This window comes from Kitasatospora sp. NPDC002227, from assembly GCF_040296285.1.
Classification (GTDB): domain Bacteria; phylum Actinomycetota; class Actinomycetes; order Streptomycetales; family Streptomycetaceae; genus Kitasatospora.
Genome location: NZ_JBEOWY010000028.1, coordinates 1 through 56,466, shown reverse-complemented (window position 1 = coordinate 56,466; position 56,466 = coordinate 1). Strand labels below are relative to the sequence as shown.

49 protein-coding genes (1 of these 49 only partly in view) are annotated in these 56,466 nt (G+C 72.6%); 29 read left to right on the top strand and 20 right to left on the bottom strand.

Annotated elements, in window-relative coordinates; all coding sequences use genetic code 11:
• The 9 genes in view from ABT095_RS23685 to ABT095_RS23645 are tightly spaced (at most 37 nt apart) and all read left to right on the top strand, a layout consistent with a single transcriptional unit that may run on beyond the window.
• Positions 1-1,137, top strand: the 3' portion of a protein-coding gene (locus ABT095_RS23685; RefSeq protein ID WP_350531472.1) for a citrate/2-methylcitrate synthase. The gene continues 252 nt to the left of window position 1, outside the view; 1,137 of the gene's 1,389 nt are visible here — the last part of the coding sequence; its start codon lies beyond the left edge, outside the window; its stop codon occupies positions 1,135-1,137.
• Positions 1,134-3,659 (top strand): aconitate hydratase, encoded by a 2,526-nt coding sequence (locus ABT095_RS23680; RefSeq protein WP_350531471.1) that lies wholly within the window; start codon positions 1,134-1,136, stop codon positions 3,657-3,659. The genes ABT095_RS23685 and ABT095_RS23680 overlap by 4 nt, the downstream gene beginning before the upstream one ends.
• Positions 3,656-5,035, top strand: a complete 1,380-nt coding sequence (locus tag ABT095_RS23675) for a DUF6025 family protein (protein ID WP_350531470.1) — start codon at positions 3,656-3,658, stop codon at positions 5,033-5,035. Before ABT095_RS23680 ends, ABT095_RS23675 begins: the two co-directional genes overlap by 4 nt.
• Entirely contained in the window at positions 5,032-6,036 is a 1,005-nt protein-coding gene (locus ABT095_RS23670; RefSeq protein ID WP_350531469.1) for a mandelate racemase/muconate lactonizing enzyme family protein, read from the top strand. Before ABT095_RS23675 ends, ABT095_RS23670 begins: the two co-directional genes overlap by 4 nt.
• A gap of 1 nt (position 6,037) precedes the next feature.
• Positions 6,038-6,997, top strand: a complete 960-nt coding sequence (locus ABT095_RS23665) for a D-2-hydroxyacid dehydrogenase family protein (protein ID WP_350531468.1) — start codon at positions 6,038-6,040, stop codon at positions 6,995-6,997.
• Between the two features lie 36 nt (positions 6,998-7,033).
• Positions 7,034-8,392, top strand: coding sequence for an LLM class flavin-dependent oxidoreductase (locus ABT095_RS23660; RefSeq protein ID WP_350531467.1), 1,359 nt, complete (start codon positions 7,034-7,036; stop codon positions 8,390-8,392).
• Entirely contained in the window at positions 8,389-8,892 is a 504-nt protein-coding gene (locus tag ABT095_RS23655) for a flavin reductase family protein (protein ID WP_350531466.1), read from the top strand. Before ABT095_RS23660 ends, ABT095_RS23655 begins: the two co-directional genes overlap by 4 nt.
• A 3-nt stretch (positions 8,893-8,895) precedes the next feature.
• Positions 8,896-10,122 (top strand): ATP-grasp domain-containing protein, encoded by a 1,227-nt coding sequence (locus ABT095_RS23650; protein ID WP_350531465.1) that lies wholly within the window; start codon positions 8,896-8,898, stop codon positions 10,120-10,122.
• Between the two features lie 37 nt (positions 10,123-10,159).
• Positions 10,160-11,413 (top strand): ATP-grasp domain-containing protein, encoded by a 1,254-nt coding sequence (locus tag ABT095_RS23645; RefSeq protein ID WP_350531464.1) that lies wholly within the window; start codon positions 10,160-10,162, stop codon positions 11,411-11,413.
• On the opposite strand, the gene ABT095_RS23640 is transcribed toward ABT095_RS23645, so the two are convergent.
• The 4 genes from ABT095_RS23640 to ABT095_RS23625 form a co-directional block, all read right to left on the bottom strand.
• On the bottom strand, positions 11,410-12,342 hold the full coding sequence (locus tag ABT095_RS23640) for a ketopantoate reductase family protein (protein ID WP_350531463.1): 933 nt from the start codon (positions 12,340-12,342) through the stop codon (positions 11,410-11,412). The genes ABT095_RS23645 and ABT095_RS23640 overlap by 4 nt on opposite strands.
• Before the next feature lie 156 nt (positions 12,343-12,498).
• Positions 12,499-12,996 (bottom strand): GNAT family N-acetyltransferase, encoded by a 498-nt coding sequence (locus ABT095_RS23635; RefSeq protein ID WP_350531462.1) that lies wholly within the window; start codon positions 12,994-12,996, stop codon positions 12,499-12,501.
• 284 nt (positions 12,997-13,280) lie between these two features.
• On the bottom strand, positions 13,281-14,600 hold the full coding sequence (locus ABT095_RS23630) for a tetratricopeptide repeat protein (RefSeq protein WP_350531461.1): 1,320 nt from the start codon (positions 14,598-14,600) through the stop codon (positions 13,281-13,283).
• Positions 14,601-14,611: 11 nt separating this feature from the next.
• Entirely contained in the window at positions 14,612-15,961 is a 1,350-nt protein-coding gene (locus ABT095_RS23625) for a helix-turn-helix domain-containing protein (protein WP_350531460.1), read from the bottom strand.
• Positions 15,962-16,179: 218 nt separating this feature from the next.
• Here ABT095_RS23625 and ABT095_RS23620 point away from each other — a divergent pair, with 218 nt between their 5' ends.
• Entirely contained in the window at positions 16,180-17,367 is a 1,188-nt protein-coding gene (locus ABT095_RS23620; protein WP_350531459.1) for a glycosyltransferase family 4 protein, read from the top strand.
• Positions 17,368-17,394: 27 nt separating this feature from the next.
• Here ABT095_RS23620 and ABT095_RS23615 read toward each other — a convergent pair whose 3' ends face one another.
• On the bottom strand, positions 17,395-17,838 hold the full coding sequence (locus ABT095_RS23615) for an HAD family hydrolase (RefSeq protein WP_350531458.1): 444 nt from the start codon (positions 17,836-17,838) through the stop codon (positions 17,395-17,397).
• Between the two features lie 255 nt (positions 17,839-18,093).
• On the opposite strand from ABT095_RS23615, the gene ABT095_RS23610 reads away from it, so the two are divergent.
• The 3 genes from ABT095_RS23610 (at position 18,094) to ABT095_RS23600 (ending at position 19,353) form a co-directional block, all read left to right on the top strand.
• Positions 18,094-18,297, top strand: coding sequence for a hypothetical protein (locus tag ABT095_RS23610; protein WP_350531457.1), 204 nt, complete (start codon positions 18,094-18,096; stop codon positions 18,295-18,297).
• Between the two features lie 115 nt (positions 18,298-18,412).
• Entirely contained in the window at positions 18,413-18,745 is a 333-nt protein-coding gene (locus tag ABT095_RS23605; protein WP_350531456.1) for a Nif11-like leader peptide family natural product precursor, read from the top strand.
• Between the two features lie 362 nt (positions 18,746-19,107).
• On the top strand, positions 19,108-19,353 hold the full coding sequence (locus tag ABT095_RS23600; RefSeq protein ID WP_350531455.1) for a hypothetical protein: 246 nt from the start codon (positions 19,108-19,110) through the stop codon (positions 19,351-19,353).
• A gap of 83 nt (positions 19,354-19,436) precedes the next feature.
• On the opposite strand, the gene ABT095_RS23595 is transcribed toward ABT095_RS23600, so the two are convergent.
• A complete protein-coding gene (locus ABT095_RS23595; RefSeq protein ID WP_350531454.1) occupies positions 19,437-20,420 on the bottom strand; it encodes a LuxR C-terminal-related transcriptional regulator in 984 nt (327 codons plus the stop codon).
• 458 nt (positions 20,421-20,878) lie between these two features.
• Here ABT095_RS23595 and ABT095_RS23590 point away from each other — a divergent pair, with 458 nt between their 5' ends.
• The 3 genes from ABT095_RS23590 to ABT095_RS23580 all read left to right on the top strand — a co-directional run bounded on the left by ABT095_RS23590 (position 20,879) and on the right by ABT095_RS23580 (position 23,616).
• Entirely contained in the window at positions 20,879-21,454 is a 576-nt protein-coding gene (locus ABT095_RS23590) for an SDR family NAD(P)-dependent oxidoreductase (protein WP_350531453.1), read from the top strand.
• Between the two features lie 143 nt (positions 21,455-21,597).
• Positions 21,598-22,854: an IS701 family transposase gene (locus ABT095_RS23585; RefSeq protein WP_350531452.1), complete on the top strand. Its 1,257-nt coding sequence runs from the start codon at positions 21,598-21,600 to the stop codon at positions 22,852-22,854.
• Between the two features lie 159 nt (positions 22,855-23,013).
• The gene (locus tag ABT095_RS23580) at positions 23,014-23,616 is read left to right on the top strand and encodes a superoxide dismutase (protein ID WP_350531451.1); all 603 of its coding nucleotides are present in this window, start codon (positions 23,014-23,016) and stop codon (positions 23,614-23,616) included.
• 4 nt (positions 23,617-23,620) lie between these two features.
• On the opposite strand, the gene ABT095_RS23575 is transcribed toward ABT095_RS23580, so the two are convergent.
• Positions 23,621-24,148 (bottom strand): DUF6197 family protein, encoded by a 528-nt coding sequence (locus tag ABT095_RS23575; protein WP_350531450.1) that lies wholly within the window; start codon positions 24,146-24,148, stop codon positions 23,621-23,623.
• Between the two features lie 161 nt (positions 24,149-24,309).
• Here ABT095_RS23575 and ABT095_RS23570 point away from each other — a divergent pair, with 161 nt between their 5' ends.
• The 5 genes from ABT095_RS23570 to ABT095_RS23550 all read left to right on the top strand — a co-directional run bounded on the left by ABT095_RS23570 (position 24,310) and on the right by ABT095_RS23550 (position 28,853).
• Positions 24,310-24,543: a hypothetical protein gene (locus ABT095_RS23570; protein WP_350531449.1), complete on the top strand. Its 234-nt coding sequence runs from the start codon at positions 24,310-24,312 to the stop codon at positions 24,541-24,543.
• A 64-nt stretch (positions 24,544-24,607) separates the two neighbouring features.
• Positions 24,608-25,153: a methylated-DNA--[protein]-cysteine S-methyltransferase gene (locus tag ABT095_RS23565; RefSeq protein WP_350531448.1), complete on the top strand. Its 546-nt coding sequence runs from the start codon at positions 24,608-24,610 to the stop codon at positions 25,151-25,153.
• Between the two features lie 260 nt (positions 25,154-25,413).
• Positions 25,414-26,841 carry a family 2B encapsulin nanocompartment shell protein gene (locus tag ABT095_RS23560; RefSeq protein ID WP_350531447.1) on the top strand — a complete coding sequence of 476 codons (1,428 nt, stop codon included), beginning with the start codon at positions 25,414-25,416 and terminating at the stop codon, positions 26,839-26,841.
• Between the two features lie 106 nt (positions 26,842-26,947).
• The gene (locus ABT095_RS23555) at positions 26,948-27,997 is read left to right on the top strand and encodes a family 2 encapsulin nanocompartment cargo protein polyprenyl transferase (protein WP_350531446.1); all 1,050 of its coding nucleotides are present in this window, start codon (positions 26,948-26,950) and stop codon (positions 27,995-27,997) included.
• A 97-nt stretch (positions 27,998-28,094) separates the two neighbouring features.
• Positions 28,095-28,853, top strand: a complete 759-nt coding sequence (locus tag ABT095_RS23550; RefSeq protein ID WP_350531445.1) for a bestrophin-like domain — start codon at positions 28,095-28,097, stop codon at positions 28,851-28,853.
• Between the two features lie 55 nt (positions 28,854-28,908).
• Here the strand turns inward: ABT095_RS23550 and ABT095_RS23545 are convergent, their stop codons facing one another.
• From ABT095_RS23545 to ABT095_RS23530, 4 genes are all read right to left on the bottom strand, one after another.
• Entirely contained in the window at positions 28,909-29,916 is a 1,008-nt protein-coding gene (locus ABT095_RS23545; RefSeq protein WP_350531444.1) for an NAD-dependent epimerase/dehydratase family protein, read from the bottom strand.
• A gap of 59 nt (positions 29,917-29,975) precedes the next feature.
• On the bottom strand, positions 29,976-30,557 hold the full coding sequence (locus tag ABT095_RS23540) for a flavodoxin family protein (RefSeq protein ID WP_350531443.1): 582 nt from the start codon (positions 30,555-30,557) through the stop codon (positions 29,976-29,978).
• A gap of 256 nt (positions 30,558-30,813) precedes the next feature.
• A complete protein-coding gene (locus tag ABT095_RS23535) occupies positions 30,814-31,542 on the bottom strand; it encodes an SDR family oxidoreductase (RefSeq protein WP_350531442.1) in 729 nt (242 codons plus the stop codon).
• Positions 31,543-31,689: 147 nt separating this feature from the next.
• Positions 31,690-33,600 carry a BACON domain-containing protein gene (locus ABT095_RS23530; protein WP_350531441.1) on the bottom strand — a complete coding sequence of 637 codons (1,911 nt, stop codon included), beginning with the start codon at positions 33,598-33,600 and terminating at the stop codon, positions 31,690-31,692.
• Between the two features lie 153 nt (positions 33,601-33,753).
• On the opposite strand from ABT095_RS23530, the gene radA reads away from it, so the two are divergent.
• Positions 33,754-35,265, top strand: a complete 1,512-nt coding sequence (gene radA, locus ABT095_RS23525) for a DNA repair protein RadA (RefSeq protein ID WP_350531440.1) — start codon at positions 33,754-33,756, stop codon at positions 35,263-35,265.
• 175 nt (positions 35,266-35,440) lie between these two features.
• Entirely contained in the window at positions 35,441-36,499 is a 1,059-nt protein-coding gene (disA, locus tag ABT095_RS23520; protein WP_350531515.1) for a DNA integrity scanning diadenylate cyclase DisA, read from the top strand.
• Positions 36,500-36,922: 423 nt separating this feature from the next.
• Here disA and ABT095_RS23515 read toward each other — a convergent pair whose 3' ends face one another.
• A complete protein-coding gene (locus ABT095_RS23515; RefSeq protein ID WP_350531439.1) occupies positions 36,923-37,792 on the bottom strand; it encodes a hypothetical protein in 870 nt (289 codons plus the stop codon).
• A gap of 140 nt (positions 37,793-37,932) precedes the next feature.
• On the opposite strand from ABT095_RS23515, the gene ABT095_RS23510 reads away from it, so the two are divergent.
• A complete protein-coding gene (locus ABT095_RS23510) occupies positions 37,933-38,826 on the top strand; it encodes an iron-sulfur binding domain-containing protein (protein WP_350531438.1) in 894 nt (297 codons plus the stop codon).
• Positions 38,827-39,021: 195 nt separating this feature from the next.
• Here ABT095_RS23510 and ABT095_RS23505 read toward each other — a convergent pair whose 3' ends face one another.
• Positions 39,022-40,617, bottom strand: coding sequence for an MDR family MFS transporter (locus ABT095_RS23505; RefSeq protein WP_502884975.1), 1,596 nt, complete (start codon positions 40,615-40,617; stop codon positions 39,022-39,024).
• A gap of 274 nt (positions 40,618-40,891) precedes the next feature.
• On the opposite strand from ABT095_RS23505, the gene ABT095_RS23500 reads away from it, so the two are divergent.
• On the top strand, positions 40,892-41,494 hold the full coding sequence (locus ABT095_RS23500) for a TetR/AcrR family transcriptional regulator (RefSeq protein ID WP_350531437.1): 603 nt from the start codon (positions 40,892-40,894) through the stop codon (positions 41,492-41,494).
• Here ABT095_RS23500 and ABT095_RS23495 read toward each other — a convergent pair whose 3' ends face one another.
• Entirely contained in the window at positions 41,495-42,217 is a 723-nt protein-coding gene (locus ABT095_RS23495; protein ID WP_350531436.1) for a M23 family metallopeptidase, read from the bottom strand.
• A 406-nt stretch (positions 42,218-42,623) separates the two neighbouring features.
• On the opposite strand from ABT095_RS23495, the gene ABT095_RS23490 reads away from it, so the two are divergent.
• The gene (locus tag ABT095_RS23490; RefSeq protein ID WP_350531435.1) at positions 42,624-44,174 is read left to right on the top strand and encodes an aldehyde dehydrogenase family protein; all 1,551 of its coding nucleotides are present in this window, start codon (positions 42,624-42,626) and stop codon (positions 44,172-44,174) included.
• On the opposite strand, the gene ABT095_RS23485 is transcribed toward ABT095_RS23490, so the two are convergent.
• Positions 44,159-44,554, bottom strand: a complete 396-nt coding sequence (locus tag ABT095_RS23485; RefSeq protein WP_350531434.1) for a bleomycin resistance protein — start codon at positions 44,552-44,554, stop codon at positions 44,159-44,161. The two genes, ABT095_RS23490 and ABT095_RS23485, sit on opposite strands and share 16 nt — an antisense overlap.
• 98 nt (positions 44,555-44,652) lie before the next feature.
• Between ABT095_RS23485 and ABT095_RS23480 the strand changes: the two genes are divergently transcribed.
• The 3 genes from ABT095_RS23480 to ABT095_RS23470 all read left to right on the top strand — a co-directional run bounded on the left by ABT095_RS23480 (position 44,653) and on the right by ABT095_RS23470 (position 49,180).
• Positions 44,653-45,768, top strand: coding sequence for a threonine aldolase family protein (locus ABT095_RS23480; RefSeq protein WP_502884974.1), 1,116 nt, complete (start codon positions 44,653-44,655; stop codon positions 45,766-45,768).
• 45 nt (positions 45,769-45,813) lie between these two features.
• Complete coding sequence (locus ABT095_RS23475) at positions 45,814-46,128, top strand: trypco2 family protein (RefSeq protein ID WP_350531433.1); 315 nt, start codon at positions 45,814-45,816, stop codon at positions 46,126-46,128.
• Positions 46,129-46,237: 109 nt separating this feature from the next.
• Entirely contained in the window at positions 46,238-49,180 is a 2,943-nt protein-coding gene (locus ABT095_RS23470; protein WP_350531432.1) for an NACHT domain-containing protein, read from the top strand.
• A gap of 57 nt (positions 49,181-49,237) precedes the next feature.
• On the opposite strand, the gene ABT095_RS23465 is transcribed toward ABT095_RS23470, so the two are convergent.
• From ABT095_RS23465 to ABT095_RS23445, 5 genes are all read right to left on the bottom strand, one after another.
• Entirely contained in the window at positions 49,238-51,583 is a 2,346-nt protein-coding gene (locus tag ABT095_RS23465) for an immune inhibitor A domain-containing protein (RefSeq protein WP_502884973.1), read from the bottom strand.
• A 369-nt stretch (positions 51,584-51,952) separates the two neighbouring features.
• A complete protein-coding gene (locus ABT095_RS23460; protein WP_350531431.1) occupies positions 51,953-54,469 on the bottom strand; it encodes an ATP-dependent Clp protease ATP-binding subunit in 2,517 nt (838 codons plus the stop codon).
• A gap of 443 nt (positions 54,470-54,912) precedes the next feature.
• A complete protein-coding gene (locus ABT095_RS23455) occupies positions 54,913-55,266 on the bottom strand; it encodes a histone-like nucleoid-structuring protein Lsr2 (RefSeq protein WP_350531430.1) in 354 nt (117 codons plus the stop codon).
• 113 nt (positions 55,267-55,379) lie between these two features.
• A complete protein-coding gene (locus tag ABT095_RS23450; RefSeq protein WP_350531429.1) occupies positions 55,380-55,916 on the bottom strand; it encodes an amino-acid N-acetyltransferase in 537 nt (178 codons plus the stop codon).
• A 10-nt stretch (positions 55,917-55,926) separates the two neighbouring features.
• Positions 55,927-56,328: a BlaI/MecI/CopY family transcriptional regulator gene (locus ABT095_RS23445; protein ID WP_350531428.1), complete on the bottom strand. Its 402-nt coding sequence runs from the start codon at positions 56,326-56,328 to the stop codon at positions 55,927-55,929.
• Between the last annotated feature and the right edge of the window lie 138 nt (positions 56,329-56,466).

The window sequence follows — 56,466 nt, the reverse complement described above, 5'->3', positions numbered from 1 at the left end:
GGGGAGCGGCGTACCGTGCACCGCGGCCTGGAGGGCGTCAGCTTCGACCAGACCGCGATCACCCACATCGACGGCACGGCCGGGGTCCTGGAGTACCGCGGCTACAGCATCCACGACCTGGCCGAGCACGCCTCGTACGAGGAGACGGCCTACCTGCTGGTGCACGGCGAGCTGCCGGGCGTCGACGAACTGCAGCAGTTCGCCAAGGAGTTGGCCGCCGCCCGGCAGCTGCCCGCCGCCGTCCTGGAGCTGGCCCGCACGCTGGCCCACGCGCACCCGATGGAGGCGCTGCGCACCTGCGTCTCGGCGCTCGGCGCCTTCGGCCCGCAGCGGCCGGCCGACACCGACGAGAGCCCGGCGGAGGCCCGCGCGGCCGGGATCGAGCTGATCGCCCGCATCCCGATGATCGTCGCCGCCCACCACGCCTACCGCTCGGGCCGCGAACCGCTGCTGCCCGCAGGCGAGTTGTCGTACGCGGAGGCCTTCCTCACCGCGCTGCTCGGCGAGCGGCCGGGCCCGGCCGCCGTCCGCTTCGTCAACAAGGGCTTCATCGTCCACGCCGACCACAGCTCCAACGCCTCGGCGTTCACCGCCCGGGTCGCGATCGGCAGCCGCTCCGGCATGACGGCCGCGCTCACCGCCGCCGTCGCGGTCTTCGCCGGCTCGGTGCACGGCGGTGCGGCCGAGCGGGCCGTCGGCCTGGTCGACCAGGTCGGCTCCGCCGGCAACGCCGAGGCCTACGTGGCCGACCTGCTCGGCCGGGGTGAGCCGGTGATGGGCTTCGGGCACCGGGTGTACCGCACCGAGGACCCGCGAGTACGCCACCTGCGGGCCACCGTGGTCGAGTTGAGCGAGGAGTGCGGCGACCGCAGCGGCCTGGACATCCTGGACGCCGTCGCCGCCGCGATGGGCCCGCGCGGCCGCCACGGCGTGGCCGCCAACGTCGACCTGTACGCCGGCCTCGCGTACCGCCTGCTCGGCCTGCCGGACGACCTGGCCGTGCCGCTCTTCGTGATCGGCCGCACCGCCGGCTGGGTGGCCCAGGCACTGGAGCAGCAGGCCAACAACGTGCTGATCCGCCCGCTGCTCGACTACGTCGGCCCGCACGGCCGGGTGTACCCGGGGGCGGCCCGATGAGCGCGGCTCTCCCGGCCTCCGCGGTCGCCCTCCCGGCCCCCGCCGTCGACCTCCCGGGCTTCGCGCAGGAGCGCGGCTTCGAGCTGGCCGCCGTGCCGTACACCGGCCGGGTGCTGCTGGAGCAGCTGCTGCGTTCGGGCGAGCCGGAGCAGGCCGCCCTGCTCGGCAAGCGCCTCGCCTCGGGCGAGGAGCCCGCCCTGGAGATGGCCTTCCGCCCGGCCCGCATCCTGGTGCAGGACTACACCGGCATCCCGCTGCTGACCGATCTGGCCGCGCTGCGCAGCCGGGTCGCCGAGCCGGGCCGGGTCAACCCCGCGCTGCCGGTGGACGTGGTGGTGGACCACTCGGTGCAGGCCGACCGGGCGGGCAGCCCGGACGCGCTGGCCCGCAACGAAGCGATCGAGATGGGTCGCAACCAGGAGCGCTACGCCTTCCTCAAGTGGGCCGAGCAGGCCTTCGAGGGGCTGCGGGTGATCGAGCCGGGCCGGGGCATCGTGCACCAGGTCAACCTGGAGCGGCTGGCGACGGTGGTGACCGAGGGCCCGGACGGGCAGCTCCACCCGGACACCGTGATCGGCACCGACAGCCACACCACCATGGTCAACGGCCTCGGTGTGCTCGGCTGGGGCGTCGGCGGCCTGGAGGCCGAGGCGCTGATGCTGGGCCTGGCCCAGCCGATCCGCATCCCCGCCGTGGTGGGCGTGCGGCTCACCGGCGCCGTCAGCCCGGGCACCTCGGCCACCGACGTGGTGCTGGCGCTCACCCAGCGGCTGCGGCGCGAGGGCGTCACCGGTCTGATGCTGGAGTTCACCGGCCCGGCCGTGGCGGGCCTCAGCGCCCCCGACCGCTGCACCATCGCCAACATGGCGCCCGAGTACGGCGCGATGACGGCGTACTTCCCGGTGGACGAGGAGACGCTGGCCTACCTGCGGCGTACCGGCCGCAGCGCGGAGCAGGTCGAGCGGGTGGCGGAGTACTGCGCGGCGCAGCGGCTGCTGCGCGAGGCGGGCGAGCCCGTCTTCGGCCGGGTGATCGAGTTCGACCTCGGCGAGGTGGGCCCGGGCCTGGCCGGGCCGAGCCGCCCGGACCAGCGGATCTCGCTGGGCGAGCTGCCCGGCTCCTTCGCCGCGCTGCTCGACGGCCCGGCCCGCACCGAGGACGGCGTCACCGACGGGGACTTGGTGATCGCCTCGATCACCTCCTGCACCTCCACCTCCAACCCGCAGGCGATGCTGGCCGCCGGGCTGCTGGCCCGCCGCGCCGTCGAGCGCGGCCTGACCGTGCCGGCCCACGTCAAGACCAGCCTCTCGCCGGGCTCCCGGGCCGTCACCCGCTACCTGCGCGCCTCCGGCCTGCTCGCCGACCTGGAGCAGCTGGGCTTCCACGTGGTCGGCTACGGCTGCATGACCTGCAACGGCGGCAGCGGCCCGCTGAACGAGGGCGTGCGGGTGGGCGGGCGCACGGTGGCCGCCGTGCTGAGCGGCAACCGCAACTTCGAGGGGCGGGTGCACGGCCAGGTGCGCGCGGGTTACCTGGCCTCCCCGGCCCTGGTGGTCGCGCTGGCCCTGACCGGGCACGTCCGGGGCGACCTGGAGAGCGAGCCGCTGGGCCTCGGCCGCGACGGCGAGCCGGTGCACCTGCGCGACATCTGGCCTTCGACCGAGGAACTGCGCGCGCTGGAGGAGGAGTTCGCCACCGTCGAGGTGTTCACCGCGGCCGAGCCGGCCGGCGCGGCCTGGGAGGCGATCGCCGCCCCCGAGGGCGAGGTCTTCGCCTGGGACGAGCGCTCCGGCTACCTGCGGCTGCCCGCCTACGTCGACCCGGCGGCCCCGCTCGGCCCGCTGCGCGGCGCCCGCGCGCTGCTCGCGCTCGGCGACGACGTCTCCACCGACCACATCTCGCCGGTCGGTGCGATCACGGCCGACTCCCCGGCCGGGCGGTACCTGACCGCCCTGGGGGAGCGGGACTTCAACTCCTTCGGCTCCCGCCGCGGCAACCACGAGGTGATGGCCCGGGGCGCGTTCAGCAACCCGCGGCTGCGCAACCGCCTGGTCGGCGAGGGCGAGGGCGGCGGCACCACGCTGCACCTGCCCGGCGGCGAGCGGCTGCCGGTCTTCGAGGCAGCCGATCGGTACGCCGCCGAGGGCACCCCGCTGATCGTGCTGGCCGGCCGCAACTACGGCATGGGCTCCTCCCGCGACTGGGCGGCCAAGGGCCCCTGGATGCTGGGCGTGCGGGCGGTGCTCGCGGAGAGCTTCGAGCGGATCCACCGCGCCAACCTGTGCGCGATGGGCATCCTGCCGCTGCTGCTGCCCGCAGGCTGGGCCGAACTCGGCCTGACCGGCCGCGAGGAGTACGGGCTGGCCTTCGAGCCGGGCGCTGCCGAGGCCGAGCTGACCGCCGACGGGCGCAGCTTCACCCTGCGCGCCGACGTGCAGTCGGCCGGGGAGTGGGAGGTGCTGCTCGCGGGCGGCACGCTGCCCTTCCTGCTCGGCCGGCTGCGGGCGGAGGAGGCCCGGTGAGCATCCACGTACTCGACCGGTTCGGCCTGCGCGAGGCGGCCGCCGCCGACGCGCTCGCCGCCGGGGCCAAGACCTTCCAGCCCGTGCACGTGGGCACCCACGACGTGGAGATCGCCGCCGTGCTCGCCGCGCTGCGCGAGGACCCGACGCTGCTCCCGCCGCGCACCGGCCACCTGGGCAACTGGACCGACATCGCGGCCGGGCGCTCCGGCCCGATGGACTTCAACACCGCGATCTGCGGCGCCGGTTACGGCTACCCGCTGATCTACGGCTTCACCCGCACCGAGGCCGACACCGAGGGCGGCGACGAGGCCTACCAGCCCGGCTCGCTGATCGAGCAGGGCAAGCGCGACACCCTCGCCCTGCACACCTGGGACGGCACCGGCTTCGCCCGGCGCGACCGCTCCCGTCCGCTGTTCTGCCCGCTGGTGCAGGCCGAGGTGGACGGCGAACTGGTGCCGCTGGTCGAGCTGCACTGGCGGCGGATGCTGGAACTGCCCGGCTACCGCTTCAAGCAGTGGGCCGGCGCCCTGGTGGAGAACGGCCCGCTGGTGGTCGACATGCTGACCCTGCTCCTGGAGCAGGCGGCGGCCCAGGGCCGCAACCAGGCCTTCGCCGAGCTGATCAGCCAGGCCGTCCGCCTGGACGGCGACGTGGCCCGCTGCGATCTGCGCCCGGACGGCACCGGCTACCTGCTCGACGGCCACCGCTACCCCTCCGCCCGGGCGCTGGCCGAGGCCGTGCTGCTCACCGTGCGGGCGCTGGTCGAGCCGCGCGAGTTCTTCGCCCGGATCGGCGAACTGCCGCCGGTGCTCCCGGTGATGTCGCTGCAGCTGACCAACGTGCTCTTCGGGCTGCTGGACATGCACCACCCGGACGCGCCGGCCGGGCCGCCGGAGCGCCCGTTCATCACCCACCTGCACTGGGGCGCCCGCGCCATGGCCGGCTGCCCGCCCCGGCGCAGCGGCTACCTCTCGCGCCGCTCCACCGTGCGCTCGCTGCGGGCCATCACCGACCCGCTGGTGCAGCACTTCGAGCAGGCCTCCCCGCTCGCCTTCGTGCTGCTGCCCGCCCAGGCCTTCATGCTCTGCCCGCCCAGCACCTCGCCGGGCGACGCCGAGCTGCTCACCGGCCTGTTCCGGCGGGTGCGGGCCGCCGGGCCCGAGGGCGCGTACGAGACCACCCTGGGCTGGGCCGGCGAGCACGGCGAGCGGCTGTCGCCCTACCTGCGCGGCCGATTCCGCGGCGGCAGCGGGGTGCCGGCCGACGGTGCGCTGCGCGAACTCGCGGTGCCCCTCGAGCCGGAGGGTTTCCACGAGCTGACGTTCAAGCAGGCCTGCGGGGCCGTCGCCGCCTTCGAGGAGGTGTGGGGGTGAGGCTGACCCGTCGCGAGGTGGTCGTCCCGCTCAAGGAGACCTTCGCCAGCAACACCGGGGTGATCACCGAGGTGCGCCAGGAGGTGGTCGAGCTCGCTTGGCAGGGCCTGACCGGCTACGGCACCGCACGCGGCGCCGACCCGGCCGAACTCGACGCCTGCGCCGCCCTGTTGGCGGACACCTCGCCGTACGGGCTGCGCCGGCTGCTGGCCCGGCTCGCCGTGGCCGGCATCGGTCCGGCGACCGCCTCCGCCGTCGACCTGGCCCTGCACGACCTGCTCGGCAAGGCCTGCGGGCAGCCGCTGCACCGGCTGTTCGGGCTCGAGGGGCTGGCCGCGCCGCAGACGGCGCTGTCGATCGGCGCCTGCTCGGACGAGGACCTGCTGGCCAAGGGTCGGGAGCTGGCGGACTGGCCGATCCTCAAGCTGAAGTTCACCCCCGAGGACGACGGCAGCCGGGCCGGCCTGCTCCGCTCGGTCTACGCCGGGCGGATCAGGGTGGACGGCAACGGCTCCTGGGAGCCCGGGCAGGCGCTGCGCGTCGCCGAGGAGCTGCACCGGCACGGCGTCGAGCTGCTCGAACAGCCCGTCGCCCCCGGCAGGTTGGACGACTTGCAGTGGGTGCACGAGCGCTCGCCGGTGCCGGTCTGGGCCGACGAGGACTGCACCGGGCCCGAATCGGTGCTCGCGCTGCGCGGCCGGGTGCGCGGGGTCAACCTCAAGCTGGTCAAGTGCGGCGGCCTGGAGCGCACCCGCGAGGCGATCACGCTGGCCCGGGCCGGCGGGCTCGAGGTGATGCTCGGCTGCAAGGTCGAGAGCAGCCTGGGCGTCACCGCGATGGCCCAACTGGCCCCACTCGCCGACTGCCTGGACCTGGACGGCCCGGTCGGCCTGCTCACCGACCCGTTCGACGGGCTCACCATCGACCACGGCGCGCTCACCCTGCCCGACACCCCCGGCCTCGGCGCCGCCCCCAACCCGATGTTCTACGGAGAAGACTGACATGACGCTGCGCTGCGCCGTACTGGACGACTTCCAGTCCATCGCCACCGCCATCGCCGACTGGAGCCCGCTGGCCGGCCAGGTGGAGGTCGCCAGCTTCCCCGAGCACTTCGCCACCGAGGACGAACTCGCCGAGGCCCTCGCCGGCTTCGACATCGTCGTGACCCTGCGCGAGCGGGTGCCCTTCCCGGCCACGCTGATCGAGCGGCTGCCCGGGCTGAAGCTGCTGATCGCCTCCGGGATGCGCAACTCGGTGATCGACTACGCCGCCGCCGAGCGGGCCGGTGTCACCGTCTGCGGCACGGCCAGCTCCTCGACCCCGCCGGTCGAGCTGACCTGGGCACTGCTGCTCGGCCTGGCCCGGGGCATCGTCACCGAGTCGAACGGGCTGCGCGAGGGCGGCCCCTGGCAGCAGACCGTCGGGGCCGACCTGCACGGCAAGCGCCTCGGACTGCTCGGCCTCGGCAAGATCGGTGCCAAGGTGGCCCAGGTCGCGCTGGCCTTCGGCATGGAGGTCGTCGCCTGGAGCCAGAACCTGACCGAGGAGCGGGCCGCCGAGGCCGGCGTGAAGCTCGCCGCCTCGAAGGAGGAGCTGCTCGCCACCAGCGACTTCGTCTCGGTCCACCTGGTGCTCGGCGAGCGCACCCGCGGCCTGCTCGGCGCGGCCGAGCTCGCCCTGCTCAAGCCCACCGCCTACCTGGTGAACACCTCCCGCTCGGGCCTGGTCGACCAGGACGCCCTGCTCGCGGCTCTGCACGAAGGCCGGATCGCGGGCGCGGGCGTGGACGTCTTCGACGTCGAGCCGCTGCCCGCCGAGCACCCGCTGCGCACCGCGCCGCGCCTGCTGGCCACGCCGCACCTCGGCTACGTCTCCGAGCTCAACTACCGCACGTACTACGGCGAGGCCGTCGAGGACATCCAGGCCTGGCTGGCCGGTGCGCCCGTCCGCCGCCTCGGCTGAACTCCCCTCTCACACTTCTGAATTGGAGCAACACCGGTGAGCCAGAACCGCCGCATGATGAAGCTCGGCGCCTTCCTCCCCGCCCCCGGCCACCACGTCGCCGCCTGGCGCCACCCGAACGCCCGGCCCGACGGCGGCCTGGACTTCGACTACTACCGCTCGCTGGCCGTGGCGGCCGAACGCGGCAAGTTCGACATGATCTTCCTCTCCGACGGCGCGGGCGTACGCACCAAGTACAAGGACGCCGACGAGCTCAGCCGCCAGGGCCGGATGGTGCACTTCGAGCCGCTCACCCTGCTCTCCGCGCTCGCCGTGCACACCCGGCACATCGGCCTGACCGCCACCGCCTCGACCACGTACAACGCGCCGTTCACGGTGGCCCGCCAGTTCGCCTCGCTCGACCACCTGAGCGCCGGCCGCTCGGGCTGGAACGTGGTCACCTCCGCCACCGACGCCGAGGCGCGCAACTTCAACCTGGACAAGCAGCCCGAGCACGCCGCCCGCTACCACCGCGCCCGGGAGTTCATGGAGGTCGTCACCGGGCTGTGGGACAGCTGGGAGGACGACGCCTTCCTGTACGACAAGGAGTCCGGCCGCTTCTTCGACCCGGAGAAGCTGCACATCCTCGGCCACCAGGGCGAGCACTTCTCCGTCCGCGGCCCGCTCAACGTGGCCCGCCCGCCGCAGGGCCACCCGGTGATCGTGCAGGCCGGCTCCTCCAAGGACGGCCAGGACTTCGCGGCCCGCTGGGCCGAGGTGGTCTTCACCGTGCAGCAGACCCTGGAGCAGGCGCAGGCCCACTACCGGGGCCTCAAGGAGCAGGTCGCCGCGTACGGCCGCAACCCCGACCACGTGAAGATCATGCCGGGCGCGTTCATCGTGGTCGGCCGCACCCAGGCCGAGGCCGAGGACAAGTACGCCACCCTGCAGGCCCTGGTCGACCCGGTGGTCGGCCTCGGGATGCTCTCCTACCAGCTCGGCATGGTCGACCTCTCCGGCTACCCGCTGGACGGTCCGCTGCCCGAACTGCCCGCGCTGGAGGGGAGCGCGGGCAAGCAGGCGGTGCTGTACGCACAGGCCCGCCGCCAGGGCCTGACCATCCGCGAGCTGTACCTCGCGACCGCCGCCGGGCGCGGCCACCGCTTCCTGCTCGGCACCCCGGAGGTGATCGCCGACCAGCTGGAGGACTGGTTCCTGAACGAGGGCGCCGACGGCTACAACATCATGCCGGACTACCTGCCGGACGGCCTGGACGCCATCGTCGACCTGCTGGTGCCCGAGCTGCAGCGCCGCGGCCTGGTCCGCCGCGAGTACGAGGGCCGCACCCTGCGCGACCACCTCGGCCTGCCCCGGCCCGACTTCAGCCGCACTCCCGCTTCGGCGGTGACCGCATGAGCACCGTCGACGCCGCCGCGCTGCGCTCGGCGCTGCGCCCGCACGCCGCCGGGGTCGCGGTGCTCACCGCCGCCGCGCCGGACGGCCGCCCGGTCGGGGTGACCGTCACCTCCTTCACCTCGATCAGCGCCGCCCCGGCCCTGATCTCCGTCTCGCTCGCCGAGACCTCCAGCACCTGGCAGCTGGTCAAGGACTGCGACCGCTTCGCCGTCCAGCTGCTCGGCGCCCACCAGGCCGAGCTGGCGATGCGGTTCGCCACCCCGGGCGTCGACCGGTTCGCCGAGCCGACCGCCTGGCGGCGCGGCCCGCACGGGGTGCCGCTGCTCGACGACTGCCTCTCCTGGCTGGTCTGCTCCGCCCACCGGCAGGTCGAGCTGGGCGACCACCACCTGCTGGTCGGCGCCGTCGAGCAGGTCGGGCACGGGCGCCCGGGCGACAGCCTGGTGCACGTGCACGGCAGCCTCCAACCCGTCCCGTCCGCCACCCTCGCGAGGATCTGAACGATGCCCAGGACTCTGGTGCTCTCCCGCCAGCCGCTCGCCTCCCGCCCGCTCCAGGACTGGCTGGACGACACCGCCGACGGCATCGTCCTGGTCACCACGGACAAGGCGGTGGCGGGGGCCGACCTCGACACGCACTTCCCGCTGCACCGGCTGGTGCCCGACTACCACGGCTGGTCCACCGAGCAGCACGCCGAGGAGGCCGCCCGCGAGTTCGGCGCCGAGCTGATCGCCAGCACCAGCGAGAGCGACGTGCTGCGGGCCGCCCGGCTGCGCGAGCGGCTCGGCCTGCCCGGCCAGGGCGTGGCCTCCGCCACCGCCTACCGGGACAAGCTGGTGATGAAGCGGCTGGCCGAGGAGGCCGGGATCGCCGTCCCCGCGTACGCGGCCGTCGACTGCCCGCAGGACCTCTGGGCGTTCGTCGAGACGCACGGCCTGCCCGCCGTGGTGAAGCCGCGGCTCGGCGCCGGGGCCGAGGGGGTCGCCATCCTGCGTGAGGCGGCGGACGTGACCGCCTTCCTGGCCCGCGAGCGCGACTCCCAGGTGCCGTACCTGCCCGGGCAGTGGATGGCCGAGTCCTTCGTGACCGGCGAGTTCTTCCACGTGGACGGCATCATGCGGGGCGGGCGCGTGGTGCACGCCTGGCCGGGGCAGTACAGCGGCGGGCTGGCCGAGCGGGTGCGGGACCAACTCCACGTCGGCAGCGTGCTGCTGGCACCGGAGGACGAGCGCACCGCCGTCCTCATGAAGGCGGCCGATGCCGTGATCGCGGCCCTGCCGGCCGCGCCGCTGCCGCTCGCCTTCCACCTCGAGCTGTGGCTCGACCCGAGCGGTACCCCGGTGCTGTGCGAGATCGCCAGCCGGGCGGGCGGCGCGCTGATCGCCGAGGCGTACGAGCTGGCCTTCGGCGTGCAGCTGGCCCGGGAGGGGCTGCGGACCCAGTGCGGCTCCGCGCTGACCCTGGCGGAGCAGCCTCCGGCGCCCGCCACCGCCGTCGGCTGGGTGCTGCTGACGCCCGGCCAGGGCCGCTTCGAACCGCCCGCCGAGACCTGCCCCGTGCCCGGGGCGGAGCTGACCCTGCTGATCGAGCCCGGCGCCGAGCGCCGCGGCGTGGAGCACGTCTCCGACGCCGCCGCCCAGCTCTTCGTCCTGGCCGAGACCGCTTCGCTGGTGCGTGAGCGGCTCGCCGAGGCCGTCGAGTGGTGGCACCAGCACACCGCCTGGCGCTGAACCCCCGTACGCCCCAGTCGAGTCGAGGAGACTCCCCATGCCCGAGCACGTCCTGATCGTCGGCCCCGGCCGCGACTTCCCCGCCCGGCTGCGCGCCGCCGCACCCGGCACCGAGACCACCGTGATCTGCCAGGTGGACTTCCTCGGCAAGGTCCGCGACCCCGGCAAGAACGCCCGGGTGCTCGGGGCCCGCGGCGACGCTCCCGAGGAGTGGGTGGCGCTGGCCGCCGCCGCGCACGCGCAGCACCCCTTCACCCGGATCGCCACCTTCGGCGAGCGGGACCAGGACCACTACGCCGCGATAGCCGAGGCCCTCGGGCTGGCCGCGCACAGCCCCCGGACGGTGGAGCTGGTGCACGACAAGGGGCGAATGCGGGAGCGGCTGCGCGAGGCCGGGATCGACTCGACCGCCAGCGCCCAGGTGGCCGACGCGGCGGGGCTGCTCGCCTTCGTCCGGGCGCACGGCCTCCCCTGCGTGGTGAAGCCGGTCTCCAGCTCGGGCAGCGCGGGCGTCACCAAGGTGTCGGCGGAGGCCGAGCTGGCCGGGGCCTTCGAGCGGGCCGACGGCAGCTACCTCGGGCTCGGGCACAGCGGGGTGCTGGTCGAGGAGTACCTGGAGGGCCCGCAGTACAGCGTGGAGGCCTTCTCCGAGGCGGGCGAGCACCAGGTGGTCGGGATCACCCTCAAGTACTCCGACCCGGTCGGTTTCGTCGAGCTCGGCCACGTCTCCCCGGCCCCGCTCGCCCCCGGCCGGGCCGAGGAGGTGCACGCGTACGTCGGGCAGGTGCTCGACGCCCTGGGTGTCGCGAACGGCCCGACCCACAGCGAGATCGTGCTCACCACGAAGGGGCCGCGCCTGATCGAGACCCATGTGCGGATGGGCGGTGACCACATCCCGGTGATCACCCGGGAGGCGACCGGGGTCGACATCGACGACTGCGCCGTCCGCCAGACCCTGGGCGAGACCGTCCTGCCGGGCGTCCGGGCCGCGCTGGCCGAAGGCGGCGAGGCACGCAGCGCGGCGATCTGGTTCGGCGCGCTCGCCACCGCCGGGGTGCTGGACGGCGTCTCCGGTCTGGCGGAGGCCGGGGAGCTGCCCGGGGTGACCGAGGTCGCCGTACTGGCCAAGCCGGGCGCCAAGGTCGGCGGCCTGCACCACTCCGAATCCCGGGTGGCCTACGCCCGGGCCGTCGGCCCCACCCCCGAGGAGGCCGTCGCGGTGGCCCGGGCGGCGGTGGCCCGGCTGGAGTTCACCGTCCGGGCCCGCTGCGAGGCCGGGGCGACCGTCTAGGCGGTACGGCGCCGCTCGTGCACCCGCAGGTGGAGGGCGGCCAGGTCGAGCAGGGGGGTGGGCACGCCGAGGGTGCGGGCGCGGGCGGTGAGGTCGCCGAGGATGTGCTCGCCCTCGGTGGCCAGGCCGGCGGTGGTGTCGCGGTAGAGGGAGGCGGTGTCGGGCGAGCCCGGCCTGGTCAGGTACGCGGTGGCCCAGTCGAGTTGGGACGGGGGCAGCGGGTGCCCGGCCGCCTCGGCCACGGCCGCCGCCTCGGCGAGGACGGCCGGGGCCAGCCAGCCGCCGCCCGCCGCGACCACGTCGCCCACCGAGCCGCGCATCAGGGTGGTGACGGCGCCGAAGGTGCTGATGAAAGCCCACTTGTGCCACATGGCGGTGCGGATGCTCGGCGAGACCGTCAACTCGTAGCCGGGAACAGCCAGTTCGGTGCCGATCTGCTCGATGCGGGGGGTGCTGCCGCCGTCGAGCTCGCCGATGTCCAGAGTGGCGACCACGTCGTCGTACAGCGGGCCGAGGACTCGGACGTCGCCGGTGTCGTCGAGCGTGCCGAGCACCTTGACCAGCCCGCCGAGGGCTGCCTGCGGGCCGAACCGCTCGGCGATGGCGTCGAGATGGGCCATCCCGTTGAGCAGCGGCAGCACCGCCGTCTCCGGGCCGACCGCCGGGGCCAGGTCGGCCAGCGCCTGGCCGAGCGCGGGCGCCTTCACCGCGAGCAGCACCAGGCCGTACGGCCCGCCGACCTCCCCGGGCAGCACCAGCTCGGGCTTCAGCTCGGCCTCGGTGCCGTGCCCGACCAGCCGCAGCCCGCGCTCCCGCAGCGCCGCCGCCCGCCCGGGCCGCACCAGGAAGTCGACATCCCGCCCGGCCAGTGCCAGCCGCCCGCCGAAGTAGCCCCCGGTGGCCCCCGCCCCCACGACCAGAATCCGCATCAACGCCGCCGCCCTCTCCCGTCCCGTCCCGCCGTCGTGCAGCGGAGAACAGGCCGGGGGAGGGCGGTATTCCGCGTGGCGCGGGCGGTGGCGTGCGGTGTACGGCTTGTGGCCTGCGGCGCGCGGGCCGGCCGGGCTCGCCGTCGCGGGCCCGGCTCAGCTCGCGGCGGGCGCCATGTCGTAGGTGACCCACATGGTGCGGGTGGCGACCTGGTCGTACTTGCCGCGGGCGCGGTGGTTGTCGTCGGCCGTGATCCAGCGCACGACGCTCCAGCCGCGCTCGGCGGCGATCTCGGCGAGGCGGCCGAGCAGCAGGTCGGCGGCGCCGGAGCCACGGGCCCCGGGGGAGACGAAGAGGTCGTCGAGGAAGCACCCGGTGGCGGCCGAGAGCGGGCGGGCGAACGGCCGGTAGTGGGCCAGGCCGAGCAGCCGCCCGTCCGGGCCCTCGGCGACCAGCGCGTTCACCTCGTGCGCCTGGTCCAGCACCCAGGACCAGACCCGCTCGGCCTGCTCCTCGGTCTGGTCGACGCGGTAGAAGTCCGCATACCCCCGGTAGAGCGCGCGCCACTGCGCGAAATCCTCGGCGCGGGCGGCGCGGACGGTGATCTCGGCGCCCTTGGCGGCCTTTTCGTTCTGCTGGTCGGAAATCGACATCGCGGTACTCCGGTGGTGGATGGTGGAAATTCGGAACAGGTGTCAGAGCAGGCCGGGTCCGGCGGCGGCGCGCAGCCCGGCCCGGAACCGGCCGCGGGCACCGAGATGGGCTACGGGCGCGGAGCGGCGCTCCGCGCTGGCCATGCGGAGTCCGGGCAGGTCGTACGGGGCAGGGCGGTGATCGGCATGACCGAACCCTGCCCGCTCACCCGCCCTCCTGTCGACGGTTGCGGCCCGCAACCGGCCGCCGGCGTCCCCGGCCGGCGCGATCCGAAAGAGAGGCCCTAAGCCTCCCCGGCCCCCTCGCGGAGCTGGGCGAGGGCCCGCTCGTAGGCCGCCAGTGCCTCGGCCGGGCGGCCGAGCAGCTTCCAGAGGTCGCCGGCCTTGCGCCAGGCCTTGGTGGTGGTGCGGGTCGACGGGAGCGGGCCGAGCCGCCGGACGGCCTGCTGCAGCGTGGCCTGCGCCTCGCCGGCGTCCCCGGACTGGTACTGGGCCCGGGCCAGCAGCACCCGGGCGGCGGCCTCCTCGGCCGGCGCCGTGTCGCGCAGCTGCTCGACCGCGCGCCGGGCGTGGCGGATCGCCGCCGCCGCGTCGCCGAGCTGGAAGGAGGCCTGGGCGAGCAGCTCCTCGCTCTTGCCGCGCTCGAGCGCCGTCCCGACCTCCAGCACCACGGGGTGGGCCTCGGCCAGGATCGCCTTGGCCCGCAGCGGATCGGGGGGCTCCGACTCGAGCAGCATGAAGGCGTACACGGACTTGACCAGCGCCTGGTGGCGGAGGTTGTCGCCCTCGGCGAGCATGGCCACGGCCTGTTCCGTCAGGCCGAGCGCCTCCTGCACGCGCCCCTGGGCGGAGGCCACGATCCCCGCGTTCCAGTAGACGACGCCCCGGGCGACCCGCGAACCCGAGCCCTCCGCGACCTTGATCAGCCGCTCGGCGAGCAGCTGGGCCCGCGGCAGGTCGCCGCGGTTCTGGTAACAGCCCATCAGCGTGGAGCCGAGTTGCATGTGGTCGTCGGTGAGCTCCACCCCGAGGGCGTCCAGGGTGCTCATGGCCCGCTCGCCGGTCTCGACGGCGAGCACCGGATCGCCCGCGGCGGCGTGGCACCGGCAGAGCGCCACCGCCAGCCGGCTCCACTGGGCCGAGCCGGGTACGGTCCGCCCGTCCTCGAAGAGCTCGGTGTACAGCTGGACGGCGGCCGCCAGGCGGCCGAGCTTCTCGAAGGCGAGCGCCTGGCCCGCCCGGGCCTGGCGCACCTGCTCCTCGGTGAGGAAGGGCGCTGCCGCCAGCGCCTCGCTGTAGGAGCGCAGGGCTTCGCCGTTGTCGCCGTTGCGGATCGCCAGGTCACCGAAGGCGATCTTCAGCTCGAGCTCGCGGGCCCCGGCTTCGTCCCGGCCGGTCCGCAGGTACTCGACGGAGCAGCCGACCAGGTCGGCCAGGGTGCGGAGCACGGCGGGGGCGGGGAGCCGCCCGCCGTCCTCCACCCGCGCCACGCCGTCGGCCGACAGGCCGCCCCCGGCGAGCTCGTGCAGGTGCAGCCCCTTGCGCTCGCGCAGCTCGCGCAGGCGCGCGCCGAGGCCGGCGCGGTCCTCCGGTCGGTGCTCCATGGGCCGGGCGCTCAGACGCGGTCGGTGACGAACTGCGCGGACGGGGCGGGGAGCCCCCGTACGCCGACGTGCGTCAGCGCCTTCTCGAAGCAGTCCAGCGCCTCGGCTGGGCGGTCGAGCAGCTTCCAGAGGTCGCCCGCCCGGCGCCAGGCGTCGGCGGTGGCCCGGGTGGCCGGCAGCTGGTTCAGCCCGCGGACGACCGCGCGCAGCGTCGTCTCGGCGATGCCCGCGTCCCCGGCCTGGAGCTGCGCACGGGCCAGCAGCAGCCGGACGGAGGCGGCGGTGTCCTGCGTCTCGTCGCGCATCAGCCCGAGCGAGCGGCCGGCGTGGGTGGCGGCCCGGACCGGGTCGCCCATCAGCAGCCAGACCTGGGCGAGCATCGCCTCGGTGCCCGCCTGCTCGACCGCGGAGCCCACCTCCAGGAGGGCGGTCCGCGCCTCCTCGAGGAGCGCCTTCACGCGGTCGAGATCGGGGCCCTGGGAGTCCATCAGCAGGGAGGCGTAGTTCGACTTGAGGATGGCCTGGTGCCGGAGGTTGTCGCTCTCGGCCAGCATGGCCAGGGCGCGCTCGGTCAGGGCCAGGGCCTCCGGGAGCCTGCCCTGGCCCTCGGCGACCAGCGCCGCGTTCCAGTAGGCCACGCCGCGGGTCACGCGGGATCCGTTGTCCTCGGCCAGGCTCATCAGCCGGCCGGCCAGGATGTGGGCCTGGGTCAGGTCGCCGCGCTGGTGGTAGCAGCCCAGCAGGGTGGAGCCGATCCGCATGTGGTCCTCGGTGAAGTCCAGCCCCAGCGAGTCGAGGGTGCGCATGGCGCGCTCGCCGGTCTCGACGCTGAGCATGTGGTCGCCCGCGTCGCGGTGGCAGCGGCAGAGCGCCACGGCCAGTTGCGCCCACTCCACCGATCCGGGCACCGAGGCCTCGTCCTCGAAGAGCTCGGTGAGCAGCTGGATGGCGGCCTCCAGGCGGCCGAGCTTCTCGAAGGCGAGGGCCTGCCCGATCCGGGCCCGCCGGACCTTCTCCGGGCTGAGGAACGGCGCCCTGGCCAGCGCCTCGCTGTACGACTGCAGGGCTTCGCCGTTGTCGCCGTTGCGCATGGCCATGTCGCCGAAGGCGATCTTCAGCTCGAGCTCGTGGACCTTGGCGTCGTCGCGGCCGGTGCTGAGGTACTCGACGGAGCAGCCGACCCGTTCGGCCAGGGTCCGCAGCACGGCGGGGGAGGGCACGCGCTTGCCGTTCTCGATCAGCGAGACGTAGCTGATCGACAGATCGTCGGAGGCCAGGTCCTGCTGGTTGAGGCCCTTGCGCCGGCGCAGTTCGCGCAGGCGCTGCCCGATGCCGTTCGTCCCGCTCTGTGTCTGCTCCACGGCTCTCCGGTCAACGCGTCCTGTGACCCTGGCGGCCAGTGGCGGTGTACCCGCTTGACTGCCTTTTTTACAGAATCTACCAGCAGCTGCCAAGAGGGGTGCTGGTCCGGCGCAGGATAATTGACAACGTCTGTAAAGAAAGATTGACTCCTCTGGTCACTAAGCCGCCAGCCCTGCGGGCACCCACCCTTGCCGCTGCCGAGACGAAGGAGCGCGAGATGCGCGTCGAACTCCTGACGAGGGACTACCCCTCCGAGACGCGCGGGGAGGCCGGCGGCCACACGGTCGAGCTGACCCGGGCGCTGCGACGCCGGATCAAGGTCCGGGTCCGGTGCTTCCGCACCGAGCGCGCCGAGCCCGACACGTACGCCTACCGGGGCCCCGAGAGCCCCGAACAGGGCTACAGCGCCCTGCAGTTCCTCGGAGCGGGGCTCGGGATGGCGGACGACTGCTTCGACGCCGACCTGGTGCACAGCCACACCTGGGCCACCAACGCGGCGGGCCACGTCGCCGGGCGGCTGTACGGGATCCCGCACGTGATGACCATGCACGACCAGGAGCTGCTCGGCGCCGGCGAGGACACCCCGCAGGGGCGGCACGCGCTGTCGGGGTGGATGGAGCGCACCGCCGCGCACGAGGCGGACGCGCTGATCGCCGAATCGGCGGCCACCAGGGAGACGATCCTCGCGCTCTACCCGGAGGTCGCACCGGAGCGCACGCACGTGGTGCGGCCCGGCGTCGACGGCGGGCTCTGGTGGCCCGACCCGGACACGGCGGTGCTGGAGCGGTTCGGGATCGACCCGGCGCGGCCGATCGTGCTGTTCGCCGGGCCGGTGACCAGGCCGAAGGGGCTGCCGCACCTGCTCCGCGCGGCGTTCCGGTTCCGCCCGGACGCCCAACTGGTGCTCTGCTGCGAGCGGCCGAAGAGCCCGGAGGTGGCCCGCGAGGCCGGTGCGCTGGTCGAGGAGCTGCGCCGGCGGCGGGCGGGCGTGTTCCGGATCGACAGCACCCTGGACCAGGCCGGCATGCGCCAACTCCTCTCGCACGCCGCGGTGTTCGTCAGCCCGTCGCTGCGCGAGGCGGCCGGGGCGGTCAACCTCAGGGCGATGGCCTGCGGCACGCCCGTGGTCGCCACCGCCGTGGGCAGCATCCCGGAGTTCGTCGAGCACGGCGGCACCGGACTGCTGGTGCGGTACGAGCAGCAGGCCGGCGGCAGCGGCGAGCCGGTGGACCAGGAGCGGTTCGCGCTCGCCCTGGCCGACTCCGTCAACGCCCTGCTGGACGATCCCGCTCTGGCCGCCCGGCTCGGCGCGGCCGGCCGGCTGCGGGCGAGCGAGGAGTTCTCCTGGGAGGCTGCCGCGGAGCGCACGCTCGCCGTCTACCAGGGGCTCACCGCGCGGCGCTGAGAGCCGCCCGGCCGGCGCGTGCGGCGGTCAGCTCGCCGACGGGGCGGCGGCCGAGACGACCGGCCAGCCCTGGGCACGGGCGTGGTCGAGGAGCCGCGGGTCGTCGCCGAGCACGCGCGGGTTGCCGACCAGGCCGAGGGTGCGCAGCGCTTCGTGGTGGTCGGCGTAGCCGAAACAGCGGAACGCCTCCACGCCGAGCTTCAGCATCGTCTCGACCACGGCGCAGGAGCGGTCCGCCCCGGAGGTCAGCACCGCCCGGGTCCAGTCCCCGCCCCCGGCGAGCAACTCGCCGACCGTGGCGCCGTCCTGCGATGTCCGGCCGGGGGCGGCCTGGCCTGGGCCCGGTGTGACGAGGACCAGCAGGTCGCCGACCGCCCGGTGCCGGTCGACCGCTGCCCGGGCGGCCTCGAACGACTCCCACGAGAGCAGCGCGACATCGAAGAACGCGGCGCGTGGCGCTTCCTCTCGCATGTTCCCCCCTGTCCCGTCAGCCGAAGATAGCGCACCGGCTGATCAAGGAGCGACGGGGCGGCGCAGGAGCCCGCGGGGCGGGATTGACTGTTGAATCGACGTAGAGTCAATAGTCAAGTCGAAGCACCTGCGGGCCGGTCGGAGGCAAGTCCTCGGCCCATAGGTGACGCAGCAGGCGGCAGTAGTTGTGCGAAAGCCCGCAGGTGAGGTTGGCTCCAGGGGTCGCTGCGATCGCGTGGACGGAAAGACGCCAGAATGACGATGCGTAGGATCACCCTCGACGCCGGGCCGGGAGGCTCGGCAGGCCGCCTCGACCGGCCGGTGGGGCAGGTGTCGCTGCCCCCGGATGCCGGCCCGGACGGCGGCGGGCCCCTGGTGGCGGTGAACCGCGGGTCGGATCCCAACGTCTTCCTGGTGGCTGCGGCCGAGGGTTCCTGCTCCGGAACCGGGGCCGGCTAGCGCGGTCGGAGCCGGGCGGAGAACCTGAGGGCACCGGCCGGGCGCGAGCAGCTTTGTCATGGACCTGCTCTCATGTCGGACAGCAGCGTGGTGGGTCGAGAAGGGAGACACCGTTATGTCGCAGCAGAGCTTCGCCGAGTTCCTGCTCGCGCTCCAGGATGACGACACGATGCTCCGGAGGTACCGGCACCGGGATCTCCACAGCCTCTCCCGTCTCGCGTCGAGCGAGGGGTACGACTTCACGCCCGAGGACATCCTCTCCGCCGTGCTGGCGCTGGAGATGGCCGTGGTCATGCTCAAGGAGAACGAGGGCGGCGACGGCGTCGCGGGCCTCTGGCGGGACAGATGGGGCACCACCTACCTCGAGTACCTCGTCGACAAGGTGGCCGGCCGCTTCACCGAGATCGAGCTCCACCGCCTCCTGGTCGAGGACGGCCAGACCGCCTGACCTGCCACCCCGGCGGGACGGCGGCGGCCCCCTCGGGGGTGAGGTCGTCGGGGAGGCGGGCCGGACGGTCGGCGAGGCCCGTCCGGCCGGTGTCGACGGCGTGCCGGCGGCCCTGCGCGTACGGCTGATCCGCCCTGGTCAGGGCAGTAGCGAGTGCTGCGCGTACGGCTCACCGGACGGGTGGTTGCGGGGGCGCTGGAGCCGCGCTTTGGCAGGAGTCTGCGGGGCAGGTTCCTGGCCATCCCGGATGCGGACAGGGTGGCGCCCGCGGTGGTGTCCTGGTTGCACGCCGGAGAACCTGACAAAGAATTCGCCGGTCTCTTCCAACTTCAGCCGCCCCCCGTCGACTTGGAGTTCCGACCATGTCTCTTCAGATTCGTGTCGCCGCCCTTTCCGCCACCGTCGGCGCACTCGCCGCCGCTGCCCTGTTCGGTCTGCTGAGCGGCCCCGCCGCGGTGGCCGTGCCCACGCCTGCGCCGCAGGTCGCGAACAGTGCGGACTTCGTCTGGCCGGCTCCCGGGGGTGTCCACCCGGTCGACTTCGTCTGGCCCGCCGGTGCTCCGACCCCGCCCCCGGCCCCGATCGCGAACCTCGCGCCCGCCGCCTGAGACCCGGGCGGACCAGCGCCACCGAAGACCGGCGGACCTGCGACACTCCAGCAGGCGGCCGTGCACCGAACCTCGGCCGGACGTCAGATCCAGTTCAGCCGGGCGGCCTTGACCCCGGCCTCGAACCGGCTGGACGCGTCGAGGCGCTCCATCAGCTCGGCGACGATCCGGCGCTCCGTCCGGACGCCGATGCCCAGTGCGCGGGCCACCGCGTCGTCGGTGAGTCCGGAGGCGAGCAGCCGCAGCAGCTCACGCTCCTGCGGAGTGAGCCCGCCGGTGACCGGTACCACCGGCTGCCCCATCGGGGTGGCATGCTCCCAGTACGCCTCGAACAGTGCGCGCATGGCCTGCACGACCACCAGACTGTGCAGGATCAGGGCGGTCTGCTGCTCCAGATGGCGGGGCCCGGCGACCACCGCGGTGATGCCGTCGATGACCAGCAGTCGCATCGGCAGGGTGGGCGAGGTGCGGATCTCGCTGCCGTGCTGGGCCATCCACTTCGCGTAGTCGCGCGTCGCGCGGTCGCGGGCGATGCTGTCCAGATAGATGGTGCGGAAGCGGACGCCTCTGGCAAGTGCCCGCTCGTTCAAGGGTCTTCCGGCTTCGATGGACTCGACCGGCAGGGCGCCGTCCGGGTGGAACGCGAGCGATTCGTGCTGGCAGTTCTCGGCCAGCGTCTCCAGCCGGGTGCGGATCTGGTCGATCCCGCGCAGTAATTCGGTGTCCTCGAGCCCGCCGGCCTGGCTCTGCGCGGTGTACTCGGCGGCGAGCGAGGCGAGCGCGGCCCGGTTCTGCTCGATCCGGTGCTGACGCTGGGCCAACTCCCGCTGCTCACGCTGGAGCAGCACCTCGAGCCCGAGGGTCGGGCTCACGGCGCGCAGTCGGCCGGGGTGCTCCCAGGAGGGCGCGAGCAGGGCGAGGTCGATGAGGCGGGTCACCGTCTCCCGCACCTGGGCCTCGGGGAGGTCGAGCCGTTTGGCCAGGGCGGTGGTGTCCGCTTCCCGGTGCAGCAGCACCGCTCGGTAGACGGCGAGCGATCTCTGGTCCAGTTCAGCACCGTCGGACATCTGGAATCCCCCAGTTCCGCAAACGTCACTGCGCAGGCCATCACTTTAGCGGTGCGGGCCGAGCGCGTGACTACCGCGAATCGAACATTCAGCCACCAATCGAATGCACAGCGCCAGAACGGTAGTTGAGCTTACGAAAGATTCACGAGAGCTGCCGCACCTCTCCCCCCGTGCGGTGACCGGCTGTTTGGCAGGAGTCTGCGCGGCAGGTTCTTGACGGTGCAGGACGCGGACATCGACGGCACCAAGTGGTTCCCTTGGAGAGAGGGCCGGAGTGCCGACGGCGCTGATGTGGTGGATGCGGTAGCGCGGGACTGCGCCGGTGCTCGGGGCAGCCCTTCGATCGGTGGGTTGTCCGCCGGCGGATCGCCTTTCTCCGCAGCCTGCTTCGGACAGACTCGAACCGGACGCGTCGCCGTCCGCGCCCCACAACGACAGACTTGATCGGAGCACCACCTGTGTCCGTCAACCCGCCCCTCGCCGAGCTCACCGCCCTCGTCATCGACGGGGCGAGCGGGCCCGGACGGATCGTCAGCAGCCGCCTGTCGGCGGCGGGAGCCAGTGTCGCCATCGTCACCGTCTCGGACGGCGGGAGTGCCGCCTACCTCAGCAAGGAGCTGACCGGCCTCGGGCTGACCGCCCTGCCCTACCAGGTGGACCTGGCCGACCGGGCCAGCCTGGAGCAGCTGTTGGCCGACGTCACCCAGGATCTCGGGCAGCTGCACCTGCTGGTCAACCTGCTGCCCGAGACGGCGGTGGCGGGGGCCGGCGAGGCCGAGACGGCGCAGCTGCGGATGGCGCTCCTCGACGTGCTGGCCACGGCCTGCCGGGGCGGGCGGCTGATCCTGCTGGCGGGCGACACTCCGTCGGCCCTGGGGGCACTCGCCCAAGTCCGGGTGGACACCGTCGAGATGCCGCAACCGCTCCCGCGCGGCTGGGTCGATCCGGCGGTGCCCGCCTCGGCGCACCACGCGACGGCCAACGCCGTACTGCTGCTGCTCGGTATTCCGGCGGCCTTGCCCGACTCCTTCTGACCGAACCCCAGCTCGCATCAATGGAGTTCGCAGGAATTACTCATTGATGTGTCCAGCTCAAGAGATAACTGGCCGATTCCTCCTCGCAGGAATGCCCGGCCCGAACGACGGCTGTCGGACCGAGCGAAGAAGGAAGGACTCCCATGGGTGCAGATCTGGTACGTGACAGCCTTCCGCGGACTCGAATCGAGCAGCCGGGGCTGGAGCAGTCGCTGAGCACGCTCTGCGAGGAGGTGTTCAGCTCGATGCAGCGCAGCGACCAGCGCGCCAAGGGCGAACGGTACGCCCGGGGCCTGCTGTTCGCCGAAGGGCGCAAGTCGATGCGCAACATCGCGCTCCAACTCGGGCCCGGCGGCGAGGGCCAGAGCATGCACCACTTCATCAGCAGCTCCACCTGGGACTGGCGGCCGGTCCGCGAGGCGCTGGCCCGCCACCTCCAGCTGACCGTCACACCCGCCGCCTGGGTGCTCCGCTCGATGGTGGTGCCCAAGGCCGGCGAGCACACCGTCGGGGTGGCCCGGCGGGTCGACCCGGAGTCCGGCCGGGTGGTCAACAGCCAGCAGTCGTACGGGCTCTGGCTCGCCTCCCGGCACCTGTCCAGCCCGGTCAACTGGGGGCTGCACCTGCCGGCCGGCTGGCTGGAGGACCAGAACCGCCGCAACCGGGCGAAGATCCCCGAGCGGCAGGGGGAGAACACCCCCGGCGAGTGCGCGAGCCGGGTCGTGCTGGAGGTCGCCGAGAGCTGGGGGCTGCCCCGGCGCCCGGTCGTGCTCGAGATCGGTGAGGAGGACGCGGCGCCGGTGCTGACCGCCTGCGCCGCCGCCGGAGTGCCCTTCCTGGCCCGGATCGGCCCGGCCGCCCTGCTCACCGCCGCCGACTCGGTGCTGCCCGAGCGGATCGGCCAGCGCTGCTCGGCCCAGGGCCTGGTGAGCGCGGCCGCCGCCCGGACGTTACTGCGGCCCGTGCAGTGGTGGGACCCGGTGGAGGACCGCGCCCGCACCACCCGGGTGGCCATCGTCCGGGTCCAGCGCCCGCAGGGCCGGGCCGCCGACCGTGCCCAGGTGGTCGCGGCCCGGCAGGGCCAGCACCGCCCGAGCTGGGGCGGCCCGTACGTGAACGGGCGCCGCACCCTCACCCTGCTCGGCGAGTGGAGCGACAACCGGGCCTGGCCGACCGACTTCTGGCTCACCGACCTGACGGCGCCCCCCGGCAAGCTGCTGCGCCTGGCCAAGCTGGCCCGGCGGGTCGAGCAGGATGCGGCGGTGGTCGGCGAGGAGGTCGGCCTGCGCGGCTTCGTCGGCCGCTCCTTCGAGGGCTGGCACCGCCACACCACGCTGGCCTCGGTCGCCCATGCCGTCCGGGTGCTCGACGCCGCGCCGGTGGAGTACGCCACGGCCTGAGGTTCTTGCGGGGCTGACGCGGAAGTCCCGGCGGGTGCCGGCTGGGAAGACGACCGTCAGCCCCGTCCCTGAGATGCTGTCGCAATGGTCTAGCTATTGCAAGTATGTCGCAATAAGGTGGCTCGTGATCACTGAGCCGACCACCGAAAGGCGTCCCCGATGGGCACGTACTCGCTCCCCGACCTCTCCTACGACTACTCCGCGCTGGAGCGCGCGATGAGCGCGGAGATCCTGGAGCTCCACCACTCCAAGCACCACGCGGCCTACGTCAAGGGCGCCAACGACACCCTGGATCAGCTGGCCGAGGCCCGCGACAAGGGCGAGTTCGGCGCCCTGGTCGGGCTGCAGAAGACGCTGGCCTTCCACCTCTCCGGCCATGTGCTGCACTCGCTGTTCTGGGAGAACCTCTCCCCGGCGGGCGGCGACCGCCCCGACGGTGCGCTCGGCGACGCGCTGACCGAGCACTTCGGCTCCTTCGAGGCCTTCCGGGGGCAGCTCACCGCCGCCACCGTCGGTGTCCAGGGGAGCGGCTGGGGTCTGCTCTCCTGGGAGCCGCTCGGGCGCCGCCTGGTCGTCGAGCAGGTCTACGACCACCAGGGCAACGTCGGCCAGGGCACCACCCCGCTGCTGGCCTTCGACGCCTGGGAGCACGCCTACTACCTGCAGTACCGCAACGTCCGCCCGGACTATGTGGAGAAGCTCTGGGAGGTCGTGAACTGGGCCGACGTCGCCGCCCGCTTCGCCGCCGCGCAGACGGCCTGAGCCCTCAGATCCCGAGGCGCCGGGCCCGGGCGGCGGCCTGCTCGAGCAGGCGGTGCACGTCCGCCTCCCGGGTGCCGGGGGCGTCGTTCCACTCGTCGGGCGAGCGCACCGGGCGGCCGGTCGCGTGCAGCACCTCCATCACCTGCACCCTGGCCCGCCGCGCCAGATCGGGGGTGCCGTACCCGTGTGCGACCACGGCCGCCTGGGCGCCCAGCAGGCAGACCCGCCCCTGGGTGTCCCACATCGCGCCCTGCAGCCAGCCGTGCCCGGTGAGGTACCGGGAGGCCAGCGCCAGGTGGTCCGCGACGCTGACCAGCACCGGCCGGGCGGCCCGCCGCAGCAGCCGGTCGAGCACCGTCCGGCGCGGCGCCGGGTAGCCGGCGTGCCACGGCTGCCGGGTGGTGCCGAGCGGGCAGACGTACGGCACGGTGAGCCGGGCCGGGGCGGGCAGGGTGGCGAGGTACGCCTCGATCTCGGCGACCAGGCCGGAGCTCTCGGCGGTCAGCCCGGGGCGTTTGGCGGTCAGCGGCATGTGAAGGCTCCCAGTTTGTCCTGATTCGTCCTCTCTCGTTGATAACCCGGGGGAGCGGCGGGCGCGCGCAGGAGCCAGGGCGTGTCGGCCGGCGCCATCGGTCGTACGGTGGATCGGGGGCCCCGGTACCCGCCGGGGTCCGTAGCGACGAGGAGGCCGTGATGCCCGGTTCAGTCACGATCAGCCACACCGACGCCCTGGTCATGCTCAGCCACGCCGACGCCGACCGGCTGGCCACCACTCTGCTCGAACTCTCGGCACTCATGGCGGACCCCGGCGGCGACCGGATCACAGACGCCCAGCTCGCGGCGCTCTGCGGCAGCAAGCCGTGCGAGCGGATCGAGCTGGCGGAGTGGTCCGCCCGGCTCGCCGACTACCTCAAGGACCACCTCTGAGGCCCGCCGCGACGGCCTGACGCCGCCCGCCGCACTGTCGGGCGGGCAGGGTAGCGTGCCCGCCATGCCGATCTCCTGGATCACCGTCGAGACCCCGCTGCCGAGCGGACCGGTCCGCTTCGGGGTCACGGAGCTCGGCGTGGCCGCGGCCGCGTTCGAGGTCGAGCCCGGCCCTGGGCCCGACGGACCCCGGTGCACCGACGAGCGCCGGGTCGGCCTGGTCACCGAGCGGGTCGCCGACTACTTCGCCGGCCGCAGCCGCGGGCTGGCGCTCCCGGTCGACTGGCGGCTCGCCGCCGGCCCGCACCGCACGGTGCTGCAGACGCTGCACGCCCAGGTGCCGTACGGGCGGACCATCACCTACGGCCGGCTCGCCGAGCTGAGCGGCGCGTTCGAGGATCTGAACGACTCCGGCGGGGTGGCCGCCCGGGCCGTCGGGCAGATGATGCACGCCAACCCGATCGCCCTGCTGGTGCCCTGCCACCGGGTGGTGGCCGCCGACGGGCTCGGCGGCTTCTTCGGCGGGCCGCTCGGCCTGGAGACCAAGCGCTGGCTGCTCACCCTGGAAGGGGTGCTCCCGCCGACCCTCGACTGGACCGGCCCGGCCTGAGGCCGCCCGTGCGCTGTTCGAGCGAATGGTGTGGGAGCTGTGACCGGGGGTAGGAGCTGAACTGGGGATTCCCCGGAGAATCGATCGCGCGAGCGAATATTATTCGACCAAATGAACGGCTCGTGCTAATTGTCTGGCATATTCGACCACTCGATTGAGTGATTGCCACTCGCGTCCCATGACCTCCACCATGGACATTGCAACAGCGACAGCAGCTAAGCAGGTGCGCTCAGTGAGCGCCCATGGGGAGGGCTTTTTCCATGTCGACCGAGATCAGTACCGATATCCCGGCCCAGGGTGGCGAGCTGGAGGGCCGCCAGCAGTCCAGCCTCACCACCGCCGGTGCGCGGAACCTCGCGACGACCACCAAGTCCGAGCCGCAGATGCAGGGCATCAGCTCTCGCTGGCTGCTCAAGAAGCTCCCCTGGGTCCAGGTCTCCGGTGGTACCTACCGGGTCAACCGCCGGCTCAGCTACGCCGTCGGCCGGGGCCGGGTGAGCTTCGTCAAGACGGGCCAGGAGGTGCGGATCGTCCCGCCGACGCTGTGCGAGCTGCCGGTGCTGCGCGGCTTCGACGACGAGCAGCTGCTCGGCGAGCTGGCCGGCCGCTTCACCCAGCGCGAGTTCGCCGCCGGCGAGGTGCTGGCCGAGGCGGGCCAGCCGGTCTCCGAGATCGTCCTGATCGCCCACGGCAAGGTCAACCGGGTCGGCACCGGCAAGTACGGCGTCACCACCGTGCTCGGCGTCCTGGCCGACGGCGACCACCTGGGCGACGAAGCGCTCGAGCAGCCCGACGCGCTGTGGGACTACTCGGTGAAGGCAGCCACCGCCGGCACCATGCTCACCCTGCCCTGGGCCGCCTTCCAGCAGCTGGCCGACCGCTCCGCCGCGCTGCGCGACCAGGTCCTGGGGTACCTCTCCGGCACCCGCCAGGCGCAGAACAAGCACGGCGAGGCCGAGATCGAGCTCTCCGCCGGCCACGAGGGCGAGCACGAGCTGCCCGGCACCTTCGTGGACTACGAGCTCGCCCCGCGCGAGTACGAGCTCAGCGTCGCGCAGACCGTCCTGCAGGTCCACAGCCGGGTCGCCGACCTCTACAACCAGCCGATGAACCAGATCGAGCAGCAGTTGCGGCTGACGATCGAGGCGCTGCGCGAGCGCCAGGAGTACGAGCTGGTCAACAACCCCGAGTTCGGCCTCCTGCAGAACGCCGAGTACGAGCAGCGGATCCAGACCCACTCCGGCCCGCCCACCCCCGACGACATGGACGACCTGCTCAGCCGCCGCCGGGGCACCAAGTTCTTCCTCGCCCACCCCAAGGCGATCGCCGCCTTCGGCCGGGAGTGCAGCAAGCGCGGCCTCTACCCGACGCCGGTCGAGGTCGACGGCTCCACCGTGCCGGGCTGGCGCGGGGTCCCGATCTTCTCCTGCAACAAGATCCCGATCGTGGACGGTCACACCAGCTCGATCCTCGCCCTCCGTACCGGGGCGGACAACCAGGGTGTCGTCGGCCTGCACCAGACCGGTATTCCGGACGAGTACCAGCCGAGCCTCTCGGTGCGTTTCATGGGCATCAACGAGAAGGCGATCATTTCCTACCTGGTCAGCGCCTACTACTCGGCCGCCATTCTGGTGCCCGACGCGATCGGCGTGCTGGAGAACGTGGACGTCGCCCGCCCGCGCGACTGACCGACTGAATTTCCCGGGCGGAGTGCGGCAGGTCGTCGCCACTGCACTCCGCCCATTTTCATGCGCTCCGCCACCGCGCGGCGCCGCTCTGGGGGAGGAATGCAGAATGGGCATATTCGCACCGGAACGCGGGCAGCGGGAGGGCCATGAGGCCGCCGAGCTGCTCGTCCGCACCAAGGCCCTGGTCGACCCGGCGCTGCGCGCGGCGGTCGGCACCATGCCGGGCGCCATGCGGCTGGTCTCCGGCTACCACTTCGGCTGGTGGGAGCCGGACGGCACCCCGGCCGAGGCCGGCTCGGGCAAGGCGATGCGCCCGGCCCTGGTGCTCGCCGCGACCCGGGCCGTCGGGGGTGACCCGGGCCGCGCCGTCCGGGCCGCCGCCGCCGTCGAGCTGGTGCACAACTTCACCCTGCTGCATGACGACGTGATCGACCACGACCCGACCAGGCGCCACCGCCTCACCGCCTGGAAGGCCTTCAGCACCACCGAGGCCATCCTCGCGGGCGATGCCATGCACTCGCTCGCCCTGCGCGTCCTCGTCGAGGACACCCACCCCGCCGCCGCAGCTGCGACCCGCCGGCTGGCCGACTGCGTGGTCGAGCTCTGCGAGGGCCAGCGCAACGACTGCGCCTTCGAGCAGCGGGGTGACGTCTCGCTCGCCGAGGTGCTGGCGATGGCCGAGGCCAAGACCGGCGCCCTGCTCGGCTGCGCCTGCGCCGTGGGCGGCCTCTACGGCGGCGCCGACGAGCTCGCGGCGGACGCCCTGGAGACCTTCGGCCGGGAGATCGGCCTGGCCTTCCAGCTGATCGACGACCTGATCGGCATCTGGGGCGACCCGGCCGTCACCGGCAAGCCCGTCGGCGCCGATCTCGCCGCCCGCAAGAAGTCCCTCCCGGTGGTGTTCGCCCTCGAGTCCGGCACCCCGGCCGGCGCCCGGCTCGCCGAGCTCTACCACCTCGAACGGCCGCTCACCCCGGCCGAGTTGCTGTCCGCCGCCGAGGCCGTGGACGCCGCCGGCGGCCGCGCCTGGGCGCAGAGCCAGTCCTGCGAGCGGATGGCCGCCGCCATCGGCCACCTGGCCGACGCGGTACCCGACCCGGCCGACGCGGACGAACTGCTCGCCCTCGCCGAGCTGATCACCCGCCGCGACAGCTGACCCCTCCCCCCACCCGGCCGGCAACGGCCGTGGCTCCACCCACCCGGCCGGCAACGGCCGTGGCTTCGCCTTGCACCGAAGCAGGAAGGCACCATCCATGAGTTGGCAGGACCTAGGCATCCTGGTCGGGGTGCTCGCCACCCTCGCCGTAGCGCTGTTCCTCCTGCAGCGCTACGTCCCGCACCCCGTCCGGGAGCCGCACAACGACGTCGCCGGTTTCATCTTCGCGGGCGTCGGGGTGCTCTACGCCGTGCTGCTCGCCTTCGTGGTGATCGCGGTCTGGGAGGCCAACGGAGCGGCCCGCGAGACCACCTTCAAGGAGGCGGACTCGCTGGCCGGGGTCTACTGGATCTCCCGCCAGCTCCCGCCCCCGCTGGGCCCCGACCTGGAGAAGCAGACCCTCGCGTACGCCAACCTGGTCAAGGACAAGGAGTGGCCGCTGATGGCCAACCACCAGTCCAGCCCCGAGGCCACCGAGCTGGTCTACAAGATCCGCTCCGACGTCTTCTCCTACAGCCCGACCAACGAGCAGCAGCGGGTGCTCTACGACCACGCCGTCGCCAACCTGGAGAACCTCGCCTCCGAGCGCCGCGCGAGACTCAACCAGATCGGCGACGAAGTGCCGCCGCTGCTCTGGGACGCCCTGATCGGGGGAGCCGTGCTGACCGTCGGCTTCACCTTCCTGTTCGGGCTCTCCAACACCCTCTCGCACACCCTGATGGTGCTCGCGATGAGCGGGCTGGTGGTCATCTCCCTCCTGGTGATCAAGGAGATGGACTTCCCGTTCAAGGGGGTGACGGCGATCGAACCGACGGCCTTCGACGTCTTCCTGCACCGCCTGCCGCCGCCGCGCTGAGCAGTAGGTGAGCAGTAGGTGAAGGGGGCCCCGGCTTCGGAGCCCCTTCACCGTCTCACCCGTGCGCCTCCAGCAGGACCTGCTCCTTCTCCGCCGGCAGCCCGATCGGCAGGGTGCCCTGGAGGTAGGGCTCGCTGCTCGGTCCCCGCTCGGCCAGCCAGGCCCAGGTGTCCCGGACGGTCTCGGCCAGCGGGCGGCAGCGCAGCCCGGCGGCCACCGCGCGGGAGGTGTCACCCCGGTAGATCGCCGTGAAGTCCGGCAGCTCGGGCAGCCAGAACGGCAGCTCCGTCCACGGCGCCACCCCCGCCGCCAGCAGCGCCGAGTCATCCACCCAGACCGGCTCGGCACCGGAGCCGGTGGCCCGGACACAGGCGTCGATCAGCTCACCCATGGTGGCGCTGTCGACCGGCGCCGTGGTGAGGTACCGGCCGGCCTCGGCCCGCTCGACCAGGTCGAGCCCGAACGCGGCGAAATCCCGGGCGTCGATCAGCTGGATGCCCCGCCCGGGCTGCCCCGGTGCGACCACCTGCCCGCCCTGGCCGATCCGCTCCAGCCACCAGAGCAGCCGTCCCAGACTCTCGTACGGGCCCACCAGCAGACCGCAGTTGAGGATCAGCGAACGCTCCGCCCCGAACTCCGCCAGCAGCGCCCGCTCGCACCCCGCCTTGAGGTGGTTGCCCATCGGCTGGTCCGGCGGGGTGTCGGCCGGGCAGTCGTGCAGCACCGAGCCCTCGTCCAGCGGCACCTTGCCCCAGTCGGCGAAGGCGTGGATCGAGGACACGAACGAGTAGTGCCCGACGTGCGGCCGGAGCACCCGCGCCGCCAGCCCCAGGTCGTACGGCTGCTGCCCGGAGGTGTCCACCACCGCGTCCCAGCGTCGGCCCTCGACCAGCCGCGCCAGATCCTCCGCACTGGTCCGGTCACCCCGGACGGCCTCCGCCCCGGGCAGATCGGCGCCGCTGGCACCGCGGTTGAAGGTGGTGACCCGGTGGCCGAGACGCAGCGCCTGAGACACATAGGCGCGCCCGAGGAACTTCGAGCCGCCGAGGAAGAGGATGTCCATGGGGCAAGGCTCCTCCCGCCCCCGGCCGGAGTCCAGCATCCTTCACTCCTGGCAGAGCTTCAACTCTCCTGGTGCGGCCAGTCGGCGAGCGGCGCCTCCCGCTGGAAGAAGGTCTTGGCCCGGTTCAGCGCCTCGGAGTCCGCCAGCACCTGGCCCGGCTTGGACGCATTGCCGAGCAGCACCCCGCCGAATCGCATCCCCAGGTACGCCGCAGTCTGCTGCAGCGTCAGCTCCAGCGGCCGGGCCCGCTCCAGCTCCACGTCCGCCATGGCCGTGACGCCCCACAGGGTGCGGCCGGCCATCGTGGCGCGGAACTCCGGGGCCGAGCGCAGCCACTTCGACCAGTAGTCGAGGTACCGCTTGGTGTGCGAGCTGACGGAGTACCAGTACAGCGGTGAGGCGATCACCAGGTCACTCGCCCCGAGGGTGGCCTCCAGCAGCAGCGACTCCGCGTCCGTGGCGGGGCTCTGGCCGTCCGGCGCGTGCCGCTCGTCGGCGTAGTCCGGCAGGCTCAACTCCGCCAGCGAGAGCCAGCGCTGCTCCGTGCCGGCAGGCAGCTGCTCGGCCGCCGCCCGGGCGAGCAACTCCGTGTTGCCACCCTCGCGAGCACTCCCGAGCAGGAAGAGGAACGAACCGGCCATCAGACACCCCCGTGGTCACAGTTGATCAATGCCGCCCGTGCAACCATCGACCGTCCGGCCGGTATTCCGACACCCCGGGCAGCTCGGATCGTGGCCGGCGTCCGGACGGTCCACGCCCTCGGCTGGGCCGCCTGCCTCTGCCTGCTGGCGCGCCGGCCCATGCACTGGATGCGCCGCGGCCGACTCGCCCTCGACGCCCGCCTGTTCGGGCACGACACCGGAGCTCGCCGGGAGTGCTCCGCCGGTACGGCCTCGACTACAGCTGCTCGAAGTGGAACGAGCGGATGAAGCAGTCCCGGGGCTGGCCGATCGCGAAGAGGACGCAGTCGAGGACGGACCGGGCGCTCAGCGGGTCGGCGGCGGTCCGGGCGGCGCCGTCCCAGGAGGGGGCGAGGGGGTCGCCGTCCGTGAAGTCCGGCGGGTAGAGGGAGATGACGCGGATGCCCTCGGGGCGCAGGCGCTGGGAGAGGACGTCGGCGAAGCCGGCCTGGGCGGCCTTGGCGGCGTAGAACGCGGGGTGGGCCTCGGACCGGTGGTTGCGGGTCTCGGCGGCGGCCGAGACCAGGTTGACCACGTCCGCGCCCTCGGCGGCCCGCAGCAGGGGCAGGAAGTGCTTGACCGTCAGCAGGGTGCCGGTGGCGCCGGAGGCGACGGTGTCGGTGATCGCTTCGTCATCGGCGTCCCAGAGGTCGGGGCCCGGCAGGTAACGGGCGCCGTTGTTGACCAGGACGTCCACCTGGCCGGTACGGGCGGCGACCTCCGCCGCGAAGCCCCGTACGGTGGCCGGGTCGGCCAGGTCGCAGGCGAAGCCGTCCACCTGCGCGCCGCTGTCGGCCGCCACCTCCTCGGCCGTCCGCCGGGCGGCGGCCTCGGACCGGGCGGAGACGAACAGGCGGGCACCCAGCCGCCCCGCCTGCAGCGCGAACGCCCGCCCGAACCCGCGCCCGGCCCCGGTGACCACCACGGTCCTTCCGGTCAGATCCATGTGCCGTCCCCCTTCGGTGTCCCCTTGTCGATCATGCTGAGCGTACGCCCGCCGCGGCCCGGTCGACCGTCCGCTGCCGCGGCCGCCGCGGCAGCGTCCTTCCCGAGGACGGACTCCGGGGCTCGGTGGCCCTCGCCGGGGGAGCGGCTAACCAGTCGGTCCGGTGCTGGGGGAGGAGGACGGGGAGGCGGACTCCGAGGGGCTGCTGGTCGGGGGTGCGGAGGGGCTGGGGGAGGTGCTGGTCGGCGGGGTCGAGGGGGACGGGGAGGGGGAGTTGGTGGCCGGCGGGGGGCTGCTCGGGGGCGGGGTGGTGGGCGGCGGGGTGCCGGGGTCGCCGCCGCCGCGTTGGGTCGGGCCGCCGGTGAGGGTGACGACGGAGGCGGCGGGCGGGAAGGTGAGGTGGGCCGTCCACTGGTGCTGGGGGGCCGTCGCGTCGTCCACGGTGACGGTGACGGTGATGCGCTGGCCGGGTTCGAGGGTGCCGGAGTCGCGGCTGAGCCGCAGCCAGGGGGCGTCGGTGACGGTGTGCCAGTCGAGCGCGGAACCCCCGGTGTTGGTGAGCGTGAGGACGGTACGCCCGGCGTAGTCGTTGGCCTCCACCACCAGCTGACCGGCGCTCGTTGCCGGCGCGCCCGGCCCGGCGGGAGCACCGGGAGCGCCCGGTACGTCGGGCATCCCGGCCGGAGCCCCGGGCCCCGCGTGCAGGGCCGCTGCCCGCGCCGGTGGCAGCAACGTTTCTGCAGGCGCCGCGGCCAGCTGCATCGGCAACACGCCCGGGCGCTCCGCCGGCCCGGCCCCCGCGGCGGCCGAGGGGTGCCCCGCCACCGGCCGCGACCCCACCGAGTCCACCCGGACGGAGGAGATCGTCGAGGCCGCGGCGCCACCCCGGTGCGCCACCCAGAGCGCGACCACCGGAGCGGTGAGCACGGCGGCCAGCACCCCGGTGGTCACCACCCGCTGCCGCACCACCGGCCCGGGCCGCAGGGCCCGCCCGGGCGCCCGGTGCCGCGGGAAACCCTGTGGATCGAACCGCACCTCCACCGGCTCGCCCGCCACGGCCCCCGGTGCCCGCCGCCGCCCCGGCCGGGGCCGCTCGGGGGCCGGGGCTCCGGTCCGCTCCCCGCCCGGCGGCCTGCCGTGCCGCCCCGCCGCCAGCCGCCCGGCCGCCGCCCCGGCGTGGAAGGCGGCCCCGGCGCTCTCCCTGGCCATGGCCGGCAGCGCCGCCGCGTCGTACCCCGAACCGCCCTCGGCGGCCGTCGCCGCGAGCCGCAGGGTCACCGGTGCGGGCAGTACCGGCAGGCCGGAGAGGCCCGAAAGATCCGCGAAGTCCGCCGCGCCGTCCGCGACCCGCTCGGCGGTGCCCCGGCAGGTCGGGCACGCGGCGACGTGCCGCACCAGCTCCCGCCGCAGGGCGGGCCCGAGCACCCAGCCCCGCCAGCTCTCCGCGCCGACGCCGCCCAGCTCGGCCAGCACCGGGCAGTGGCCGACCCCGAGGACGAGCAGCGCGGACCGCGTCCGGCCGACCTCCGCGCCGGCCGCCGCCAGCAGCTGCCCGGCCGCCTCGCCGGAGAGGCCGAGCACGGCCGCCACCTCCGCCGGGCGCAGCCGGTGCCGGACGGCCAGCTCCAGGGCCTCGCGCTGCTCGGGCGAGGTGCCCGCGGCCTCCGGCCAGGCCAGCGAGCGCAGCTCCCGCTGCCGCTCCTCGGCCGAGACCGTCCCGGCTGGGACGGTCGAGGAGCTCCCGGCCGGGGTGCTCCGGGCCCCGGGGGCGGTGGCGGCCCGGGCCGCGCCGAGCCGGCGCAGGCAGCAGTGGCGGGCCAGCGCGTACAGCCAGGCCCGCAGCAGGGCGGGGTCGGCGAGCCGCTCGCCGTGCCGCAGCACCAGCGCGCGGACCTCGCGGACGGCGCCCGCCGCCGCCTCGTGCTCGCAGAGCACCGAGAGGCAGTAGGTGAACAGCCCGTCGACGTGGTGGTCGTAACCCTGCAGGGCGGCCGAGCCGGGAGGCTCCTGGGGCGCCCGGGAGGTGGGGGATTCCTGGGGTGCAAGCCTGGTGGTCACCCGCCCGACGGTAGAGAGGGCACCGGCTTGATCCGGCCGGATCCGGGTCGCTGTACTTCTTTCGGGTAACAACACCGCGGTTTTCCACAGTCCGGCCCGGCGGTTGTCCACAGCCCGACGGCGCTGTCGGTGCCACCCGCTACCGTTGGCGCCATGGCTGCCCGTACCAAGACCACCGCCAAGCCCCGCCCGGCGTACCGCTGCACGGAGTGCGGCAACCAGCTGCCCAAATGGGTCGGCCGCTGCCCGGAGTGCAACGCCTGGGGCACGGTCGAGGAGTACGGCGCGGTGCCGATCCGGACGACGGCGGCCGGGCCGGTCAGCTCCCCCGCCCGCCCGATCGGCCAGGTGGACGGGCAGGTGGCCACCGCCCGCTCCACCGGAGTCCCGGAGCTCGACCGGGTGCTCGGCGGCGGGCTGGTCCCCGGCGCCGTGGTGCTGATGGCCGGCGAGCCCGGCGTCGGCAAGTCGACGCTGCTGCTCGACGTCGCGGCCAAGGCCGCCACCGGGCAGCACCGCACGCTGTACGTGACCGGCGAGGAGTCCGCCGGGCAGGTCCGCCTCCGGGCGGACCGGATCAACGCGCTCTCCGACCACCTCTACCTGGCGGCCGAGCAGGATCTCGGCGCGGTGCTCGGCCACATCGAGCAGGTCAACCCCGGCCTGCTGATCCTGGACTCGGTGCAGACCATCGCCTCCGCCGAGCTGGACGGCGCGCCCGGCGGCCCCGCGCAGGTCCGCGAGGTGGCCGGGGCGCTGATCCGCGCCTCCAAGGAGCGCGGCATGGCCACCCTGCTGGTCGGCCACGTCACCAAGGACGGCCAGATCGCCGGCCCGCGCCTGCTCGAGCACCTGGTCGACGTGGTGCTGAGCTTCGAGGGGGACAGGCACGCCCGGCTGCGCATCATCCGCGGCGTCAAGAACCGCTACGGCGCCACCGACGAGGTCGGCTGCTTCGAGCTGCACGACGAGGGCATCGTCGGGCTGGCCGATCCGTCCGGCCTCTTCCTGACGCGCCGTGACAAGCCGGTGCCCGGCACCTGTCTGACGGTAACTCTGGAGGGCCGCCGCCCGCTGGTGGCCGAGGTGCAGGCGCTGATGGTGGATTCGCAGATCCCCTCGCCGCGCCGCACCACCTCCGGCCTGGAGTCGCCCCGGATCGCGATGATCCTGGCGGTGGTCGAGCGGCACGGCGGCGTGAAGCTCGGCAAGCAGGACATCTACACGGCCACCGTCGGCGGGGTGAAGCTCTCCGAGCCCTCCGCCGACCTCGCGGTGGCCCTCGCGGTGGCCAGCTCCTCCACCGACACGCCGCTGCCGAGCAACCTGGTGGCGATCGGTGAGGTCGGCCTGGCCGGTGAGGTCCGGCGGGTGACGGGCGTGCAGCGGCGCCTCGCGGAGGCGCACCGCCTCGGCTTCACCCACGCGCTCGTCCCGCCGGACGCGGGCAAGGTGCCGCCGGGCATGAAGGTGGTCGAGGTCTCCGACATCGGCGAGGCGCTGCGGGCCATCCCGGGCCGCCGGAAGGCCGCCGCCAAGCCCCGTTCGGAGGCTTCCGCGCCGGTCAAGGAGCAGGTCCAGCGGCCTGCCAAGGTGCCGGTTCCGGCCTACGCCGACGAGCTGATGGAGGGGTGGGAGCCGCTCGACTCTGACGAACTGCGCTGACCCAGGCCTTGTTATTGCCGCACACAGTTAGACTTTCCTCTGTCTCATTGGCATGAAGTGCAGTAATGCAGCGACAGACCGTAAGGCGCCACGCCACACGGTCCGGGTCGACCGGAGGAGTCACGTGGCAGCCAGCGACCGGGGGGCGGACAAGTCCTCCCGTGAAGAGGCCCTGCTGCGGGCCTCCCTCAGCGCCATCGCCCCGGGTACCGGGCTGCGGGACGGCCTGGAGCGCGTCCTGCGCGCCAACACCGGCGGATTGATCGTGCTCGGCTTCGACAAGACGGTCGATGCGATCTCCACCGGCGGGTTCGTGCTGGACGTGGAGTTCACCGCGACGCGCCTGCGCGAGCTGTGCAAGCTCGACGGCGCGGTGGTGCTGGACAAGGACATCACCAAGATCGTCCGGGCCGGTGTGCACCTGATGCCGGACTCGACCATCCCCACCGACGAGACCGGCACCCGCCACCGCACCGCCGAACGGGTGAACCGGCAGACCGGCTTCCCGGTCGTCGCCGTCTCGCACTCGATGCGGCTGATCGCGATGTACGTCAACGGCACCCGCCGCGTCCTGGAGGACTCCACCACCGTCCTCTCCCGGGCCAACCAGGCACTCGCCACCCTGGAGCGCTACAAGCTCCGGCTGGACGAGGTGGCCGGCACCCTCTCCGCGCTCGAGATCGAGGACTTGGTGACCGTCCGGGACGTCACCGCCGTGGCGCAGCGCCTGGAGATGGTCCGGCTGATCGCCACCGAGATCGCCGGGTACGTCCTGGAGCTCGGCACCGACGGCCGGCTGCTCTCGCTGCAGCTGGACGAGCTGATCCAGGGTGTGGAGCCGGAGCGCGAGCTGGTCGCCCGTGACTACTTCCCCGAGCGGGCCGCCAAGCGCGGCCGCACGGTGCCCGAGGTCCTCGGTGACCTGGAGGCGCTCACCCACGCCGAGCTGCTCGACCTGCAGACGGTGGCCAAGGCGCTCGGCTACTCCGGCACCCCCGAGTCGCTGGACGCGGCGGTCTCGCCCCGCGGCTACCGCCTGCTGGCGAAGATCCCCCGCCTGCCCAACACCGTGATCGAGCGGCTGGTCGAGCACTTCGGCGGCCTGCAGAAGCTGCTGGCGGCGAGCATCGACGACCTGCAGACGGTCGAGGGCGTCGGCGAGACGCGGGCCCGCTCGGTCCGCGAGGGCCTGTCCCGGCTCGCAGAATCGTCCATCCTGGAGCGCTACGTCTAGCACTTACGTCTAGCGCTACGTATAGCGCTGCGTCCGACCCCGTGCGGGGGCACTACGTCTGACGACCGGGTGGGGCCGGAGCGTCAGACGTCGGCTTCCCGGCGGGCCGGTGGGGCGGCCCGCCGAGCTGCTGTGATCAGGGTCCTCCGGCTGGGCGTCCAGCGGCAAGGTGTCTTTCGGGACGTCATCCCCACGCCATCCGGCCGTCATCGGGCCGGTCACGAACCGGGACGGACCGGGCAAATTGCCGGACGCCTCCGCTCCGGTGTGACCATCAGTGCGGCGGGTCTCACAGTGACGCAACAGGCCCATCCGCCTGTTGGTACTCCTATCGGCCGAATGTTGGCCGAAAATCGCCGCCACCCCCGCCCGGCGGGCCCGGCCGGGCGCCGAGTTGTCTGGCCAGCCCGGCCCGGGGCGGGCTCAGCCCTCCAGCCGGATCGGTGCCCGGGCTGTCACCGGGCCGCCGGCGGGGCCGTTCAGGTAGGCCTGCACCAGGTAGTTCCCGGCCGGGGCGGTGGAGCCGTCGGTGGTCGCGCACTGCGGCTTGCTGCGGCTGCGGTCCCAGCCGAAGGTCTCGGTCAGTCCGCTGCCCGCCGCCAGCTGCACCCAGGTGCTCTGACGGTCCGTCGGGCAGTCCCCGGAGGACCAGATCCGCTCGTTGGCCGTCGAGGTGACCACGATGGTGGAGGCCGTCCGGCCCAGGTCCACCCTGCAGTTGGCGGTGGAGGCGTTGCGTACGGTCAGCAGCAGGCGGGGCTTGTCCTTCGGCTCGTACGCGTTCTGCGAGCCGGCCAGCTCCAGGGTGACCTGCGAGGCCGTGCAGACCGGCAGGGCCATCACCTCGGCGGTGTTGACGGCCGGCGGCGGGGCGGGGTTCGCGTTGCCCGTGCCGCTGCCGCCGGTGGTGCCGCCACCGGTGCCCCCGCTCGTGGTGCCGCCGCCGGTGCCGCCGCCCGTGCCGCCGCCCGTGGAGCCGGAGCCTGAGCCGCTGCCGCCGCTCAGGCTGACCTCGCCGCCCGAGCCGCCGCCGGTCAGGCTGCCACCGCCCGTGCCGCCGGAGCCGCCGGGGCGGGTGGTGATCGCGGAGCCGCTCGGGCTCGCACCCGGGGTGATCGACTGGGCCGGGGCCGGCAGCGCCGTCTTCTCCGGCTTCTTGCCGGAGCCGTCCTGACCCGAGGTCAGCCAGAGGACCAGGGCGAGCACGGCGAGCAGGGCGCCGAACACGACGATTCGCCGCCGCCAGTAGATCGAAGCCGGCAGCGGTCCCACGGGTTGGCGCAGAGAAGGCACGCGCAAACTCTACGAGACTGTGTGCGCCCCTTGACGCATCAACACCTCGCTACGGTCGCTTCCTTCACATGATCCGCCATTTGGTCCGGATGGGGGAGCCGCTCCGGGGCGCCGGCGGGGCGTGGGAGGATCGAAGAGCCATGGTTGCCATCACCTCCACCCCCGCCCCGCTGCTCCACTCGACCGTCCTCGACTGGTACGAGGCCAACGCCCGCGATCTGCCGTGGCGGACGCCCGAGGCCACGCCCTGGGCGGTCATGGTGAGCGAGTTCATGCTCCAGCAGACCCCGGTCAAGCGGGTGCTGCCCGCGTACGAGGCCTGGCTGGCCAAGTGGCCGACCCCGGCCGCGCTGGCGGCCGACGCGCCCGGCGAGGCGGTCCGGATGTGGGGCAGGCTCGGGTACCCCCGGCGGGCCCTGCGGCTGCACGGCGCCGCCGTGGCGATCACCGAGCGGCACGGCGGCCTCGTCCCGGAGGACCACGCGGCCCTGCTCGCCCTCCCCGGCGTCGGCGAGTACACGGCGGCCGCCGTCGCCTCCTTCGCCTACCGGCAGCGGCACGTGGTTCTCGACACCAACGTCCGCCGGGTCTTCGCGCGGGCCGTGACCGGCGTCGAGTACCCGGCCCAGGCCACCACCGCCGCCGAGCGGCGCACCGCCACCGGCCTGCTGCCGGCCGACGCGGAGACGGCTGCCACCTGGGCGGTCGGTGTGATGGAGCTGGGCGCGCTGGTCTGCACGGCGCGCAGCCCGCAGTGCGGCGGGTGCCCCCTGCGGCGCCACTGCGCGTGGCAGGCGGCCGGCTGCCCGCCGTACGAGGGGCCGGCCCGGCGCGGCCAGACCTACGAGGGCACCGACCGCCAGGTCCGCGGCAAGCTCCTCGCCGTCCTGCGCGACGCCCACGGCGAGGTGCCGCAGGCCCGGCTCGACGCCGTCTGGCCCGACGCCGTCCAACGCGCCCGCGCCCTCGACGGGCTCGTCACCGACGGCCTGGTCGAACCGGTCGCCCCGGGGGTCTACCGCCTGCCGCGGTGACGCTCCTGGGGGCAAGCACCACGGGGCGCGGGGAACTGCGCGAGGCCGGAAGAGGCCGACCTGCCATCTCCGCTGTGAATCAGTTGTAACACCAGGGGGCGCGAGGAACTGCGCGAGTGCGGAAGGCTCCGACCTGGACTCTTCCGACTGCGCGCAGTTCCCCGCGCCCCTGAACAGTGCAACTGGCTGTTCGAGTTACACGGCCTCGAGGTGCTTCTCGGGCTTGGCCTGGCCGGCGCCGCCCCGCAGCGGGATCTCCTTCATGAACAGGGCCGCGACGACAGCGATCACGCTGACGGCCGCGCCCCACAGGAAGACCGTGTGGATGCCGTTGGAGACGGCGTGGTGGTAGAGGTCCTGGACGGGAGCGGGGAGCTTGCGCAGCTCGGCCGGGCCCATCTGGGTCAGCTTGGCACCGTGCGCGTCGCCGCCGGGCTGCTTCGGCAGGGCGGCCATGGTCGAGGTCACCCGGCTGTTGAAGATCGCGCCGAACAGCGCGACGCCGAAGGAGCCGCCGATGGTGCGGAACAGCGTCGCGGTGGAGCTGGCGACGCCCATGTCCTTGAGCTCCGCGCTGTTCTGCGCCACGAGCATGGTGATCTGCATCAGGAAGCCCATGCCCGCGCCCAGCACGACCATGTAGCAGGACGAGGTGAAGCGGGCGGTGTCCGTGCCCAGGGTGGAGAGCAGCAGGCTGCCCCCGGCCATCACGGCGGTGCCGATGATCGGGTAGATCCGATACTTGCCGGTCTTGGTGACGGCCTGGCCGACGGCCAGCGAGACGACCAGCATGCCGAACATCATCGGCATCAGCAGCAGGCCGGAGTTGGTCGCCGAGGCGCCCTGCACCGTCTGCTGGTAGAGCGGCAGGAAGGTGACCGCGCCGAACATCGCGAAACCGACGATGAAGCCGATGATCGAGACCAGGGTGAAGTTGAGGTTCTTGAAGAGGTTCAGCGGGAGCATCGGCTCGTCGACCCGCTGCTCGACGTAGCAGAAGGCGATCAGCGAGGCGGCGGCGAGCGCGGCCAGGCCGAGGATCTGCTTCGAGCCCCAGGCGTACTGCTGACCGCCCCAGGTGGTGATCAGGACCAGCGAGGTGATGCCGGTGGTGAGCAGCAGCGCGCCGAAGTAGTCGATCTTCGCGGTGGAGCGGACCTTCGGCAGCTTCAGGGTGACGACCACGACGGCCAGCGCGACGATGCCCAGCGGCAGGTTGATGTAGAAGGTCCAGTGCCAGCTCAGGTGGTCGGTGATGAAGCCGCCGACCAGCGGGCCGCCGATGGTGGCGAGCGCCATCACCGCGGCGAACATGCCCTGGTACTTGCCGCGGTCCCGCGGCGGCACCAGCGCGCCCATGATCGACATGACGCCGACCATCAGACCGCCGGCCCCGAGGCCCTGGAGGGCGCGGAAGGCGATCAGCTGGGTCATCGACTGGGAGAGCCCGGCCAGCGCGGAGCCGACCAGGAAGATCACGATCGAGGTGAGGAAAGTGCCCTTGCGGCCGTAGAGGTCGCCGAGCTTGCCCCAGATCGGGGTGGAGGCCGCGGTCGCGAGGGTGTAGGCGGTGACCACCCAGGAGAGGTGCTCGGCCCCGCCGAGGTCGCCGACGATGGTCGGCATCGCGGTGCCGACGATCAGGTTGTCGAGCATGGCCAGCAGCATGGTGACCACCAGCCCGATCATCACCAGGCGGATCTCGCGCGGCGATCGGGGAGTGGGATCGAGCGCCCCGTCGGCTCCGGACGGCGGGTTCTCCGCCGGAGTCTCGACCTGCTGTTGTGACATGGTGCGGCTCCCGTGGTGCGCTTGGTGCCGGTCTGCGTGGTCGAGGAGTGGGCGCCGCCCGGGGGGCTTCGCGGGCACTTACTTGACGACCGGCTAGTTAATCGTCCGGTGGCACGGTAAGTTGTCCATAAGGTGGGCGTCAAGCCAGTTTCGGTACCGGGCTGCCGGGCAGGGACAATGCACTCCGTGCGGTTCCGTCACCCGCCGGAGCCACACCCCTGCTCCACCCCCGTCCGCGCAGTCCCCACGTAGTCACGAGGCAGGCCAGCTAGCCATGAGTACGACGCAGAGCCCCCGCAGCGACACCAGGGTGCGGATCATCGACGTGGCTCTGGAGCTGTTCGCCTCCCAGGGCTACGAGAAGACCTCGCTGCGCGAGATCGCCGACCGGCTGGGTGTGACCAAGGCCGCGCTGTACTACCACTTCAAGACCAAGGACGACATCGTCCACGGCATCGTGCAGAGCATGGCGGCGCCGATCGACGAGGCGATTGCCTGGGGCGAGGGCAAGGCGTGGTCGCCCGAGCTGCGCGACGAGATGGTCCGCCGGTTTGCCGAGGGCATGGCCGAGCGGGCGCCGCTGCTGCGCTTCTTCCACGAGAACCAGCCCGCCCTGCGGGGGTCGCCGGCCGGGCTGGAGTTCAAGGAGCGGATGCTGGCGATGATCCGGCTGGTGCACGGGCCGGACGCGAGCTTCCAGGACCGCCTGCGGGCGACGATGTCGCTGTTCACCATCAACTCGGCGTTCTTCCTGCTCAAGCAGGACGAGCAGGAAGCGCCGGAGTGCGTCCTGCCCGCCGCCAAGCAGGACGAGGCGATGGACGCGGCCCTGGTGGTGGCCCTGGAGATCGCCGGCCGGATCGACCCCCGGCCGTAGCTACGGCCGGGCGCCGTGCTCGGTGAGGTATGCGACCGGGTCGAGCACGGCGCCGTAGTGGTTGGCGCTGCGGATCTCGAAGTGCAGGTGCGGCCCGGTGGCGTTGCCGGTGCTGCCGGAGCGGCCGAGCTCCTGGCAGGGGTCCACCTCCTGGCCGGGCGTGACCGCGAGCTCGGAGAGGTGGGCGTACTCGGCGAAGCGGCCGTCGGGCAGTTCGAGGACCACCTCCTGCCCGTAGGCGCCGGCCCAGCCGGCCGAGACCACGGTGCCCGCGCCGACGGCCCGCAGCGGGGTGCCGCTGTCCACCGCGAAGTCCACCCCGGTGTGGTAGCCCGCGACGTACTCGGCGTTCTCGGCGCCGTACGGATTGCTCACCGGGGCGCCCGGCGCCGGGAAGCAGAAGCCGGGCGCGGGCGGCGGCGGGGGCGCCGGAGCGGGCGCGGGCGCCGCCGCGGCGCTCGGGGCCGCGTGCACCGCGACGGCCGGGCCCTCGTGCGGGGCGGGCGGTTGGTACGCCACCGGCGCGGCGACCTGCACCAGCTCGACCGGCTCGCTCCGGACGGGCCGGGTGGCCGGAGCGGGGGCCGAGGGGCGGACGGTCTGGGCCGAGGCGGTCGCGGCGGCGGGCAGCAGCAGGGCGCCGAAGGCCAGCGTCACCGCCCCCGAGCAGGCGAGCCGGTGGCGGGTGGTACGCGGGGAGGCCGGACGCGGGGAGCACAGCAAGAGACGGCACCTCGTGGATCGGGACGGCACGGGGCCGAGCCGCAGGGGGCTCGCCGGGCCGGGGGTTCAACCCGATGTAACGGTTACCGCCAGTCATCCAAAACCACCGGACCTACTACGGCGTGTAGTGTCCGCGCCGCTTGAACTTCAAGCCGATGGCGCAACCACCCGATCAGCGGACCAGCGTGATGTCCGATCATCGGCCGAATGGGCCGGCGGAGCCCCTACCCGCCCCTGCCCGAGCGGTCTGCTGTCCCCGCGCAGGCCCGCCGTGCCAGGCTTGGCCCGACCGCCGCCCCGACCACCGCCCTGACCACGGCCCCGACCACGGCCTCACGGGCCGACCGGCACCGAACGGCAGCACCACCGTCCTGCCCGAGCACACCTTCCCCACCGGAGGACTCCCATGACGGCACCGCAGCTCAAGCCCGGCACATCCTGGTCCGAGACGTACGCCCGGTGCGTGCGCGCCGCCCCCGAGGCGTTCGCGGACGACCGCCTGCTCAACCTGGTCCGCGGCGAGTGGCGCCCGGTCGGCACACCCGGCGAGCACAGCACCCCGCTGGACGGCACTCCCATCCCCGGCCCGCCCCGGGTCGGCATCGAGGAGGCGCACACCGCCGTCGCCTTCGCCATCCAGGAGCACACCCGCTGGGGCAAGCTCCCGCTGGACGAGCGCAAGGCCAAGGTCGCGGCGGCCGTCGAGGGCCTGAGCGAGCACCGTGACCTGCTGGCCCTGCTGCTGGTCTGGGAGATCGGCAAGCCCTGGCGCCTGGCCCGCGCCGACGTGGACCGCGCCCTGGACGGCGTCCGGTGGTACCTGGAGCACATCGACCGCCAGCTGGACGGCCGCACCCCGCTGCCCGGCCCGGTCTCGAACATCGCCAGCTGGAACTACCCGATGAGCGTGCAGGTGCACGCCGAGCTGGTGCAGCTGCTGGCGGGCAACGCGGTGGTCGCCAAGACCCCCTCCCAGGGCGGCTTCCACTGCCTCACCCTCGCGCACGCCGTGATGCGGCGGGCCGGGCTGCCGGTCACCCTGCTCTCCGGCGAGGGCGGGAAGATCGCGGACGCGCTGATCCGGGCCGAGGGCCTGGGCGCGCTCGCCTTCGTCGGCGGCCGGGCCAACGGCCGCAAGGCCGCCACCGCGCTGGCCGACCTGAACCGCCGCCACTTCCTGGAGCAGGAGGGCCTCAACACCTGGGGCGTCTGGAACTTCGGCGACTGGCCCACGCTCGCCGCCCACCTGCGCAAGGGCTTCGAGTACGCCAAGCAGCGCTGCACCGCCTACCCCCGGTACGTCGTGCAGCGCTCGCTCTTCCCCGCCTTCCTGGAGACCTACCTCGGCGTGCTCGGTTCGCTCCGGTTCGGGCACCCGCTGGCCGTCGACGACCCGGCCGACCCGCTGCCCGAGCTGGACTTCGGCCCGGTGATCCACGCCGCCAAGGCCGCCGAGCTGCGCGGCCACTTCGCCGCCGCCGTCACCGCCCGGGCCGTTCCGCTGCACGTCGGCGACCTCGCCGCCGGGCTCTTCCTGCCCGGCCAGTCCACCGACGCGTACCTGGCGCCCGCCGCCGTGCTCGACCCGCCGGCCAACTGGGCGCTGCACCACTCCGAGCCTTTCGGCCCGCTGGACTCCGTCGTGCTGGTCGACACCGAGGCGGAGCTGCTCGCCGCGATGAACGCCGGCAACGGCTCGCTGGTCGCCTCGATCGCCACCGACGACCTCGCCTTCGCCGAGCGGATCGCCCCCGACCTGCTCGCCTTCAAGGTCGGCGTCAACAAGCCCCGCAGCCGGGGCGACCGCGAGGAGGTCTTCGGCGGCCTCGGCGCCTCCTGGAAGGGCGCCTTCGTCGGCGGCGACCTGCTGGTCCGGGCCGTCACCTACGGCCCGGAGGGCGCGGACGAGAAGCTCTACGGCAACTTCCCGTCCTACTCGCTCTACCCGCCCAGGTAGGCCCCCTCATGCGGGCTGCCGATCCGCAGCAGGTTGCCGCTGCGGTCGACCAGCGCGAACTCGCGCATCCGGTACGGGGTGTCGACGGGCGGCGCCAGCCGGCTGCCCGTCGCCTCCTCGGTGGGGACGCCGACCTCGGCCCAGCTGCGGTGCAGCGCGTCGGCGTCCCGCACCTGGAGGTAGCAGCTGCCGGCGGTGGCGAGGGGGTCGACCTCGGGAGAGTGGTGGAAGTGCAGCTCGACGGTGCCCCGGCGCAGGATCAGGTACTCCTGCGCCCAGTCGGCGCCGGGGGCGGCGTCCTCGAAGCCCAGCCGGAGGTAGAACGTCCGCGTCTCGGCCAAGTCCCGGCTGGGCAGGATGGGTACGGCGTATTCGTCCACCCGGCCACCGTAGTACGGCGCCCCGGCGCTCCGGCGTGAAACGCGCACCCGGGGCGTGCGCCTGGCGGTGTACGCCGGGGGTGGCTGATGATCAGTGGGTGACCGATACCCAGGACGCCCCCACCGCTCCTGCCCCCACCATGCGGGAGCGCCGTTTCGCCGCCCGACGCAGTGCCACCCGCCTGCTCAGCGGCACCCCCGCGCAGACCATGCGCGAACTGCTGGCCGAGCTCGCCGAGAGCGGCGACCTCGACCGGACCCCGGACTTCTACGGCGACGGTGTCGTCGGCGGGCTCGAGCAGCGGGTCGCCGACCTGCTCGGCAAGCCCGCCGCCGCCTTCTTCCCGACCGGCACGATGGCCCAGCAGGTCGCCCTGCGGCTCTGGGCCACCGGCTCGGGGGTGGTGGCCATGCACCCGCTGGCCCACCCCGAGCAGCACGAGAGACAGGCGTACTCCCGCCTCAGCGGCCTGCACAGCGTCTGGCCGACCACCGAGCCCCGGCTGCCCACCCCCGCCGAGCTCCGCTCGGTCGGCGAGCCGTTCGACGTGCTGATGCTCGAACTCCCGCTCCGCGAAGCGGGGTTCGTCCTCCCGTCCTGGGCGGAGCTGACCGAGACGGTGGCCGCCGCCCGCGAGCTCGGCGTCAAGGTCCACTTCGACGGCGCCCGCCTCTGGGAGTCCACCCGCCACTTCGACCGCTCCCTCCCCGAGATCGCCGCACTGGCCGACTCCGTCTACGTCTCCTTCTACAAGTCGCTCGGCGGTCAGAGCGGCGCCGTGCTCGCGGGCGACGAAGCGTTCGTGGCGGCCGCCCGCACCTGGCGCCACCGCTACGGCGGCAACCTCTTCCAGCAGTGGCCCACCGCCCTCAGCGCCCTGGCCGGCCTCGACCGCGAACTCCCGCGCCTCGACGCCTACGCGGCCCACGCGGTGGCGGTCGCCCGCGTCCTGGCCGCCGCCCCCGGCGGCCGGGTGCAGCCGGCTGTGCCGCACACCCACCAGTTCCAGTTCTGGCTGCCGTACCCGCCGGAGACGCTCAACGAGGCCACCCTCAAGCTCGCCGAGGAGACCGGCGACTACCTCTTCCACACCTGGATCCCGAGCGCCCTGCCGGGCCTGTCGATGACCGAGATCACCGTGGCCGGCCCGGCCCTGGAGTGGACCCCCGAGCAGATCACCGACTCCCTGACGCGGTTCCTCGCCCTCCTCTAGGCTCGCTCCGACAGCGGCCGAGTGGCCGCCGGTTGGGGGTGCTTCGTGGAGAGCGGAATCGAGCTGGCGGACGCCGTCGAGGCAGTCCGCCAGCAGTTGGCGGAGGCCGCCGAACGCGGCGCGGGGCAGGGCCTGGTCTTCGAAGTCGGTGAGGTCAAGCTCGAGTTCAGCGTCGAGCTCAAGCGCGACACCACGGTCAAGGGCGGCATCAAGGCCCTCGTCTGGTCCCTCGACGCCGAGGCCGGCGTCGCCCACCAGCGCAGCCACAAGATCTCGGTCTCACTCACGCCGAAGGACACCATCACCGGCGGCTCGGTGGAGGTGGGCAACTCCGACCTGGGTAGCCGGGACGGCTTCTGATGGCCATCTCCCCGGGCCGGGTGGTCGCCATCAGGGGAGCGCAGCAGGGCAGCGGCTTCCTGCTCGAGCCCGGCCGGGTACGAGGCCTGGCCGGGGACGGCGAGCCCGAATGATCACCGCACAGCGCGTGGTCGCCGTCCGAGCGCACCTGCAGGGCAGCGGCTTCCTGCTCACCCCGAGGCTGGTCCTGACGGCCGCTCACCCGCTCGGGGAGGCCACCACCGGCGAGGTCGCCGCGCTCGGCGGGCTGGGCTGGAAGCCGTTCACGGTGGTCGGACGCGATGAGGAGCTGGATGTCGCGCTGCTGCGCACCGGCGAGGACGTGGTCGGCCGGGACACGGCGTTCGACGGTCTGCACTGGACTCGGCTCGACGCCCTGGAGCCGGTGAACGACTGCCACCTGACCGGCTTCCCGCAGGCCGGCCGCGACGGCGGCAGGCTGGACTCCTTCCAGGCGATCGGCACCCTCACCCCGGGGTCCACCGTCGGCCGGCGGCGGCATCTGCTGGCGCTCCGGCAGCGGCCGCCGATGAGTTCCGGTGCCAGTTCGCCGTGGGTCGGGCTCTCCGGGGCCGCGCTGTTCCGCGGCGAGCACTTCCTGGGCGTGGTGGTCCAGGACCACCGGACGGACGTCTGGGGCAGCTCCCAGCTGCTGGTCGTCCCGGCGGCGCGGATCCTCACGTCCCCGCCGATGGCCGCCGCCCTGACCGCGAATCTGGGCACCGTCCCGCGCGCCGAGCGGATCAGCGCCGCCGACATCGCCGATCTCGCCTTCGAGCGTGAGTACGCCGAGTCGATCCGGGCCGACTACGGGCGGATCCGGATCTTCGGGCTTCGGCAGTCCAACCGCCGGGGGTGGGAGCTGGACACCGCGTACCTGAGTCTGGAGGCGAGCCGTAGGGACCTCGGCTCCGGCCGGGTCGAGCAGATGCTCGCCGGGCGGCGGCGGGTGCTGCTGCGCGGGCACGCGGGGTCGGGGAAGACGACACTGGTGCAGTGGCTGGCGGTGCACGCCGCGGCCGGGACCATGAGCCCCGAGCTGGCGGAGCTGAACCACCGGGTGCCGCTGGTGCTGCAGCTTCGCAAGCTGTACCGGCAGGGGGTGATGCAGCCGCGGCCGGAGCAGTTCCTGGAGCTGGACGACCGGCTGTGCGCGGACCGCCAGCCCGACGGATGGGTGCACCGGATGCTCAGCAGCGGCCGTGCGCTGCTTCTGGTGGACGGGCTGGACGAAGTCCCCGCCGCCCAGCGGGAGGAGGCCCTGGAGTGGCTGGAGCGCCTCCTGGGTCACTACCCCAAGCTGTGGACGCTGGCGACGGTGCGGCCCTCCGCCGTGCCCGAGGGCTGGCTCGAGCACCTCGACTTCACCGAGCTCTCGCTGCGGCCCATGAACGACGAGGACCGCCGGCACTTCGTGGCGCGCTGGCACGCGGCGGCGCTCGCGGAGGTGGCGGGCCACAGCCCGGAGGAGGCCGAGCGCTCACGCCGGGAGACCGGCCGGGACCAGGCCGATCTGCTGCGGGCGCTGGAGCGCTCGCCGGAGCTGAACCAGCTCGCCGACAGCCCGCTGCTGTGCGCGATGCTCTGCGCCCTGAACCGGGACTCGGACGGGGTGCTGCCCCGGCGGCGGATGGAGCTGTACCGCGACGCGCTGAGCATGATGCTGGTGAAGCGGGACGAGACCCGCCGGATCGAGGGCCCCGAACAGCTGCGCCTCTCCGAGGAGGAGCAACTCGCCGTCCTCAGCCGGCTCGCGCACTGGCTGGTACGGAACAACTGGGTCGAGGGCAGCCGGGCGGACGCCGTCCGGCACATCGACAAGGCCATGGGCGATCTGCCGAGCGTGGCCCGTCAGGGCAGTGCCGAGCAGGTCTACCGGCACCTGGTCAACCGTACGGGCCTGCTGGCGGAGCCGAGCAACGAGACCTTCCAGTTCATCCACCGCACCTTCCAGGACTACCTGGCGGCCATGGAGTTCGAGGAGGAGCGCGACTTCGGCCTGCTGGCGGACAGGGCCCACGACGAACAGTGGGCCGATGTCATCCGCCTGACGGTCGGTCACTGCGGCCGGGGCGACCGGGCGCGGCTGCTGGGCGAGCTGGTCCGGCGGGCGGCGGCCGAGCGGAACGACTACATCACGCTGCTGGCCGGCACCTGCCTGCCGTACGCCCCGGAGATCGACGCGCGGACCAGGGAGGTGGTCCTCGACGGGGTGGAGCGGATCTGGAACTCCGAGCAGTGGCGTGAGCGGTCGTTCCTCTTCGCACTGGTGGGGGAGGAGATGATCCCGATCCTCGGGCCCGGACTGCGGGCCAAGGGCAGGGTCCAGCGGTGGGTCGCCTTCGACACCGCGGCCGAGGTGGGTGGTGAGGCCGCGCTGCGGCTCCTGGCGGAGAGCGCGGAGTGGGAGAAGGAGAGCCCCGCCGTCATCGCCCACCAGTGGTCGTACTTCGACTCCGAGGAGTTCGCCGAGCGGGTGCTCACCCGGCTCGACCTCGCCGAGGCGGACTTGGTGATCAGCGATCCGGCCCAGCTGGCCGAGCTGCACCGCTTCGACCGGGTGTGGGGGCTGCACCTGCACGGCGACCGGCTGGCGGACACCGATTGCTGGGCGCCGGCGGCGGGTCTGACGGGGAATCTGTGGCTGCGCGGCATCAGCGGCCTGACGGACCTGTCCGCACTGACGGGGTGGCAGCTGGACCACCTGCACCTGTCGGACTGTCCGGGCGTCACCGACCTCTCCCCGCTGGCGGGTGCCGGCATCGAGAAGCTGACGCTGCGCCGGATGCCGGGCGTGGATCCTGAAGGCATCGCGGGCCTGGCCGAGCTGGCCCAACTGGAGCTGACGGGCGGCGATCTGGAGGGTTGGCCGACGGCCGTGCTGAGCCGCAGTGTGGCCACGGTGTCCGTCACCGACATCCTGCCGGGCTTCCCGGTCGGGCGGCTGCCGGCGCTCTTCCCGAACCTGCGCAGGCTGGTGGTCGACGGGCGGCCGGAGGACGTGACCGGGCTGGACGGGCTCGGCCCGGTGCAGGTCGAGTTCACCGCCTGACACGCAGCAGCCCCCGGCGAGCGAACTCGCCGGGGGCTGCCGTCAGTTGGAGCTAGGTCAGCGGACGACCTTCACCTGGACGGTGGTCTCCATCTTGTCGAGGCTCTCCCACAGGACGGTGATGGCCGTGTGGGTGTCCGGAACCTTGACGCTGCTGTACTTCGTCGACTCGTCCCAGTAGGTCTTGGTGTGGTCGTTGAAGCTGCGGACGCCGCCGGACGGGTAGATCGAGGTGAGCTGGTCGGCCTTGTGGAGCTTGAGGCCGTCCGTCTTCTCGAACCCGAAGGTGGAGTCGTAGCCCTGCACGCGCGGACGCATGAAGGTGCCGTCGCCCCACTTGAGCGGGGTCGGGTGCGCGTCGATCGGGAGGATCAGGCCGGCGCCCGGGTGGTTGGTGACGTTGTTGTCGGTCTGGGAGGTGTCCCAGAGCCAGATCAGCAGGCCGTTCTGGTTGGCGTAGTGCTCCACCCAGTTCGGCTTCGAGGCGAAGCCGAAGTTGTACGGGCCGGTCTTCAGGGTCGAGTCGAAGGAGACGTACTGGCGGTTCTCCGCCAGGTAGTACTGGTCGTAGTCCTTCGAGAACTTGCCCGAGATGATCGAGAAGCCGTTGGCCGTCCAGCCGTTGACACCGTGCTCGGCGTCGTCGGAGAAGACGGCCGAGCCGTCAGCGGTGATGCTGATGTTGTCCAGGGCGAAGCCCGGGTTGTGCACGCCACCGTCGGTGGTGTTGTGGAAGCGGACCTTGACGGCCTGCCCGGCGTAGGCGTCCAGCGAGTAGGACAGGTCGCCCCACTGGCCGGCGGAGGAGCCGGTCAGACCGGCCTTGCCGCCGGAGTTCTTCTCGATGGCCTTGCCGTTGAAGGTGCCGTCCAGGACGGTCCAGTGGGCGCCGCCGTCGGTCGAGACCTCGGCGTAGCCGTAGTCGTAGTCCTGCTCGAGGTCGTACCAGCCCTTGGCGGACAGGGTCGCCGACTTCTTGCCGGTCAGGTCGACGTCACGGGAGACCGAGACGTCGAGGTTGTCGGCCGAGCCGCTCCACCACTCACCGGTGCCCGCGAACGGGGTGTTGATGTTGGTGGTGACGGTCTTCTTGGGCAGGTTGACGACCAGCGCCTGCGGCTTCTCGGTGTTGTACTCCACCGGGCCGAGGGTGTGGGTCGAGCTCTTGCCCGCGGTGGCGGTGGCGAAGTTGAGCCAGCCGAGCTTCAGCTTGCTCCACACGTCGAAGTCGTTCGGCATGTCGCCGATCTCGTTCTTGCCCTCGCCGAGCCAGGAACCCGACGACATCAGCGACCAGAAGCCGACCGAGTTGTCGACGCCGCTGCCGGAGGTGTCGTACAGGTCCGGCAGACCGAGGTCGTGGCCGTACTCGTGCGCGAAGACACCGAGGCCGCCGTTCTCGGGCTGCATGGTGTAGTCGCCGATCCAGATGCCGGTGTCGCCGGCCGGGGTGCCGCCGAGCTTGTTGCCCTCGGGGCCGGTCACACCCGCCTGGTTGCCGTAGACGTAGCTGCGGTGGGCCCAGAGCGCGTCGGTGCCCTGGACGCCGCCACCGGCGGACTCGTCCTCACCGGCGTGCACGATCTGGAAGTGGTCGATGTAACCGTCCGGCTCGTTGAAGTTGCCGTTGTGGTTGTAGTCGTACCGGTCGTACTGGTCGTACTGCGAGAGCGTGGCCTTGATCTGAGCGTCCGTCTGGCCCTTGGCCTTCTGGTCGGCGACCCAGGCGTTGATGCCGTCGCGGATCAGGTCCTGCGCGTTGTTGCAGACGTGGCTGCCGCAGTAGTCCGAGCCGTAACGGGCCTCGTTCCACGGCACCCGCACCCAGTCGGTGACCTGACCGTCGACGGAGTACCGGCCCGAGGACTGGCGCTCGTAGAAGGTCTTCATCGAGGGCTTGTCCGGGCTGAAGTACAGGTCCTGGTAGTGCTGCTGGTTGTAGTCAGCCTGCCAGGCGGTCGAGTTGTTGGTGGCCGCGTCCGGCTTGGCGATCTGGTTGTGCGCCGGGCCGGGCTGGCCGCCGTACTTGACCTTGCCATCGGCGGTCTTGGTGGTGTTGTCCACCTGGTCGCCGAAGTCGACAAGAATCGTGAAGATCTTGTCCGTGCGCTGGCGGGCCAGCTCCACGTACTTCTCGGGGCCGAGCTTGATGCTGGTACCGCCGCCGTGCTCCTCGATCTTGGCGGTGCCGTTGAGCAGCTGCTTGGTGGCCTCCTCCTGCTGCGCCTTGACCGTGGCGGTCAGCGGGCCGGGAAGGTCGTAGTCGACCTGGCTGGCCGGACCGGCCGGGTCGTGCGCGGCAGTGGTGGCCGGGGCGGCGGTGGCCGACGCCGGGAGCATGCCGAGCGAGGCGATCACTGTCACGGCGGCAGCCGCCGCGACACTCCTCGTGGATATCTTCAAGGTGGTGACGTCCTCCCCATACCGGCACAGTTGGTAGCTCTGCCGGTGAACCAATGAAAGACAGGTGGAGGACATTCGATCCAAGAGAGGGTAAAAAAGAAAGACCTTGACCATGACATGGTCACGGCGCTATCCTCCGCGCCAACTTCTCATCTGATTTTCAGTCAAGTGCATGCCAGGGTGGGGCAAACAGGCCCTGCGTCGTATCCGAACGAGCCTGACCACCCGCCGATCGGCGGGGATTCCCGTGCGGTTCATCACAGGCCCGCCGCGAGTAAATGTGGCGCCAGGTTAACCAAAAGCGGAGCCAAAAGGCTCAGGCCCCCGGTGCTCCACCGGGGGCCTGAGCCTTTCTGTGCGTCTGTGTCGTTACTTGGTGAGGTCCGGACCCGCCGTGGTGACGGCCGCCGGGCTGTCCGCCACCGGGGACTTCTCCTCGCCCCGGAAGGTGAACTTGGCGTCCTTGCCCTCGCCCTCGACCCCGACCACGACGATCTGGCCGGAGCGCAGCTCGCCGAAGAGGATCTTCTCGGACAGGTGGTCCTCGATCTCGCGCTGGATGGTGCGACGCAGCGGACGGGCACCGAGGATCGGGTCGTAGCCGCGCTTGGCGAGCAGCTTCTTCGCCTCGACGCTGAGCTCGAGGCCCATGTCCTTGTCCTTGAGGCGGCTGTCCACCTTGTCGATCATGAGGTCGACGATCTGGATGATGTCTTCCTCGGACAGCTGGTGGAAGACCACGATGTCGTCGACACGGTTCAGGAACTCGGGGCGGAAGTGCTGCTTGAGCTCCTCGCCGACCTTCGCCTTCATCCGCTCGTACCCGGTGGTGCTGTCACCCGTGGCCGCGAAGCCGAGGTTGAAGCCCTTGGAGATGTCCCGGGTGCCGAGGTTGGTCGTCATGATGATGACGGTGTTCTTGAAGTCGACCACGCGGCCCTGGGAGTCGGTCAGGCGACCGTCCTCCAGGATCTGCAGCAGCGAGTTGAAGATGTCCGGGTGGGCCTTCTCGACCTCGTCGAAGAGGACGACCGAGAACGGCTTGCGGCGCACCTTCTCGGTGAGCTGGCCGCCCTCCTCGTACCCGACGTAGCCGGGGGGCGAGCCGAAGAGCCGCGAGACGGTGTGCTTCTCGCTGAACTCCGACATGTCGAGGGAGATCAGGGCGTCCTCGTCGCCGAAGAGGAACTCGGCGAGCGTCTTGGACAGCTCGGTCTTACCGACACCGGACGGGCCGGCGAAGATGAACGAACCGCCGGGGCGCTTCGGGTCCTTGAGGCCCGCACGGGTGCGCCGGATGGCCTGGGAGAGCGCCTTGATGGCGTCCTTCTGGCCGATGACGCGCTTGTGCAGCTCGTCCTCCATGCGCAGCAGTCGGGAGGTCTCCTCCTCGGTGAGCTTGAAGACCGGGATGCCGGTGGCGGTGGCCAGGACCTCGGCGATGAGCTCCTCGTCCACCTCCGCGACGACGTCCATGTCGCCGGCCTTCCACTCCTTCTCGCGCTTGGCCTTGGCCTGCAGGAGCTGCTTCTCGTCGTCGCGCAGGGACGCGGCCTTCTCGAAGTCCTGCGCGTCGATCGCGCTCTCCTTCTCGCGGCGCACGTCGGCGATCTTCTCGTCGAACTCGCGCAGGTCCGGCGGCGCGGTCATCCGGCGGATGCGCATCCGGGAACCGGCCTCGTCGATCAGGTCGATCGCCTTGTCCGGCAGGAAGCGGTCGGAGATGTACCGGTCTGCCAGGGTCGCGGCGGCGACCAGGGCGGAGTCGGTGATGGAGACCCGGTGGTGGGCCTCGTAGCGGTCGCGCAGACCCTTGAGGATCTCGATGGTGTGCGGCAGCGACGGCTCGGCGACCTGGATCGGCTGGAAGCGGCGCTCGAGCGCGGCGTCCTTCTCCAGGTGCTTGCGGTACTCGTCGAGCGTGGTGGCACCGATGGTCTGCAGCTCACCACGGGCCAGCATCGGCTTGAGGATGGAGGCGGCGTCGATCGCGCCCTCGGCGGCGCCCGCGCCGACCAGGGTGTGCAGCTCGTCGATGAACAGGATGATGTCGCCGCGGGTGCGGATCTCCTTGAGCACCTTCTTCAGGCGCTCCTCGAAGTCACCGCGGTAGCGGGAGCCCGCGACCAGCGCGCCGAGGTCCAGCGTGTAGAGCTGCTTGTCCTTCAGCGTCTCGGGGACCTCGCCCTTGACGATCGCCTGGGCCAGGCCCTCGACCACGGCCGTCTTGCCGACGCCGGGCTCACCGATCAGCACGGGGTTGTTCTTGGTGCGGCGGGACAGCACCTGCATGACCCGCTCGATCTCCTTCTCGCGCCCGATCACCGGGTCGAGCTTGGCCTCGCGGGCGGCCTGCGTGAGGTTGCGGCCGAACTGGTCGAGGACCAGCGAGGTGGAGGGGGTGCCCTCGGCGGGGCCGCCGGCGGTGGCCGACTCCTTGCCGCCGCTCTGGTAGCCGGAGAGCAGCTGGATGACCTGCTGGCGCACCCGGTTGAGGTCGGCGCCGAGCTTGACGAGGACCTGGGCGGCGACACCCTCGCCCTCGCGGATCAGACCGAGCAGGATGTGCTCGGTGCCGATGTAGTTGTGGCCGAGCTGGAGGGCCTCGCGGAGCGACAGCTCCAGGACCTTCTTCGCCCGGGGGGTGAAGGGGATGTGGCCGGACGGGGCCTGCTGGCCCTGGCCGATGATCTCCTCGACCTGCTGGCGGACCGCCTCAAGAGAAATCCCGAGGCTCTCCAGGGCCTTTGCGGCGACACCCTCACCCTCGTGGATCAGGCCCAGGAGGATGTGCTCGGTGCCGATGTAGTTGTGGTTGAGCATCCGGGCTTCTTCCTGAGCCAGGACGACAACCCGCCGCGCGCGGTCGGTGAACCTCTCGAACATCGTTTATCGCTCCTCAGAGCGGTCGGCCAGTTCGGGGACTGTCCCCGCCCTGTCCTCCCGCATGCTAGTCCCGCTTGCGGCGCGGCATGGGCCCCACTCGCGTGGGAGAAACTGCTGCGCGACCAGCCGACACCATTCCCAACCTGATGCTGGGAGACGGTGTTCCCACCTGGGGGGCCGAAGCACCCGATTCCGCTACGCCAACGGCGAACAGGGCCCGCCGCCGGGGTGGGAAGGAGGTCGCACAGTGCGGTCCGGACAGTGCCGACGACCCTGCCCACCTGCATTCATACCTGGTATCGCGGCGAGATTCCCGTAGTTTCAGCAGCAGCCTTGTTCGCCTGGCGAGAAGTCCGGGCCCGGCCGATACGACCGCGGGGCGTGGGGAACCCTCCCGCACGCCCCGAACGCCGCGGCTGTGCCGCGCGCTGCCGAACCCTCCGTCAGGACGCGTTGGCGCGCTCGTACGCCTCGCGGACGGTGCTGGGGACGCGGCCGCGGTCGTTGACCTCGTAGCCGTTCTCCTTCGCCCAGGAGCGGATCTTGGCGGTGTCCGCCGCGCCGGCCGCGCTGCGGCCCGCGCCACGACCGGCCGCGGGGCGGCGGGCGCTGGTGAGCCGGCCGCTCTGCTTGCGGCCCTTGTCGACGTACGGCGTGAGCAGACCGCGCAGCTTCTCCGCGTTCTCGCTCGTGAGGTCGATCTCGTAGGCAACGCCGTCGAGGGCGAACGTCACCGTCTCGTCCGCCGAACCGCCGTCGAGATCGTCTTCAAGAATGACCTGCACCCTCTGTGCCACGGGCTTCCCTTTCCGCGTAAACGACCCAATGCCTTGAGGAAAGCAAAGCGTCTTTTTCCGGAAAACACAAACCCTTGGCCGCAACAGGCCCCGGCCTCTCGCTTCGAAGCGGTTCAGAGGTGCAGCAGCATGCGCGAGTTGCCCAGCGTGTTGGGCTTCACCCGCTCCAGGTCGAGGAACTCCGCCACACCTTCGTCGTACGAGCGCAGAAGTTCCTCATAGACATCCGTAGCGATGGCCGCCGGATCTGTCGTACCATCGTCGGTTTCGTAGAGCTCGCCGATCTCGACGAAACCGTGTTTCGCGAAGAAGCCGACCTCGAACGTCAAGCAGAAAATCCGACGGACGCCCAGCCAGCGCGCGGTCTGCAGCAGCTTCTCGAGGAGTTGGTGCCCGAGACCGAGGCCCTTGCAGGAGGGGTCGACGGCCAGCGTGCGGACCTCGGCCAAGTCCTCCCACATCACGTGCAGCGCCCCGCAGGCGACGACCACGCCGTTGTCGTCGCGCTCGGCGACCCAGAACTCCTGTACGGACTCGAACAAGGAGACCGTCGGCTTGTCGAGCAGAATGCCGTCCGGCGAGTAGCTGTCGATGAGGCGCCGCACCGCGCGCACGTCCGTGGTCCGCGCCCGGCGGATGGTGACCTCCATGGGCGGGACGTTATCGCGTCGGCGGCCCGTCGGTCTCCTCGGTATCCACGACGTGGTCCGGCAGCACCCGCAGTGCGTCCCGCAGGGCCTCGCGTTGCTCGGGCGACATCATGCCGAAGAAGTGCACCAGGGCCGCGGCGGGATTGTCGCTCGTGGCCCAGGCGTCGTTCATCAAGGCCGCGGTGTAAGCCTCCCGGGAGGAGACCGGCTCATAGACATAGGCCCGGCCGACCTGCTCCCGGCGCAGCCAGCCCTTTCTGTGGAGCTTGTCCAGCACCGTCATCACGGTGGTGTAGGCGATATCGCGTTCCGCCCGCAGATCGTCCAGAACCTCGCGAACGGTGACCGGGCGGTTCCACTGCCACACCCTGGTCATGACCTCGTTCTCGAGTTCTCCGAGTTGCCGCACCATAGTCCGGCCAGGATAGGGAATGAATCGGACAAAATTTGCTCTTGGGACCAAACCGGCGCGCCGCCACCCCGGCGGTCGACGCCGAGCTGGCGGCGGACGCCGTGCCGCAGTTCTTCGAGGTGATGGCCCCGGCCCGCC

What these genes read in the sequence shown, in the direction of transcription:
- ABT095_RS23565 (WP_350531448.1), top strand. Translation starts at nt 24,608, where the DNA reads ATGCCGATCTCCTGGATCACCGTCGAGACCCCGCTGCCGAGCGGACCG.
- ABT095_RS23570 (WP_350531449.1), top strand. Translation starts at nt 24,310, where the DNA reads ATGCCCGGTTCAGTCACGATCAGCCACACCGACGCCCTGGTCATGCTC.
- ABT095_RS23575 (WP_350531450.1), bottom strand. Translation starts at nt 24,148, where the DNA reads ATGCCGCTGACCGCCAAACGCCCCGGGCTGACCGCCGAGAGCTCCGGC.
- ABT095_RS23470 (WP_350531432.1), top strand. Translation starts at nt 46,238, where the DNA reads ATGATCACCGCACAGCGCGTGGTCGCCGTCCGAGCGCACCTGCAGGGC.
- ABT095_RS23665 (WP_350531468.1), top strand. Translation starts at nt 6,038, where the DNA reads ATGACGCTGCGCTGCGCCGTACTGGACGACTTCCAGTCCATCGCCACC.
- radA (WP_350531440.1), top strand. Translation starts at nt 33,754, where the DNA reads ATGGCTGCCCGTACCAAGACCACCGCCAAGCCCCGCCCGGCGTACCGC.
- ABT095_RS23505 (WP_502884975.1), bottom strand. Translation starts at nt 40,617, where the DNA reads ATGTCACAACAGCAGGTCGAGACTCCGGCGGAGAACCCGCCGTCCGGA.
- ABT095_RS23650 (WP_350531465.1), top strand. Translation starts at nt 8,896, where the DNA reads ATGCCCAGGACTCTGGTGCTCTCCCGCCAGCCGCTCGCCTCCCGCCCG.
- ABT095_RS23615 (WP_350531458.1), bottom strand. Translation starts at nt 17,838, where the DNA reads ATGCGAGAGGAAGCGCCACGCGCCGCGTTCTTCGATGTCGCGCTGCTC.
- ABT095_RS23510 (WP_350531438.1), top strand. Translation starts at nt 37,933, where the DNA reads ATGGTTGCCATCACCTCCACCCCCGCCCCGCTGCTCCACTCGACCGTC.
- ABT095_RS23560 (WP_350531447.1), top strand. Translation starts at nt 25,414, where the DNA reads ATGTCGACCGAGATCAGTACCGATATCCCGGCCCAGGGTGGCGAGCTG.
- ABT095_RS23600 (WP_350531455.1), top strand. Translation starts at nt 19,108, where the DNA reads ATGTCTCTTCAGATTCGTGTCGCCGCCCTTTCCGCCACCGTCGGCGCA.
- ABT095_RS23630 (WP_350531461.1), bottom strand. Translation starts at nt 14,600, where the DNA reads ATGGAGCACCGACCGGAGGACCGCGCCGGCCTCGGCGCGCGCCTGCGC.
- ABT095_RS23680 (WP_350531471.1), top strand. Translation starts at nt 1,134, where the DNA reads ATGAGCGCGGCTCTCCCGGCCTCCGCGGTCGCCCTCCCGGCCCCCGCC.
- ABT095_RS23605 (WP_350531456.1), top strand. Translation starts at nt 18,413, where the DNA reads ATGTCGCAGCAGAGCTTCGCCGAGTTCCTGCTCGCGCTCCAGGATGAC.
- ABT095_RS23445 (WP_350531428.1), bottom strand. Translation starts at nt 56,328, where the DNA reads ATGGTGCGGCAACTCGGAGAACTCGAGAACGAGGTCATGACCAGGGTG.
- ABT095_RS23610 (WP_350531457.1), top strand. Translation starts at nt 18,094, where the DNA reads ATGACGATGCGTAGGATCACCCTCGACGCCGGGCCGGGAGGCTCGGCA.
- ABT095_RS23580 (WP_350531451.1), top strand. Translation starts at nt 23,014, where the DNA reads ATGGGCACGTACTCGCTCCCCGACCTCTCCTACGACTACTCCGCGCTG.
- ABT095_RS23540 (WP_350531443.1), bottom strand. Translation starts at nt 30,557, where the DNA reads ATGGCCGGTTCGTTCCTCTTCCTGCTCGGGAGTGCTCGCGAGGGTGGC.
- ABT095_RS23490 (WP_350531435.1), top strand. Translation starts at nt 42,624, where the DNA reads ATGACGGCACCGCAGCTCAAGCCCGGCACATCCTGGTCCGAGACGTAC.
- ABT095_RS23585 (WP_350531452.1), top strand. Translation starts at nt 21,598, where the DNA reads ATGGGTGCAGATCTGGTACGTGACAGCCTTCCGCGGACTCGAATCGAG.
- ABT095_RS23595 (WP_350531454.1), bottom strand. Translation starts at nt 20,420, where the DNA reads ATGTCCGACGGTGCTGAACTGGACCAGAGATCGCTCGCCGTCTACCGA.
- ABT095_RS23655 (WP_350531466.1), top strand. Translation starts at nt 8,389, where the DNA reads ATGAGCACCGTCGACGCCGCCGCGCTGCGCTCGGCGCTGCGCCCGCAC.
- ABT095_RS23640 (WP_350531463.1), bottom strand. Translation starts at nt 12,342, where the DNA reads ATGCGGATTCTGGTCGTGGGGGCGGGGGCCACCGGGGGCTACTTCGGC.
- ABT095_RS23450 (WP_350531429.1), bottom strand. Translation starts at nt 55,916, where the DNA reads ATGGAGGTCACCATCCGCCGGGCGCGGACCACGGACGTGCGCGCGGTG.
- ABT095_RS23550 (WP_350531445.1), top strand. Translation starts at nt 28,095, where the DNA reads ATGAGTTGGCAGGACCTAGGCATCCTGGTCGGGGTGCTCGCCACCCTC.
- ABT095_RS23500 (WP_350531437.1), top strand. Translation starts at nt 40,892, where the DNA reads ATGAGTACGACGCAGAGCCCCCGCAGCGACACCAGGGTGCGGATCATC.
- ABT095_RS23645 (WP_350531464.1), top strand. Translation starts at nt 10,160, where the DNA reads ATGCCCGAGCACGTCCTGATCGTCGGCCCCGGCCGCGACTTCCCCGCC.
- ABT095_RS23535 (WP_350531442.1), bottom strand. Translation starts at nt 31,542, where the DNA reads ATGGATCTGACCGGAAGGACCGTGGTGGTCACCGGGGCCGGGCGCGGG.
- ABT095_RS23545 (WP_350531444.1), bottom strand. Translation starts at nt 29,916, where the DNA reads ATGGACATCCTCTTCCTCGGCGGCTCGAAGTTCCTCGGGCGCGCCTAT.
- ABT095_RS23620 (WP_350531459.1), top strand. Translation starts at nt 16,180, where the DNA reads ATGCGCGTCGAACTCCTGACGAGGGACTACCCCTCCGAGACGCGCGGG.
- ABT095_RS23635 (WP_350531462.1), bottom strand. Translation starts at nt 12,996, where the DNA reads ATGTCGATTTCCGACCAGCAGAACGAAAAGGCCGCCAAGGGCGCCGAG.
- ABT095_RS23555 (WP_350531446.1), top strand. Translation starts at nt 26,948, where the DNA reads ATGGGCATATTCGCACCGGAACGCGGGCAGCGGGAGGGCCATGAGGCC.
- ABT095_RS23460 (WP_350531431.1), bottom strand. Translation starts at nt 54,469, where the DNA reads ATGTTCGAGAGGTTCACCGACCGCGCGCGGCGGGTTGTCGTCCTGGCT.